The organism is Maricaulis sp., from assembly GCF_017642925.1.
Classification (GTDB): domain Bacteria; phylum Pseudomonadota; class Alphaproteobacteria; order Caulobacterales; family Maricaulaceae; genus Maricaulis.
Map to the genome: position 1 here is coordinate 165,982 of NZ_JAEPOL010000004.1, position 57,671 is coordinate 223,652.

General features: G+C 65.2%; 43 protein-coding genes (2 of these 43 only partly in view). 18 read left to right on the forward strand and 25 right to left on the reverse strand.

Annotated elements, in window-relative coordinates:
* Together JJ918_RS04940 and JJ918_RS04945 are read left to right on the forward strand one after the other, a co-directional pair.
* Positions 1–511: the 3' portion of an SDR family NAD(P)-dependent oxidoreductase gene (locus tag JJ918_RS04940; protein WP_291884071.1), read on the forward strand. Its footprint begins 251 nt before the window's first position; 511 of the gene's 762 nt are visible here — the last part of the coding sequence; the start codon falls outside the window, past its left edge; its stop codon occupies positions 509–511.
* Between the two features lie 89 nt (positions 512–600).
* Positions 601–804: a hypothetical protein gene (locus tag JJ918_RS04945; protein ID WP_291884073.1), complete on the forward strand. Its 204-nt coding sequence runs from the start codon at positions 601–603 to the stop codon at positions 802–804.
* A 13-nt stretch (positions 805–817) separates the two neighbouring features.
* Here JJ918_RS04945 and JJ918_RS04950 read toward each other — a convergent pair whose 3' ends face one another.
* Positions 818–1,585: a LytTR family DNA-binding domain-containing protein gene (locus JJ918_RS04950; protein ID WP_271186902.1), complete on the reverse strand. Its 768-nt coding sequence runs from the start codon at positions 1,583–1,585 to the stop codon at positions 818–820.
* A complete protein-coding gene (locus JJ918_RS04955) occupies positions 1,563–3,320 on the reverse strand; it encodes a sensor histidine kinase (RefSeq protein WP_291884078.1) in 1,758 nt (585 codons plus the stop codon). Before JJ918_RS04955 ends, JJ918_RS04950 begins: the two co-directional genes overlap by 23 nt.
* Before the next feature lie 176 nt (positions 3,321–3,496).
* On the opposite strand from JJ918_RS04955, the gene JJ918_RS04960 reads away from it, so the two are divergent.
* Complete coding sequence (locus JJ918_RS04960) at positions 3,497–6,475, forward strand: TonB-dependent siderophore receptor (RefSeq protein ID WP_291884080.1); 2,979 nt, start codon at positions 3,497–3,499, stop codon at positions 6,473–6,475.
* Between the two features lie 59 nt (positions 6,476–6,534).
* Here the strand turns inward: JJ918_RS04960 and JJ918_RS04965 are convergent, their stop codons facing one another.
* From JJ918_RS04965 to JJ918_RS04975, 3 genes are read right to left on the reverse strand one after another with little or no spacing between them, the layout of a single operon-like run.
* Positions 6,535–7,740 carry an HlyD family efflux transporter periplasmic adaptor subunit gene (locus JJ918_RS04965; RefSeq protein WP_291884083.1) on the reverse strand — a complete coding sequence of 402 codons (1,206 nt, stop codon included), beginning with the start codon at positions 7,738–7,740 and terminating at the stop codon, positions 6,535–6,537.
* Positions 7,741–7,752: 12 nt separating this feature from the next.
* Entirely contained in the window at positions 7,753–10,155 is a 2,403-nt protein-coding gene (locus tag JJ918_RS04970) for an FtsX-like permease family protein (protein WP_291884085.1), read from the reverse strand.
* Positions 10,149–10,898, reverse strand: a complete 750-nt coding sequence (locus JJ918_RS04975; RefSeq protein ID WP_367277639.1) for an ABC transporter ATP-binding protein — start codon at positions 10,896–10,898, stop codon at positions 10,149–10,151. Before JJ918_RS04975 ends, JJ918_RS04970 begins: the two co-directional genes overlap by 7 nt.
* 203 nt (positions 10,899–11,101) lie before the next feature.
* On the opposite strand from JJ918_RS04975, the gene JJ918_RS04980 reads away from it, so the two are divergent.
* Entirely contained in the window at positions 11,102–14,149 is a 3,048-nt protein-coding gene (locus JJ918_RS04980) for a S8 family serine peptidase (protein ID WP_291884091.1), read from the forward strand.
* Positions 14,150–14,294: 145 nt separating this feature from the next.
* Entirely contained in the window at positions 14,295–16,895 is a 2,601-nt protein-coding gene (locus tag JJ918_RS04985) for an EAL domain-containing protein (protein ID WP_291884093.1), read from the forward strand.
* On the opposite strand, the gene JJ918_RS04990 is transcribed toward JJ918_RS04985, so the two are convergent.
* The 7 genes from JJ918_RS04990 to JJ918_RS05020 all read right to left on the reverse strand — a co-directional run bounded on the left by JJ918_RS04990 (position 16,896) and on the right by JJ918_RS05020 (position 29,900).
* Positions 16,896–18,980 (reverse strand): S9 family peptidase, encoded by a 2,085-nt coding sequence (locus JJ918_RS04990; protein ID WP_291884097.1) that lies wholly within the window; start codon positions 18,978–18,980, stop codon positions 16,896–16,898.
* 119 nt (positions 18,981–19,099) lie between these two features.
* On the reverse strand, positions 19,100–22,003 hold the full coding sequence (locus JJ918_RS04995) for a TonB-dependent siderophore receptor (protein WP_291884101.1): 2,904 nt from the start codon (positions 22,001–22,003) through the stop codon (positions 19,100–19,102).
* Positions 22,004–22,128: 125 nt separating this feature from the next.
* Positions 22,129–25,290: a TonB-dependent receptor gene (locus tag JJ918_RS05000; RefSeq protein ID WP_291884104.1), complete on the reverse strand. Its 3,162-nt coding sequence runs from the start codon at positions 25,288–25,290 to the stop codon at positions 22,129–22,131.
* Positions 25,291–25,438: 148 nt separating this feature from the next.
* On the reverse strand, positions 25,439–26,467 hold the full coding sequence (locus JJ918_RS05005) for a FecR family protein (RefSeq protein ID WP_291884107.1): 1,029 nt from the start codon (positions 26,465–26,467) through the stop codon (positions 25,439–25,441).
* Positions 26,468–26,474: 7 nt separating this feature from the next.
* Complete coding sequence (locus tag JJ918_RS05010) at positions 26,475–27,053, reverse strand: sigma-70 family RNA polymerase sigma factor (protein ID WP_291884109.1); 579 nt, start codon at positions 27,051–27,053, stop codon at positions 26,475–26,477.
* A gap of 139 nt (positions 27,054–27,192) precedes the next feature.
* Positions 27,193–28,599, reverse strand: coding sequence for a lyase family protein (locus JJ918_RS05015; RefSeq protein ID WP_291884111.1), 1,407 nt, complete (start codon positions 28,597–28,599; stop codon positions 27,193–27,195).
* On the reverse strand, positions 28,596–29,900 hold the full coding sequence (locus tag JJ918_RS05020) for a TetR/AcrR family transcriptional regulator (protein WP_291884114.1): 1,305 nt from the start codon (positions 29,898–29,900) through the stop codon (positions 28,596–28,598). Before JJ918_RS05020 ends, JJ918_RS05015 begins: the two co-directional genes overlap by 4 nt.
* Before the next feature lie 344 nt (positions 29,901–30,244).
* Between JJ918_RS05020 and JJ918_RS05025 the strand changes: the two genes are divergently transcribed.
* Both JJ918_RS05025 and JJ918_RS05030 read left to right on the forward strand, forming a co-directional pair.
* Positions 30,245–31,159, forward strand: coding sequence for a hypothetical protein (locus tag JJ918_RS05025; RefSeq protein WP_291884117.1), 915 nt, complete (start codon positions 30,245–30,247; stop codon positions 31,157–31,159).
* 1 nt (position 31,160) lies between these two features.
* Positions 31,161–32,630, forward strand: coding sequence for a DASS family sodium-coupled anion symporter (locus JJ918_RS05030; RefSeq protein WP_291884119.1), 1,470 nt, complete (start codon positions 31,161–31,163; stop codon positions 32,628–32,630).
* Between the two features lie 42 nt (positions 32,631–32,672).
* Here the strand turns inward: JJ918_RS05030 and JJ918_RS05035 are convergent, their stop codons facing one another.
* From JJ918_RS05035 to JJ918_RS05050, 4 genes are read right to left on the reverse strand one after another with little or no spacing between them, the layout of a single operon-like run.
* Positions 32,673–33,212 carry a nuclear transport factor 2 family protein gene (locus JJ918_RS05035; protein ID WP_291884121.1) on the reverse strand — a complete coding sequence of 180 codons (540 nt, stop codon included), beginning with the start codon at positions 33,210–33,212 and terminating at the stop codon, positions 32,673–32,675.
* A 13-nt stretch (positions 33,213–33,225) separates the two neighbouring features.
* The gene (locus JJ918_RS05040; protein ID WP_291884124.1) at positions 33,226–34,707 is read right to left on the reverse strand and encodes a carotenoid oxygenase family protein; all 1,482 of its coding nucleotides are present in this window, start codon (positions 34,705–34,707) and stop codon (positions 33,226–33,228) included.
* Between the two features lie 15 nt (positions 34,708–34,722).
* Positions 34,723–35,529, reverse strand: coding sequence for a DUF1295 domain-containing protein (locus JJ918_RS05045; RefSeq protein WP_291884126.1), 807 nt, complete (start codon positions 35,527–35,529; stop codon positions 34,723–34,725).
* Between the two features lie 27 nt (positions 35,530–35,556).
* Complete coding sequence (locus JJ918_RS05050; RefSeq protein ID WP_291884128.1) at positions 35,557–37,401, reverse strand: AMP-binding protein; 1,845 nt, start codon at positions 37,399–37,401, stop codon at positions 35,557–35,559.
* Positions 37,402–37,566: 165 nt separating this feature from the next.
* Here JJ918_RS05050 and JJ918_RS05055 point away from each other — a divergent pair, with 165 nt between their 5' ends.
* From JJ918_RS05055 to JJ918_RS05095, 9 genes are all read left to right on the forward strand, one after another.
* Positions 37,567–37,995, forward strand: coding sequence for a nuclear transport factor 2 family protein (locus tag JJ918_RS05055; protein WP_291884130.1), 429 nt, complete (start codon positions 37,567–37,569; stop codon positions 37,993–37,995).
* Between the two features lie 57 nt (positions 37,996–38,052).
* Positions 38,053–38,541, forward strand: a complete 489-nt coding sequence (locus tag JJ918_RS05060) for a nuclear transport factor 2 family protein (RefSeq protein WP_291884133.1) — start codon at positions 38,053–38,055, stop codon at positions 38,539–38,541.
* Complete coding sequence (locus JJ918_RS05065; protein ID WP_291884136.1) at positions 38,538–39,881, forward strand: MFS transporter; 1,344 nt, start codon at positions 38,538–38,540, stop codon at positions 39,879–39,881. Before JJ918_RS05060 ends, JJ918_RS05065 begins: the two co-directional genes overlap by 4 nt.
* A gap of 144 nt (positions 39,882–40,025) precedes the next feature.
* Positions 40,026–40,991, forward strand: coding sequence for a helix-turn-helix domain-containing protein (locus JJ918_RS05070; RefSeq protein ID WP_291884137.1), 966 nt, complete (start codon positions 40,026–40,028; stop codon positions 40,989–40,991).
* Between the two features lie 64 nt (positions 40,992–41,055).
* A complete protein-coding gene (locus tag JJ918_RS05075) occupies positions 41,056–41,979 on the forward strand; it encodes an SDR family NAD(P)-dependent oxidoreductase (RefSeq protein WP_291884139.1) in 924 nt (307 codons plus the stop codon).
* Positions 41,976–43,049 (forward strand): hypothetical protein, encoded by a 1,074-nt coding sequence (locus JJ918_RS05080; RefSeq protein WP_291884142.1) that lies wholly within the window; start codon positions 41,976–41,978, stop codon positions 43,047–43,049. The genes JJ918_RS05075 and JJ918_RS05080 overlap by 4 nt, the downstream gene beginning before the upstream one ends.
* Positions 43,046–43,504, forward strand: coding sequence for a limonene-1,2-epoxide hydrolase family protein (locus JJ918_RS05085; RefSeq protein WP_291884145.1), 459 nt, complete (start codon positions 43,046–43,048; stop codon positions 43,502–43,504). The genes JJ918_RS05080 and JJ918_RS05085 overlap by 4 nt, the downstream gene beginning before the upstream one ends.
* Positions 43,505–43,506: 2 nt before the next feature.
* A complete protein-coding gene (locus JJ918_RS05090) occupies positions 43,507–44,067 on the forward strand; it encodes a nuclear transport factor 2 family protein (protein WP_291884147.1) in 561 nt (186 codons plus the stop codon).
* Positions 44,068–44,072: 5 nt separating this feature from the next.
* On the forward strand, positions 44,073–44,816 hold the full coding sequence (locus tag JJ918_RS05095) for an SDR family oxidoreductase (protein ID WP_291884149.1): 744 nt from the start codon (positions 44,073–44,075) through the stop codon (positions 44,814–44,816).
* An 88-nt stretch (positions 44,817–44,904) separates the two neighbouring features.
* On the opposite strand, the gene JJ918_RS05100 is transcribed toward JJ918_RS05095, so the two are convergent.
* Entirely contained in the window at positions 44,905–47,220 is a 2,316-nt protein-coding gene (locus tag JJ918_RS05100; RefSeq protein ID WP_291884151.1) for a TonB-dependent receptor, read from the reverse strand.
* 505 nt (positions 47,221–47,725) lie between these two features.
* On the opposite strand from JJ918_RS05100, the gene JJ918_RS05105 reads away from it, so the two are divergent.
* Together JJ918_RS05105 and JJ918_RS05110 are read left to right on the forward strand one after the other, a co-directional pair.
* The gene (locus JJ918_RS05105) at positions 47,726–48,985 is read left to right on the forward strand and encodes an acetyl-CoA acetyltransferase (RefSeq protein ID WP_291884154.1); all 1,260 of its coding nucleotides are present in this window, start codon (positions 47,726–47,728) and stop codon (positions 48,983–48,985) included.
* A gap of 6 nt (positions 48,986–48,991) precedes the next feature.
* Complete coding sequence (locus JJ918_RS05110) at positions 48,992–50,200, forward strand: acetyl-CoA C-acyltransferase (protein ID WP_291884157.1); 1,209 nt, start codon at positions 48,992–48,994, stop codon at positions 50,198–50,200.
* Positions 50,201–50,219: 19 nt separating this feature from the next.
* Here JJ918_RS05110 and JJ918_RS05115 read toward each other — a convergent pair whose 3' ends face one another.
* The 8 genes from JJ918_RS05115 to JJ918_RS05150 all read right to left on the reverse strand — a co-directional run.
* Entirely contained in the window at positions 50,220–51,455 is a 1,236-nt protein-coding gene (locus JJ918_RS05115; RefSeq protein WP_291884160.1) for an HlyD family efflux transporter periplasmic adaptor subunit, read from the reverse strand.
* Entirely contained in the window at positions 51,431–52,834 is a 1,404-nt protein-coding gene (locus tag JJ918_RS05120) for a TolC family protein (RefSeq protein ID WP_291884163.1), read from the reverse strand. The genes JJ918_RS05115 and JJ918_RS05120 overlap by 25 nt, the downstream gene beginning before the upstream one ends.
* Positions 52,835–52,901: 67 nt before the next feature.
* Positions 52,902–54,098, reverse strand: a complete 1,197-nt coding sequence (locus JJ918_RS05125; protein WP_291884165.1) for an ABC transporter permease — start codon at positions 54,096–54,098, stop codon at positions 52,902–52,904.
* Positions 54,095–54,727 carry an ABC transporter ATP-binding protein gene (locus JJ918_RS05130; RefSeq protein ID WP_291884168.1) on the reverse strand — a complete coding sequence of 211 codons (633 nt, stop codon included), beginning with the start codon at positions 54,725–54,727 and terminating at the stop codon, positions 54,095–54,097. The genes JJ918_RS05125 and JJ918_RS05130 overlap by 4 nt, the downstream gene beginning before the upstream one ends.
* A 208-nt stretch (positions 54,728–54,935) precedes the next feature.
* The gene (locus JJ918_RS05135) at positions 54,936–55,409 is read right to left on the reverse strand and encodes a hypothetical protein (RefSeq protein WP_291884171.1); all 474 of its coding nucleotides are present in this window, start codon (positions 55,407–55,409) and stop codon (positions 54,936–54,938) included.
* Between the two features lie 171 nt (positions 55,410–55,580).
* Positions 55,581–56,018, reverse strand: a complete 438-nt coding sequence (locus JJ918_RS05140) for a hypothetical protein (protein WP_291884173.1) — start codon at positions 56,016–56,018, stop codon at positions 55,581–55,583.
* A gap of 182 nt (positions 56,019–56,200) precedes the next feature.
* The gene (locus JJ918_RS05145) at positions 56,201–56,671 is read right to left on the reverse strand and encodes a hypothetical protein (protein WP_291884176.1); all 471 of its coding nucleotides are present in this window, start codon (positions 56,669–56,671) and stop codon (positions 56,201–56,203) included.
* 439 nt (positions 56,672–57,110) lie between these two features.
* Positions 57,111–57,671 carry the end of a TonB-dependent receptor gene (locus JJ918_RS05150; protein WP_291884178.1) on the reverse strand. Its footprint extends 2,487 nt past the window's final position, so the window shows 561 of its 3,048 coding nt (coding positions 2,488–3,048); its start codon lies beyond the right edge, outside the window; it ends in the stop codon at positions 57,111–57,113.

The window sequence follows — 57,671 nt, forward strand, 5'->3', positions numbered from 1 at the left end:
CTCGATCATGGTGAACAATGCCGGCGTCGGCGGCGACGGTGCCGCGCTGACCATGCCGGTGGAGCGTTTCGACAACACGTTCGACGTCAATGTGCGCGGCGTTTTCTATGGCGCGCGCGAGGCTGCCAGCCGCATGATCAACAGCGGCGTTGCCGAACGCGAGGAAGCGCGGATCATCAATATCGCCTCCATGGCGGCCTTCGCGACCCTGCCCGGCCTGTCCGTCTATTGCGCTTCCAAGGCCGCCGTTGTCGCGATGACCAAGAACCTCGCGCGCGAGTGGGCGAAATACCGCATCGGCGTCAATGCGATCTGCCCGGGCTATATCGAGACCGAGATAAACTCGGACTGGTTTGCCTCGGAAGGCGGACAACGCCAGATCCAGAGTTTCCCGCGCCGCCGCCTGATGGACGCCTCCTCGCTCGATGCGACCTTCATGATGCTGGCCGGCGACGGCTCGCGTTTCATGACCGGAACCGCCATCACGATCGACGACGGGCAGACCCTCTGACACGCCGCCCGGCACCTGTCTGATGACGGATGGAACGCCTTCGCATTGCGCGCGTTGGTTTAGTGGACCAATCAGAAGGAGAGTTGGGTATGAAATCGAGTCATTGGCTTGTTCTGCTGTCCGCCGCCGGCATTCTGGCTGCCTGTTCCGACGGGCCGGCCGAAAACGCCGGTGAGGACGTCGATTCCGCGATCGAGGACGTGACGGGTGAAGATACCGACACGTTCGAGGAAGCCGGCGAAAACGTCGACGAAGCCACCGAAGACGTGGACGACGAACCGCAACGCTTCTAGAGCGACCGCCAAATCAGGAGATCGGCCGGGCCAGAAGGGTGTTCACACGCCCTTCGAACGCCCGGCCGACCCGTATTTCGGTACCGTCGTTCAGGCGCAGCGTCTTGCTGCCCGTCGGCGTCGCGGCGGTCCGGGCGACCCGGCGCAGATTGACGATCGCCGACCGGTGCACCCGCGCGAACTGGTGATCGTCGAGATTCTTCTCCATCGCCGTCATCGTCGCGCGCATCAGCCAGGAGCGGGCGCCTGCATGGATGCGCACATAATCGCCCTCGGCCTCGATCCAGTCGATGCGGTTCTTTTCCAGACGCATGCGGCCATTGCGATCGCGGATCCACAGATCCGGATGCCCTTCCCCGTCATGACCACGCAGCGTGTGGACCAGCGCTTCCAGCTCGTCCGCCCGCGCCGTCGCATCGCGGCTGGCCAGCTGCGTGCGGGCCCGCCCCAGCGCCTCGTCCAGACGCTCCATCTCGACCGGCTTGAGCAGGTAATCGATGGCCGCGGCCTCGAACGCCTTTACCGCGTGAGCCTCGTACGCGGTCACGAAGATGATCTCCGGCCGCACGGTCTGCGACAGGATGGACGCGATCTCGAACCCGTCGAGCTGCGGCATCTGAATGTCGAGGAAGACGACATCCGGGTTGAGTTCCCGCGCGGCCTTTGCTGCTGCATGACCGTCCCGGACGGCCGCCACAACATCGACCCAGGGCCGCCGCGACAGCAGGATTTCCAGCCGGCGCAGGGCCAGCGGTTCGTCATCGACCAGAAGTACGCGCATCGCTCTCCTCCTCTCGTTCCGTGATTTTCGGCGCTCTCGATCGCTCCAGCGGCATCGTGATCACCGCTGCAAACCCGCCCTCCGGCTGCGGCCCGGCTTCCAGCCGCCCGGTATCGCCGTACAACACGGCCAGACGGGCGCGGATATTGCTCAGGCCCACGCCTCCACCGCTGTAGGCGCGCGTGGAGACCCCGCCCGACCCTGTATCCGTCACCCGAAGCTCCAAGGTGTCGTCCGATAGTGCCTTTGCCTCGACAGTCACGCGGACCGCACGGGTTGTCTGGGACACCGCGTATTTGACGGCATTCTCCAGCAAGGGCTGCAGGATCATGGTCGGTACCAGCGCATCCTCCACAACAGGATCGATATCGACCGCGATTTTCAGACGGTCGGCAAAGCGCGTTTGCTCGATCTCCAGATACAGGCGTTGAGCATCAATCTCCCGGCGCAGGGGAACCCGGTCATCGGGCGCGGCATCCAGGGTAAAGCGCAGGAATTTGGACAATTGCGTGAGCATCTTGTCCGCTTCATTTGTCCGGGTATCGAGCAAGAGCGAGGAAATCGCATTGAGCGTGTTGAACAGGAAATGCGGGTTGAGCTGGAAACGCAGCATTTTCAGCTGCGATTCCTGGGCCAGCATGATCGAATTGTAGAGCTGGCGCTCCTGCGAGCGCAGCCGCTTTGCCGCGTCCAGTGCCAGATAGAAACCGATCCAGCCGACAAAGACCGGAAAGTTCAGGAACATCCAGCGCGGCGCCAGATAAAGCAGCAGCGGCAGACCGGTATCGACAGGTTCGCCATTCCGCATCGGCGGCTCACCCGGCAGAACCTGGAAGTAGGAGAACCAGATGGCGCAGACATAGATCATCGTCAGAATGATCGCGACCCCCAGCGCCAGGGCGGCGCGCCGGTAAAGCGGCCAGAGCCGGGTCGGTTTGAGAACAAGGAAGTGCGCCAGGGACGAGGCGGTCATGCCGATCCCCTCGCCAAGAACGACACGCCAGGCCGTGCTGATGCTGTCGCCCCCATTGATCAGATTGGCCGTCGAGAACACGACCATGGCGGTCCAGAACACACCCTGGAACGTCCAGAACCAGCGGGCATTCAGCCCGTCCCAAACCTCGGTTCGCCCGAACAGCCGCGCACGCAGCCATTCCTGTGCATCAGCATCCTCCGACACCCCGCCTGGTGCGGCGCGTCCCTGGTCGAGCAGCAGGTAGAAGCCGCCATAGGCCGCGAACACCCAGTAATGCACCAGCATGATGCGCAACATGCGTTCGGTGCCGCTGTCCGGCGTTTCTGGGGGCGGCATGAGCGGTCCGACAAGCACCAGCACCACAGCCGAATAGATCGCCACGCCCACCAGGGCGAGCGCCGCCGCGAGCGCGAGGCGCGCGGCCGGCCCCCAGCGGCGCACCTCGGACAAGGCCAGCGCCATGCCGATCGACAGGCCGGCGCCCACCGCATCGCTCAGCAATGGCCGCCACGCCGTTGCGACCGACCCGCCAAAAGCGTCCCAGCCATAGGCCAGCGTCACGAGGCTGAAACAGCCCCAGAAGATTCCCGTGAAGATGAGCAATCCGCGCAGTCCCAGCGCCGTACTCGGTGCCTCCCGATGCGCGGCTGGAACAAACGCGGTCTCGATATCCCTCTGCATCGCGCCAGTATATGCAGGACCGCGGCCGCACTGGAAACGCCCGTCAACGTCATTGGTCGCGCTTTTAAGACCGTTCACCGAAGAATTCCGGACTTTTCGCCGCGACCAAGCCCGCTAATCGCATTTTACACGATGATCGACGCTTTGCCGGCGAAGTGTCGCACGCCCCCATGACAGCGTGGATGGAGACGAGCGGGGGGACCGCGCGTCGGGGCGCGAATGCGCCTGTCTCAATCCATGCCTACGAGGGAAAAATGAGCAGACACTACAGACACTTGCCTGGATTGCGCAAAGCGCTGCTGGGCGGCGTTGCGCTGAGCCTTGCCGCCGCCAGCGCGCCTGCACTGGCGCAGGAAGAGCCGAACTCCGACAATGATATTGTCGTGGTCACCGGCACGCGCATCCAGTCGCCCAACGTGGTCTCCAGCAGCCCGGTGACATCGGTCAGCGAAGTCGAACTGGAATTCCAGCAAGAAGCGAATATCGAGCGGATATTCCGCAACCTTCCATCGACGATCCCCGGCGATGGCCAGAACGTCAACAATGGCACCTCCGGCGCCGCATCGATCAACCTGCGCGGCCTCGGGACCAATCGCAGTCTGGTTCTGGTCGACGGCAAACGCCTGACACCGTTCTCGCTGACCGGCACCGTCGATACCCAGACCATTCCCGTGAACATGCTCGAACGGGTCGACGTGGTCACCGGCGGGGCGTCCGCGGTCTACGGCTCCGATGCCATGTCCGGCGCGATCAACTTCATCCTGAAGAATGATTTCGAAGGCGTGGAGTTGAGCTATGAGGGCCGCGCATCGGAACAATCGGACGGCGAACAGCACAATCTGTCCGTCCTTCTGGGCACCAATCTCGACAATGGTCGCGGCAATGTCATGGCCAGCCTGGGCTATACCCAGCGCATGGGCGTGCAGTTCGGCGATCGCCCGTTCGGGCTTGTCGGCGTCTCGTCGACCAACGGCTCCGGTCTGGGCGGCGCTCCGTTGCTGCCCGAAGAGGCAGACTGCCAGTCACCGAATGGGGTGGACGACACGGCCTCCGGCTCCACCACCGCCATTCCGACCGCGCTGGACCTGCCGGGGCAGACCCTGCAATTCCGCAATGACGGAACGCTGGGACCGCGCTGTTCCCGCTTCAATTTCAACCCGTTCAACTACTATCAGACGCCGCAGGAGCGCTTTAATCTCGATTTCGTCGGCCGCTACGAGATCAACCGGCATTTCGAGCTCTACGGCCGCGGCAATTTCACCGCGACTAACGTGACCCAACAGATCGCGCCCTCCGGCGTGTTCGGCAATGTGTTCACTGTGCCGCTGATGAATCCCTTCCTGTCGGCCTCGGCCCGCCAATCGATCCTGGACCAGATCAACAGCTTTGCAACGAATGCAGGGGTCGGCGTGTTCGATCCGACGACCGGCGCGATCGACAATAATTCCAACGGTGTCTTCGATCTCAACGACTCCATTTCGGTGCCGATCCGCCGCCGCACGCTGGAACTGGGCACGCGGTCGGAAGCCTTCGATGCCAACCAGTTCCATCTCGTGGCCGGTCTGCGCGGTGATCTGTGGGGCGACTGGAGCTATGACCTGTCGTACCAGCACGGTGAATCCGACCGGACCCGTGTGCGCGCCGGCTACACGAATGTGACCAATATCGCGACGGCGCTGAACACGGTCGACGCGACGACCTGTATCACGCCGAACGGACAGGTCGGCCCGTCGACCTGCGTGCCGCTGGACCTGTTCTCCGGCGGTTTCGGGATCATCACCGACGCCATGGCGGGTTATGCCTCGGTCACCGCTTTGCTGCAGGAGAAGACGACGCAAGACATCCTGTCAGCTTCGGCAAGCGGGCCGGTGTCCGGCTGGCAGATGCCCTGGGCAGACAATCCGGTCGACGCGGCGTTCGGGATCGAATACCGCCAGGAAACGGCATCGACCCTGCCGGACAACTGCCTGCAGACCCCGCCGACCAGCTGTCAGGGCGGCGCCGGCGGCAATGTGCTGCCGGTCTCCGGTTCCTATGACGTCTACGAGGCCTTCGGCGAGATGTTCATCCCGCTGGCCGAGGGGCGGCCCCTGTTCGAAGACCTCAATGTCGAGCTGGGCTATCGCCTTTCGGACTATTCCATCTCGGGCCAGTCGGCGACCTGGAAGGCCGGTATCAACTGGTCTCCGGTCGAAAGCCTGCGTCTGCGGGCCATGCTGCAGCAGGCCAACCGTGCCCCGAACATCAGCGAACTGTTCAGCCCGATCACGACGGGCCTGTCCAACGCGACGTTCGACCCCTGCTCGGCCGGCAATCCCAACCCGATCGACGCCAATCTGCGCGCACTGTGCGAAGCGACCGGCGTGCCGCCGGCGCTGGTCGGCGTCGTCGGCGACATCGTGTCGGGACAGGTCAACCAGTTCGGCGGCACCCAGCCGAACGCACTGCCCGGTCCGGAAACGGCCGAAACCCTGACGCTGGGCCTGGTTTGGTCGCCCAGCCTCAACCTGCCCCGCGTCACCGATCCGCTGATCTCGATAGACTACTACGATATCCAGATCGACGACTTCATCGGAACGTTCTCCGGACAGGAGGCGATGGATGCCTGCTACGTCCTGGCCGATCCGGTCGGCTGTGCCGGGATCGTGCGGATCAATGGATCGCTGGCGACGTCGGGGGCCGGCCTTCCCGGCTACAACACCAATCTGACCTTCCGCCGGGCCGAGGGGATCGAGATCAGTGCCAATACAGGCTACGACCTGGGCAGCTGGGGTAATCTCGATGTCAATCTCAACGCCAACTACTACCTGACCAACGAGCTGCAATCGGCGCCCTTCTCGGCGGTGGTCGACTGCAACGGGTATTACGGCACGACCTGCGATCCGGTGCCGCAACTGCGTATCGTTCAGCGCACAACGTGGCGCTTCGACGATGTCGAACTGTCCTACCTGTGGCGTCACCTGTCCGGCATGGACGCGCAGACAGGAGAGGCCGCAAACCTGTTCCCGGCCTTCCGTTCGATCGAAGCCTACGACTACTTCGATCTCGCCGGGTCCTACCGGCTGAACGACAATGTCCGTTTCAACGCGACGGTCACCAACATCTTCGACGAGGATCCGCCGGTCATCGGCAACTCGACGGGGACGACCTCGTTCAACTCCGGCAACACCTTCCCCAGCCTCTATGACGTGCTGGGCCGGGTCTACACGGTGGGTGTGACGGTCAACTTCTAGGCCCCAACCAGCCGGCACATCCCTGTGCGGCGGCCCGGTCTTTCGGGCCGCCGTTCTTTTTATTCCGGATCGCGCAGCTCCACGCTGACGCCGTCGGACAGGCCCGCACCGGGATAGAGGATGATGCGGCGGCCCGGCTCGATCCCCGACAGCACCTCTGCGGTCTCGCCATTGTCGTGGCCGATCTCGACCGGTGTCAGACGGGCCCGGCCCTCCTCGACCCGGTAGACGGCCCAGCTGCCATCCTCGCGGAACAGGGCCGCGACGGGCACCTGAACCGCCTCGCCGGTCTCCCACACGGTGATCGCCGCCTCGACCCGGTAGCCATGACCCAGCCGCCGCCAGCTGTCGGCCGGCGCGTCGAAATCGAGGATCACATTGACCCGCTGCTCCTCGACCCCCAGCGCCGAGACCTTCAGGAAGCCATAGGGCTCGACCCGGCGCACGCGCGCCGGTAACGGATCGTCTCCCGCACCCCAGTCGGTGATCCGGGCCGCGGCACCGGCTTCCACCTGCACGGCTTCGGTGGAGAGGAATTCCGCCACGACCTCCAGATCCGCCGGATCGCCGATCTCCATGACGACAGCCCCCGGCGCGAGCGGTGTTTCGCTTTCCTGCAACACCCGCAGCACGACACCGCCGATGGGCGCCCGGATGTCCAGCACACTGCCATTGCCGCCCGGCGCATCGTCCGGCGCGAGCAGCCGGACACGCGCGGCTTCCACCTCCGCCTGCCGCATATTGACCGAGGCCCGCGCCCGATTGTCCGCTGCCCGGGCCGCGCGCAGCTCGCTGGCCACGCGATCGAGTTGCGCCTGGGAGGCGATGCCGCTGTCGAACAGCGAGCGGATACGCGCATGTTCCGACCGTGCGAGCTCCAGCGTGGCGGCGGTGCTCTCGGCATCGGCGCGGGATGCGGCGAGGCCGGCCTCGGCGAGATCGACCGCGGCGCGCGCCTCGGCTTCGGTACGGGCATCCAGGAAAGCCGGTTCGCTGGGCAGGAGACGGGCGACCACATCGCCCGCCGCAACGGCATCGCCGGCTTCGGCCGCCACCCGCAGCAAGCGGCCGCCGACCGGGGCTGCGACGGCATAGACATCGCGGATCCGCGTCCGCCCCTCATCGCTCACCGTGACCGACATGGGCCCGCTCATCACCTCGCCCATATCGACCGGGACAGGCCGCGGGCGGAAAGCCAGAACCAGAAGAACGATGACGATCAGGGCGGCCAGTCCCCAGAACACGGTTCGAAAGCTGAGTTTCATGCGAACGATCTCCTATTCGCCGGACTTGAGCACGGCGACCATGTCCAGCTTGTCCAGCCGGGAGCGGATCATGAGGGCGGACGATATCGCGATCACCAGCACCACACCGGCCGCATAGCCATAGGTGCGCGGGCTGATCACGAAGGGCAGGCGGAACAGGTCCGAACTCATCGCCTGGGAGAAGCCCCAGGCCAGCCCTGTTCCCGTGAGTGCGCCGACTGGCAGGGCCAGCAGCGTCAGGATGGCGATCTCGCCGAGCAGCACATAGGCGACCTCGCCACGCGTGAAACCGAGGACGCGCAGGACGGCGAGTTCATGCTCGCGTTCGGAAAACGAGATCCGCACACTGTTGTAGACCACACCGATCGCGATCAAGGCCGCGAACCCGGTATAGATGACGATCGAGGTGCCCAGGCTCTGGTCCAGCAGCTCGACGAACCGGTCCTCGGCCTCGCTCTGCAGCGAGACGCCGGCAATGCCCGGCGTGTCCTTGAGCCGGGCATAGAGCGTGCGGGTTTCATGGGCATCGACCCGCAGGGACGCCCCCGACAGCACCCGCCCCTCGCCCAGCAGGCGGTTCAGGTCGCCGATCTCCATCTGCAGTCCGGAACCGACCAGGGTCGTGGTGACGGCCGAGACCGGCAGTTCGAAGACCGGGCGCTGCCCTTCGGTGACCTCGATCTCGATCCGGTCGCCGGCGGCTATGGACAGCTTGTCGGCCAGGTCCTGCGACATGACCAGGGCGCCCGGCGGCGCCTCGACGCTGCGATTGTCCAGATCGACCATGCGCGACAGGCGTGCCCCGCGCGGCACACCGGACAGCGCCGTGCGTTCCTCGGCGGCGCCATGCCGCAGCCGCACCGCCACCTGGCGCACAGGCTCGGCCTCGATCACGCCCGGCATGCGGCGCAGCGAATGAAAGGCCTCCCAGGAGCGCGGCTCGACAAAGGACACGGAGACGTCCTGCCGGTTGGCGCTGTTGAAATACACGTCGATCATCACGTCGACACTGTCGAGGAAGAAGAGCGTTCCGATCAAAAGCCCGCCGGACACGGACACGCCGGCCAGGGTGAAGGCGGAGCGGCCCGGCCAGCGCAGGATCTGCCGGAACACCATCCGGGTCTGGCGATCGAGCATCCGCCAGCGCGTCAGGCCGGCGCCGATGGACTTGGAATAGTCCGGCGGCGGCGGGGCCCGCATCGCCACGGCCGGATCGAGCCGGGCCGCCCGCCAGGCGGCCAGGGCGCCACCGCCGCCCACGGCGAGAGCCGTCACGAGACAGGCCGACAGGTAGACCCCCGCCTCGAGACGGAAGATCAGGAAGGGGAAGTGGTAGTATTCGGTATAGAGCGCCGCCATCTGCCGGCCGAGCCAGGTGCCCAGGCCGAGCCCGATCGCCAGGCCCAACGCCCCGATGGCACCGGCGAACTTCACATAGTGCCAGACCACATCGCCATCGTGATATCCGAATGCCTTGAGCAGGCCGATCTCGGTCCGCTCCATCGCCACGAGCCGGGTGAGGACGACATTCACCAGAAAGGCGGCCACGGCGAGAAAGATCGGCGGCAGCACCCGCGCCATGGTCGACAATTGGGTGATCTCGCTGGAGATGAAGGCGTCGGAGATCTGCTGCTCCCGGCCGTAGGCACCCGGCGCACCATAGGGCGCCAGCAGCCGGTCCAGGGCGCCGGTCACTGCGGCCTCGGGATAACCCGGCTCGAGCGTCACGACGGCCTCGGTAAAGGCACCGTCACGGTCGACGGCCTGGGCGAGGGCCTCTCGCCCCATCCAGACGACACCGAACAGGCGTGCATCCGGCACAAGCTGCCCCGGCGCCACGGCATAGACATGCTCAGGCGAAAGCGCGATCCCGACAATCCGCAGCGACTCCCGTCCGCCATGCAGCGTCAGGGAGACCGTGTCCCCGACGGCAATGCCGTGCGCCCGGGCAAAGGCGTCCAGCAGAACGGCCTCGTCGCGCTGGCCGCGGCGCGGCAGACGGCCTTCCGTCAGATGGATGTGATTGACGGCGGGGCGGCCGCTGTCCGGCAGGGAAATCGCCTGGCCGCTGGCCGGTGCGTCCATGCCGGGAATGTCGAACAGGACATGCGATGTCACCCGCGTCTCGGCCGCGGCCACGCCGGGAATGTCGCGGATGTCAGCCAGGAGCCGGTCGGGCGCCCGCACCACCGGAGCCCAGACATCGGCAAACCGGTACCGGTCGTAATAGGCGCGCCGGGTTTCCTGCAGCGAGTCGAGCATACCGGCCGCCACGACATGAACCGCGATGCCGGCGGCGACGACAAAGGCGATCGCGAGGGCCTGCATCTTGGTTGCCCAGAGATCGCGCAGGAGTTTGCGGTCGAGCTTGCGCGGCACCAGGCGCGCCATGTCGAACCGCCCGCCGCCTACCATGCCAGATCCTCCGGATTGGCCCGTTCGGTGTTGACGCGGACTTTGCCGACCTGCCCGTCGGAAAAGGTGATGACGCGATGCGCCATGTCCGCGACGCCGGCATTGTGGGTGATGATGATCGTCGTCGCGCCCAGTGTCTCGTTGACCGTCTTGAGCGCCTGCAGCACGCGGATGCCGGTCGCACTGTCCAGTGCACCGGTCGGCTCGTCGCACAGCATGACTTCGGGCCGCTTGGCGATCGCCCGCGCGATCGCGACACGTTGCTGCTCACCGCCGGACAGTTCGGCCGGAAAGTGATCCGCGCGCTTTTCCAGCCCGACCAGTTCGAGCGCCTCGCCTGCGGACAGACCGTTCTGCGCGATCTCCGTCACCAGCTCGACATTTTCCCGGGCCGTCAGTGAGGGCATGAGATTGTAGAACTGGAAGACGAAACCGACATGCCGGCGCCGGTAGAGGGTCAGCGCCCGGGTCGAGGCCCGGGTGAGATCCTCGCCCCGGAACAGGAACTCGCCGCCGGTTGCCCGGTCCAGACCGCCCAGTATGTTGAGCAGTGTGGACTTTCCCGACCCGGACGGTCCCAGCAGGACCACCAGATCACCCTCGGGAATCTCCAGATCGACCCCGCGCAGGGCATGCACGGCAGACGCACCGCTGCCATAGACTTTCGTCAGGCCACGCGTGCGAAAACACGCCGTGTCCCGGTCTCGACCGCTCTGGCCCTGCGTGTCCTGCATGGGCTCCATCCACCCTTCACCGGCTCTATATACCACGATGCGGCAAGCGGGGTGTGCGCCCGGACGCCGCAGAGTTCCGCCTCGCGCCGAGGGCCGCACACGCTGTCGGGTCCGACGTATAAAATATCGAGCATAAATTGCGCCTCGCCCCTAGCCGAGCCCCTGAAAGCTCTGTTAATACTTCATTAACGGGCCAAGCGAACGGGATGTCCATGAAACGTCAGTTGTTGAGCGGTGCGGCTGCGACCGCGCTCGTCATGTCTTCCGCCATCTTCAGCCAAGGTGCCCTGGCCCAGGAAACGGCCAGCCAGGGCCCGGTCCAGGCGATGGGTGGGGACATCAATCCTTTTGGTGGCGACATCAACCCGTTCGGCGGGGACATCAATCCCTTTGGCGGCGACATCAACCCGTTCGGCGGGGACATCAATCCCTTTGGCGGCGACATCAATCCGTTCGGCGGGGACATCAATCCCTTTGGCGGCGACATCAACCCGTTCGGAGGGGACATCAATCCCTTTGGTGGCGACATCAACCCGTTCCAGGCTGCGCAGAGCCCGTACTACGGTTTCGTCAGCCCGTTCTGGGGGAATGTGAAGCCCTATTGGGGTGACATCAATCCCTTTGGCGGCGACATCAATCCGTTCGGCGGGGACATCAATCCCTTTGGTGGCGATATCAACCCCTTCGGCGGGGACATCAATCCGTTCTGGGGTGACCTCTCGACCGTGGGCGGCGACATCAATCCCTTTGGTGGCGACATCAATCCGTTCTGGGAAACCGCCGGCGGTGTCTGGGGTGTGATGAATCTCGGCTGGGACCAGATCGATCCGGAAACCGGCGACTACCAGCCGATCGCCGACGGTCTCAATCTGATCTTCGACGAGGCGGAAAACGTCTTCGGCGAGGCCATCCAGAGCGCGACCGGAAAGTCGATGAACGAGGCTTTCCTCAACGCGCTGCTCGACGATTTCGGCATCGATCCGGCCGATCCGGCCTCTCTGGCGAGCATGGATGCCGCCGACCGGTCCGAGTTCTTCCTGACCTTCTACGACAATCTGATGTCCTATACCGGTATCGACCATGTCGATCACTGGATGGCCGCAACCAACTGGTACCCGGCGCTGTCGCAGATGTATGGCGGCGGCGATCGCGTCCGCGTCGGCCTGATGGATTTCTCCACGCGGTCCGGCGACGGTTATTTCCAGCTCAGCCAGGGCGATTTCGGCTCGCGTGACTTCCATCACGGCGCCGCGGTCCGCAGCCTGATCAACGCACCGCTCGACGGCACCGGCGTGATGGGTGTTGCCCAGAATGCCGACCTGATCTCCTTCGACCCGTATGACGACACCCAGACCACCGACTGGGGCACGGTCGAGCTGGGCATGAGCTATCTCGCCCTGATGCAGACGGACATCGTCAACCTATCGATGGGCGTATCCGGCTGGACGCTGGCGCCGGAGTGGGAGCGTATCTTCACGAGCCCCTTCGTGCGCCTGTTCGGCGACGACACGCTCTTCGTGCTGGCCGCCGGCAATGACGGCGCTGCCCAGACGGTCGATGTGGACTGGACCGGCGTCAACGCCGTCGACAATCTTCTGATTGTCGGTTCCGTCGATCCGGGCGGCCATATCTCCAGCTTCTCCAACCGTCCGGGCGATGCCTGCCTGACGGTGCGGGGCAGTTGCCAGCCCGGCCATCGCCTGATGGATCGTTTCCTGGTCGCTCCGGGCGAGCTGATCCTGGTCGATGATGGCGATGGCGGTGTGGTCCGCGTGTCCGGCACGTCCTTCGCCGCACCGCTCGTTTCCGGCGCCGCCGCGCTGGTCAAGGGGCATTGGGGCTGGCTGGAAGGCGCCGACCTTGCCGATGTCCTGCTGCAATCCGCCACCGATCTGGGCGATGAGGGTGTCGACGCCGTCTACGGCCACGGCCTTCTGAATGTGGCCGGTGCCATGGCGCCCATCGATGCCGGCGATCTCTATGTCATCGACCGCCGCGGCCGCCAGGTTTCCGCCAGCGACGTGATGATCGATGGCGGCCGCCTGCGTTTCCGCTACGGTTCCAGCGACACCGTCGTGCTGTTCGAGAACGTCAACGACACCTTCCGCGACTTCGAGATTTCGGTGGACGCGCTGACGGCGGGCTCCAGCCTGTCCGACAATGTCTCGAGCATCTATGCCGAGACCTATATCTACGAGCGCACCACCGGCAGCTCGGGTGCCAGCTTCACCGATGCCGGCATGATGGACCGTCCGGTCCTGCGCCGCGGCAATCTGGAAGTCACCGCCTTTGCCGGTGCCACCGATCTGCAGGGCCGCGGCCTGTCGCGCGAGCTGGGCTTCCAGACCGGTCTGCGCTTTGCCGACCGCAGCACCGGCCGCGACGTCATGCTGGGCGTTGGCGAAGGGGCGCTCGCCCTGACAGGGAATGACGGGTTCGGCCTGTTCTCGGATCATCGTCCGGAAACCGGCGGCGTAAACCCTGTCCTCGGCTTCGCATCGGGCGGTATCTTCGCCGCCAGCGGTTTCCAGCTCTCCGAACGGACGCGCCTGACGGTCGGTTCAACCATGAACCAGGAAGAGCGGACCTACCTCATCCCCGGCACGGGCGAGGAGCGGCCGCTGCATGACGGTCTGGATGCCTATCAGGCGATGGCGCTTAACGTGGCGATCGAACACCGTCTGACGGATACGACCACCCTGCATGGTGCCGTGACGCAGCTGCACGAGAGCACCGGCCTTCTGGGGGCCCAGGGCACCGGACCGCTCGACTTCTCCGGCGGTGCCGACACCAGCGCCTTCTCGATGGGTGTGGACACCGCGCTTACGCCGCGCCTGCGGCTGAGCGCTTCGACCACGGCCGCCGTGACCCGTCAGACCGCGTTCGACAGCGGCCTGCTGGACCTTGACGACAATATCGTCTCGACCGCGGCGCAGATGAGCATCCAGTATTCCGGCATCGCCGGTGAGGCCGACGCCGTCCGCGTCAGCCTGATGCAGCCGCTGCATGTGGAGACGGGTTCCCTGCGTTACACGGCGGCCCGTGTGACCGACCGGGAGACCGGAGCGCTGGGCTTTGACAGCCAGGTCTGGGAACTGGGCGGCGAGCGTCCGCTCTATACCGAATTCCTGTATTCCACGCCGCTGCCCGGCATCCTGGGCGAAGCCAGCCTGTTCGCCCGCCAGCAGGTCGCCGGCAATGCCTTCGACCGGGCCCGGAACGATCTGGCCGCCGGCGCCAGCTTCCGCATGCGTTTCTAGAGACGGCCTCCGCCCACCGGCGGACGTGATTTGCAATACAAATCAAGGCCCTTTCGCAATCGCGAAGGGGTTTTGGTTTATATTAACTTGCATGCCCTAACTTCCGGCGTGGTGGACCTGCCGAGTTGGGGAGGCAAGTGAGTCAATGCAGCGGCTAATCCTGGCGATGGCGGGCGTGTGTCTGCTGCTCGGGGCAGTGTGCGGACCTGCGTTCGGTCATATCCGCACGGACGATGTGCCGCCGGCAAACAGCTATCGTCAGGCCGTTGAATCGGCCCAGGCGGTCATGATGGCCTCGCCGCAGGAAGCGCTCGAACGCGCCCGCACGGCCGAAGCCTTGATCCCCACCATCACCGATTTCACCGATCCGGCGACGGCCCAGGCAACGGTCTGGTGGCTCCAGGCCGAAGCCCTTCTGCGCCTGGCCCGGTTCGAGGACGCCCTGCCCGTCGCCGAACGCGCGCTCGAGGCGCTGGGCCAGAACCCGCCCAGCAGCAAACTTCACGCGGATATCCTCACCGCGCTCGGCCGCATCAACAAGATGCTGGGCGGCCATGGCGAGGCGCTGGAAAACTACCAGAATGCCTATGACATCTACCGCGATATCGGCGAGCCGCGCAGCGAATCCATCACCCTGCAGGGCATTGCCTCGCTCTATACCGATGCGCGCCAGTACGAGCGCGCGGTCGAGTATTTCCGTCACGCCCTGGAACGCTATCAGGACCCGGCGCTCGGCCTGTCGGCCAACAATAATATCGCCAATGCGCTGACCCAGCTGGAACGTTACGACGAGGCGGAACTGGCCTTCGAAGCGGCGCTGACCCTCGCGCGCGACATGGAGAGCGCGTCGCTGGAGGCCCGCATCCTCGAAAACCTGGCGATCATGCAGACCGAGGCCGGGCATTATGACGATGCCACCGCCAGTATCGACCTGGCCTTCGAACGTGTCAGCGACATGCCGGATCTGGAGTGGACACGCTTCTTCTGGGGCGTGCGTTCCGAGATCGCCTATGCGCGCGGCGACATCTCGACCGCGATCGACCACATGGAACGCGTGTTCGAAGGACGCGACCTGACCACGACCACGCAGGCCTACATCACCTATCACGAGATGGCGGCCCAGCTGTATGAGTCCGAAGGCGACTGGCGTCAGGCGATGGCGCATCTGCGCGCTTTCAAGCGCCTCGATGACGACCGCGCGGAATTCGCCGCCTCCGCCAATACGGCCCTGATCAATGCGCAGTTCGACTTCGCCATCCAGGAAATGGAAATCGACCGGCTGCGGATCGAAGGCCTGCAGCGCGAGCTCGCCCTGCAGAGCTCGCGGGCCAGCCAGCGCGTGATCGTCGCGACCGCGGCACTGGCCCTGGTGCTGATGCTGCTGATCGTCGCCGTTGTACGCCAGCGCTCGGCCAAGGAGCGCGCCCGCATCCTGGCCCGCACGCTGTACGAGGATTCCCAGACCGGCCTGCCGTCGCGCGCCGCGCTCGAGCGCAGCCTGGAAGAGCGGGCCGTGCGTTCGGACGTGCCGCCGAATGTCATCGCCCTGCAGCTCAATCGCCGCAAGCATCTGGAGAGCGTGCTGGGCTTTGGCAAATTCGCCGAGATCCAGGCCCGCATGGCCGCCCGCCTGCGCGAGATCGAACCGGTCGACACGGTCTACAGCATCTCGCCCGGCATGCTGGGCATTCTGGCGACCTGCCGTACGGCCGACGACGCACTGGCGCTGGCCCGTGCCTGTGTGGAACGGCTGGCCGAGCCCGTCCGGATTGCAGACCTGGATATCGATGTCTCCGTCCGCGGCGGTGTCGGGATCGGCGACGATCCGGAATTGTGCATCCGCCACGCCACGATCGCCGTGCACCAGGCGCAGCAGCATCGCGAGGCCGCAGCCCTGTTCGACGCCGGCCAGTACGGCGATCCGTCGCGCAATCTCACCCTGATGACCCGCATGCTCCAGGCGACCCGGTCGGGCGATATGAGCATGCACTACCAGCCCAAGCTCAACCTGCGCACCGGCCGCTACCAGTCCGCCGAAGCGCTGTGCCGCTGGTTCGATCCGCAGCAGGGCTTCATTCCGCCGGCGGCCTTTATCCACCAGGCCGAGGAGATGGGGCATATCCGCGCGCTCACCGAATGGGCCATCCAGCGGGTGATCGACGACCAGCGCCGCTTTGCCGAAGCCGGTCACGATATCTGCATTGCGACCAATATTTCCGGCGCGCTCGTCTGCGATACCGACTTCGTCAATATCGCCCTCGACCTGATCAGGACCGCCGCCGGCCGGATCACGTTCGAGATCACGGAAACCGCCGTGATGGACGATCCGGAACTGGCCATCGCCAACCTCAATCGCATCAACGAGGCGGGCGTGCGGCTGTCGATCGACGATTATGGTTCGGGCCTGTCCTCGCTGGCCTATCTGCGCACACTGCCGGCGCGCGAGCTGAAGCTCGACCGGGCCTTCGTGCAGCATGTGGCGACCTCTGAACGCGACCGCATGGTGGTGAAGTCCACCGTCGACCTCGCGCACAATCTGGGTCTCGACCTCGTCGCCGAAGGTGTCGAAGACGAAGCCGGCCTGGCGATCGTGAAACTGCTGGGCTGCGACTGGGCGCAGGGCTTCGGCCTGTCCAAGCCGCTGCCGGTGCCGGAACTGGTGGCCTTCCTCGACGCGGCCAAGGCGGCGGGAGCCGTCAACCTGCCGGCCCCCACCTTCACCCCGCGCCAGATCGGCACGCGTTAGTTACGCACCGTCGTCCTCGTCATCGGGATCGACCGGTAGGGGCTGCCACTCATAGGCCTCGCGTCCCAGATGCCGGGCATACCAGTCCAGTTCGGCATTGATGCGGAACAGGCGGTGCGACAGGTCCGAGAAGGAATGCCCCTCGCCCGGCGCCAGGTAGAGCCGCGTCTCGACACCCAGATTGCGCAGCGCCTGGTAGAGCATGATCGATTGTGACGGGTGCACCCGTTCGTCATCCTCACCGGCAAAGATCAGGGTCGGTGTGGTGACGCGGTAGAGATCCCGCAACAGGGATTGCGGCTGGAACACGGTTTCCAGCGCCCCCTCGGCCCAGGCATCGGCTCCGAACAGCAGACGGCGCGCCTGGCGGGTATCGCTGGTGAGGTGGTGCACCGCCCAGTCGACAGCCCCGGCCCCGGACGAGGCTGCACGGAAACGGTCGGTCGTGGTGATCAGCCGGTTGGTCATGTGACCGCCGGCGCTCCAGCCCGACATGATCAGCTGATCCGGATCGGCACGCCCCGTCTCGACGAGATAATCGACCCCGCTCATCACATCGCGGTCGGCATGGGCGAAATAGGTGCCGTGCATGGCCTGCATGAAGGCATCGCCATAGCCGGTGCCGCCGCGATAATTCACCCACAGCACGCCATAGCCCTGCCCCGTCATGACCGGCACATAGCGGCCCCATTTCCACATGCCGAACTCGTCGGCCGAACGCGGCCCGCCATGGGCCTGCACCACCAGCGGCGGCGGACCGTCGCCGGTATGGACCAGCGGCGGGAAGTAGAAACCCTCGATCACCTGGCCGTCATGACTGTTCCAGCGGATCAGCTGCTGCTCGGGCAGGTGATAGGGCGCGACGATGGCCGCGCCGATCGTCGTCAGGCGGGTTTCCGCACCGTCGGCCGTGATCCGCCAGAGATCGCCATTCGTCGCCGGCGTTTCGAACAGGGCGACGGCATTGCCCGCCGCATCCAGCGACCAGTCGGCCAGGTGCCGGTCGTGCAGCGACAGCGCCGTCACCTCGCCGCTTTCCGCATCGATCCGCACCAGGCCGGAGCGCACACCGGCCTGCACCGCCATGACCAGGGTCTCGCCATCGGGCAGCCAGGCCATGCCGTCGACTTCGAAATCGAACCCCTCGGTCAGGATCCGGCTCTCATTGGTCTCCAGATCGATGACGACGAGATTGTTCTGCACATAGTCGAGCCCGGCGCCGCTGACGCGGGCCTTGTAGGCAATCCGCCGGCCATCGGGCGACAGGCGGGCATTGCTTTCCATCCAGTTGTTGGCGGTGATGCGGCGGAACTGGCCGCCCGGTTCGGGCGTCTCGCTGATCCAGAGTTCGCTGTCATAGGCGGAGTCCAGATCGGCGGCCGGCGCGATGCGGATCAGCACGGCACCGCTGGCGGCGACATCATAGCTGCGCACCGACCAGTCGCCCTGCGTCATGCGCTGGCGCGCACCGCTGTCCACATCGACCCGCCAGAGATGACGGTGACGCGTGGTCTCGAAATAGGGCTCGATCAGCTCGACCCGGTCACGCCGGTCGCGCTGCTCGTCGCTGAGATCGTCGGTCGCCAGGTAGTAGATGAACTGCCCGTCCGGCGACCAGGACATGCTCTGCACAGCGGTGGGGTGGCGGGTCAGCCGGCGCAGATCGCTGCCATCGGCATTGGCCAGGAAGACCTCGTCTTCCTTGCGCCCCTCCGGCGGCTGGTCCGCCGCCAGCATCCGGCCATCGGGCGAGAAGGCCACCGTATCCGCTTCGTCGAAGCCGGACAGATAGCTCAGCTGGCCGGAGGCGATATCGAGAACCCAGTAACGGTCGGCGCGTTCGTCCTCGGCCCAGTCGGCATGGGTCATTGTGACAATGGCGCGCTGACCGTCATCGGCCAGCGAGACTTCGCTGATATGGCGAAGCGCCACCATCTCGACCGGTGTCATATACCGGTCGGCCGCCGGGATTTCCGGCCGGGCTGCGAGCGTTGCAGGCAGCGGGTCTTCGGCGAAGGCCGGGTGCAGGGATGCGCTCGCAGCCAGCATCGCGGCCACGGCGGAAAAAGCAAAATGACGGAACATGGTATCCTCGCGACGCCTTGCCGGCGCCGTCCAGTCAAAGCGTTGGAAGAGTGCCCGGCACCCGGCCCTGCCATAAAGACAGGACAGGGTGCCGGACCCAATCGTCTCGGAGGATGAGACTAGAAGCGGGAGCGGACACCGACGTAGAACTGGCGTCCGATCGGATCGTTCTGCGGACCCTTCAGGTTGGACGTGCTGCCCGAGTTGAAATTGCTCGGCAGGAAGGTGCCGTAATCGTCGAACAGATTGTTGATGCCGGCATAGACCGTGGTGCGGTAATCGTCACCGAAGCGGTAGCGGGCATAAATGTTCGACACGAAGCGGTCGTCGGCCTCGAAGTAGTAGGCATCGCTGGGATCCACATCGAGATCGTCGATGCCGCCGGACTCGTACTTCAGCGTATAGCTGGCGTAGAAGTCGCCGCGGCGCCAGGACAGGCGTGCCCGGGCTTCGTGGGTCGGATCGTACATGGAACCGTTGGAGTCCTCGCGGACCGGCGTACCGGCTTCACCGATGAACTCGTACTCGTCGGCCAGAGAACGCGAATAGCGCAGGTCGAGACCGAACTCGCCCGGCACCGACTGGACCTCGAAATCCCACATCACGGAGACATCGATACCTTCGGACAGCAGCTCGTTGAGGTTTTCCTGGCGGTTGATCACCTCGATCACCCGGCCATTCGACGTGTCGCGCGTGACGACATCGCAGAAACGGTTGTCCGGGAAGTTCGGCGAGCCATAGCACAGGTCGACCGTGGTCTGCGTCGAGACCGAGCCGATCGCGTCTTCCACCTTGATATTGTAGTAATCGACGATGAAGACGAGATCTTCAGCGAAGGACGGCGCCCACACGGCACCGATGGTGAAGGTGTCGGCGGTTTCCTCGGTCAGCGTGTTGTTGCCGGCATTCGGCGCATTCACCGAACCGTCGAACTCGAAGGCTTCGCCCGCATTGTCCGGATCGTTGAAGAAGGCCTGGATACCCGGCTGGGACAGGCAGTTGGCGGCGATCACGGACGGATCGAAATCGGTGCCCGGCGGGGAGGTGACACCCGAACCGTCCGGCATCAGGCCATCACACGGATCGCGCAGATCGTCGGCGTCCTGACGCGGTGCCGAGTAGAATTCGGTGATCGTGGGTGCGCGTTGCGAACGCGAATACTGCGTACGGAAACGCAGCGTATCGGTCGGTTCCCAGTAGCCGCCCACATTGTAGGACGAGATCGTGCCGATCGTGGAATAGTCGGCCACCCGCGCGGCAAGCTGTGCCGTAACGTTTTCCAGCACCGGGATCTCGACCTCGGCAAACGCCTCGACCACATCGAAGCTGGCTTCGATTTCCGGGATCACCGACAGGCTGGTGGTCTCTTCCAGGATAATGGCGTCGACATTCGTGTCCTGGGTCTCTTCGCGCCATTCCAGACCGAAGGCGGCGGACACCGCACCGGCGGGGGCCTCGAACAGCTCGCCATTCATCGAGCCGCCGATCACGGTCTGCTCGCGGATCTGCTGCACATGGCCGTCGATACGGATGTAGTCGGCCATTTCCGGCGTGATCGAACCCTCACCGAAAATGTTCAGCGGGATACAACCATCGGCACGGGCACCGGCATCGGCACACTGATAGCCGCCGGCACCATCGGACTCGACATCCAGCGCATAGTGGATGTTGAGGTAGTTCAGGTTATTGCCCTGGATCTGGTTCTGCTCGAACCGGCCATAGGTGGCAAAGGCGTTCCACTGCCAGGTTTCACCCAGCTCGCCCGTCAGACCGGTGGCAAAGCGCATCGTCTCGCGCTCGTTGTCACGGGTTTCCTGACCCACTTCAACGAAGCGGCGGTACCAGCTCACCGAACCGGACCGCGTCTCTTCGACGGCTGCCGGGATAAAGGGGTTGCTGCTGGAGATCTGGCCGATATCGAACGTATTGCCGATCGGGCCGATATCCGTCGAATAGATCGCGGACTCGTAGGACCCTTCATACAGGCTGTCGACGCGCGACCAGAGCAGATCGGCAAACACCTCGATGCGCGGCGTCAGCTCGTAGCGGCCACGGGCCGCGGCGGTGTAAGCCGTGACTTCCGGGGACAGGGTGCGTCCGGGGCGGTAGTTCCAGCCGTCCAGCTCGGTCTCGAAGCCGATGGCCGGATCGCGGCCATCGTCCGGTGCCAGCGATTTGTCATTGTACCAGACGCCGTCGACATTCCAGGCATCGTCGCTCTCGAAACGGCCACCCGGAATGTAGGAGGTCAGCGAGTAGTCATTGTACTCGCCATTGCCGGACCAGTCGTCGGTGCGCAGGGAATCGGGACGGGTCGAGTCGGCATAGACCGCTGTCTCATGGTCATAGCTCAGTGCCACCATGATATTGCCGCGGTCATTGTCGAAATTACGGCCCATGGTCAGTTCGAGCGTGCTTTCCTCTTCACCGCTCGCATCGGCCCAGCCATAGCGGGCTTCGACCTCGACGCCTTCCATATTGCGCTCGAGGATGATGTTGGCCACGCCGGCAATGGCGTCAGAACCGTAGATCGCCGAGGCGCCGCCGGTGGTGACTTCGATGGAGTCCACGAAACCGGCCGGAATGGTCTGCAGGCTGACACGTTCGCCATTGCCCGAGTTCGACACGGCGCGGCGGCCATCGATCAGGACCAGCGTCCGCTCGGAGCCGAGGCCCCGCAGATTGATGGTCGAGAGACCGGAATTCTGGATGCTCAGATCGGTGCTTTCCGGCGACAGGCTGGAATCGACGCCCGGGATATCAACCAGGATTTCGCCGACATCCACCGTGCCGGACTCGTCGATATCGTCCGTCGTGAAGATCTGTGTCGGGATCGCCGTGTTCGCGTTGGAGCGGCGGATGCGCGAGCCGGTGACCACGATCGTGTCTTCGCTGGACGCTTGCGGATCGGCCGCAGTGTCCTGCGCGACAGCGGCGCCGCCGAGCAGCATGGCAGCAGCGGACACACCACCCATCAGCATGGCCCGGCCCGTGGTCCATGCGGTTCGATTACCCAAACTCATTCGAAATCCCCTTGTTTGCCGCACCGTCCCCTCGACTGCGCGTAGTGTTGGTAGAGGGGAGACACGCAAGGGGCCGCATCGGGTACCCGCGCTGTCACAAATTTTGAGAAAAAGATCGGGTCCGCCTACCAGCGGGCCCGGACACCGGCATAGACGCGCCGCCCGGCCGCGTCATAGCCCGGGCTGAAATTGCGCCGTCCGCCGCTTTCCGTACCGCTGGGCAGGAAGGGGCCGTAATCGTGGAAGACATTGTTGATGCCGCCGAAAATCTGCAGCCGGCCGTCGGCGCCGGCGAGGTAGCGCACATGCAGGTCGTGCTGCATCCACGGGTCGATTTCCAGGAAGAGCATGTCCCCGGCATTGGCCTTGGCCGCACGGTCATGCCCGTCGATCGCCGCGCCTTCATAGCGCACCCGCCACTGCATCAGCCACGGCCCGCGCGTCACGCCCAGGCGTGCTGTCCAGCGATGGTGCGGCGCGCCGACCTCGCCATCCCAGACGGACCGGCTGACCTCGCCGTCCGATCCTTCAAACACCTGCTCGAGACGGTCGGTATAGGCGTAGAGAATCCGCAGATCCCAGTCACCGGACCAGATCGAGGAAGGTGACACCTGCCAGGCATAGTCCAGCGTCACGTCGGCTCCGGCAGACCGGATCTCGTTGAGATTGGCGACGCGGTTCTGCATCTCGAGCAACTGGCCCGTCTCGCCGCGCTGGATGTCGGCGCAATACCGGTTGGCGGATATCGCGACCGGCGCGCCATAACATTCGGACAACAGGGCCCGGCTGGACAGCGATGAAATCGCGCCGGACACCCGGATGTCGTAGAGATCGACCGACAGGCTGAGCCCTTCGGCCTGCACAGGTGTGTAGACCAGCCCCAGCGTCACGGCATCCGAGCGCTCTTCCTCGAGATCCGGATTGCCCGAATTGGGCGCATAGACGCTGGTGATCGTCTGCTCGTAGACGCCGTCTTCCGCGATGGCCCGGGCAATCCCCGGTTCGGAGCGGCAGTTCTCGGCAAGCCGGCCGAAACTCGTGCCGGTGACGCCGTGACAGGGATCGCTGACGGTGTCGTAATCGCCGCGCGGACCGGAATAGAGCTCGGTCAGGCTGGGTGCGCGCTGGGCCCGGGAGATCTGCCCGCGGAAGGCCAGCGCGTCACTGGGCGACCACACACCGCCGAGACGATAGCTGCCGACCAGACCCACCCGGTCGATATCGTAATGGGCCAGACGCACGGCTGCGGTGACGTCGAAACGATCCGGGACAACCGGCACCAGAGCCTCAGCAAAGACTTCGCTCGCATGGCCGACCGCATCCAGATCGGGAACCCCGACATAGCCGGTCTCGCGGTTTAGCGCCGCCGCATCGCCGCGCGTGCGCTGGCTGTCGACACGGTGTTCCGCCCCCCAGGCCAGCGAGATCACACGCCCGTCCGACAGCGCGACATCGCCCAACGCCGACCCGCCCAGCGTCCATTGCTCGACCTCGACCTCCAGCCGGTCGGTGGCACGGATATAGTCGGCCGCCTCTGCCGAGATCGCATTCACGCCGAACATGTCCAGAGGCGCACACCCGGCGGCGCGCGCAGCGGCGCTGACACAGCGATAATTGCCGGGACTCGCCGGATCGGCCTCGATGTCCAGAGCGTTTCGGATGCGGGCGTAATTCACCTCGCCGCTGCGCAGCTGGTCCTGGTCGTAGCGGCCATGGCCCAGCGCGACATCCCAGCTCCAGATCCCGGCCTCGCCCTGCAGGCCGGCCCAGAAACGCTGTGTCGTCCGGTCATTCTGGCGGTATTCCTCGCCCAGCTCGCTGAAACGCCGGCGCCAGGTGATGCCGGTCAGGCCCTCGGCCAGCGCGGCCTGCCGGATCGGCTCCGGCACCAGCGGATTGTCCACCGGGATCATGCCGATCCGCTCGTTCTCCAGTCCGAAGCGCTCATTGTAATACGCGGTCTGGGCTTCCCGCGAGGACAGGCTCTCGCTGTGCGAAAGCAGGCCCGTGAAATAGGCCGACACGCCGCCGTCGAAGTCATAGTCGAGTTTCAGCGCGAACAGGTCGCGCTCGCGCGGGACCGAAATCGTGGCGAAGGAGCGGGTGTCATACCCGTCCGTGTCGATGTCGAAATCGGTTCGCAGGCCGGTCTCGTCATACCAGAAATCATAGCTGATGAAGCGCCCGCCCGGCGTATAGCTCGACAGGTCCGTTTCCAGCGTTTCGCCATCGCTCGACAGGCTGACCGGAACCTGCGCCCAGTCGCGATCCCCGGCACCGATACGGCGCATCTGGTCGCGCGTGGCGTTGATCAGGAGCCGGCCTCGGCCATCGCCGAACCGCCAGCCCTGCGTGGCGCTGAGCACGTGATACTGGCCGCCGCCATCCTGGGTCATGCCGGCCTGGGCAAGCAGGCGGCCGCCTTCCAGATCGTCGATCAGAACGAAATTGACCACGCCCGCAATCGCATCCGATCCATAGACCGCAGACGCGCCGCCAGTGGAGATTTCCACCCGTTCGACAAACTCCGCCGGAATGGTGTCCGAACCGAAGCGGCTGGCATTGCCGCTATTGGCCACCGTGCGCCGCCCGTCGATCAGCACAAGTGTCCGCGTCGTGCCCAGACCGCGCAGCCCGATCGAGGACAGGCCGGCATTCTGGGCGCTGAGATGCGTCGAGGCGTTGGAGAATTCCAGCGTCGCCGGCGACTGGCTGGCGATCATCTCGCCGATCTCGATGGCGCCGGAGGTTTCCAGCGCCGTGCGGCCGATCACCTGCACCGGCAGGACCGCCGCCCGCCCGGCCCGCTCGAAACGCGAACCGGTCACCAGGATGACTTCCTGCGGATCGATATAGGCCGATGCTGCAACAGTCGCGGCAGGTTCATCGCCCACGCGATGCCCGGACAGGCGGATGACGCCGCCGCCCCCAGCAGCCTGCGCCTCCTGGCCTGCAGGAGCAGTCGGCCGGCCGAGGACGTAGGTCCGGGCATCGACCGTGCTGAATTCCAGCCCGGTTCCGGCCAGCAGCTGCGCGAGCCCGTCCTCGGCGGAATACTGTCCCTCGACGCCCCGGGTCCGCACGCCGGCAACCAGATGCGATTCCGCCAGCAATTGATGTCCCGTCACCAGGGCAAAGCGCGACAGCGCCGGCCCCAACGGCCCGGCCGGAATATCGAAGCTGAAAGCGTCCGGCGCGGCGGTTTGCGTCTCCTGGGCCACAGCGCAGGCGTGCGGCGTCATCACCGGGAGCAGCGCACCGAGGATGGCTGCTCGGACGCCTTTCATCCTGACCGATGTCCTGCCGCTGAAACGCATCCCCGCACCTCGATACGGGGACGCCCGATCCCCCTCATGTGACAACTTGCCAGAAGCCATGTGACATCGCTGTTACCGAAATGTCGCATTGCTGCCGGAAGATGCACGTGCAGGCCAGTCAGGGTTGTACATTTCCCTCGGACGCGTGGATCCGGATGCCGTCGCCGGTCCGCTCGATCCGCACCGATTCGGTCGCCGACAGGGCCGCCAGGAAGGCCTCGCTGTCGGACGGGTCGAAGGAGCCGCTGATCTGCAATTCGCCCAGCTGCCCGTCCGCGAAGGCGATGTCGAGATCGTTATAGCGGCGAAATTCGCTGACCACTTCGCTCAGGCGGCGTCCGTCGAAGATGAGCTGGCCCTGCCGCCACGCCGTCGCAGCGACGACATCGACCCGCGCCGGTTCGGGCGCCGGCTCGCCCGGCACCAGCTCGACCTGGTCGCCGGCGCGCAGCAGCGCCGCCGAGGCCGGGCCGCTTTCGACCCGCGTCTGCACCAGGCCCTCGACCACCGTCACGACGGTGCGGCCGTCATCGCGCGAATAGACATTGAACGCAGTCCCCACGGCCCGGACTTCATGGCCGCCCGCCTCGACGATGAAGGGGCGCGAGGGATCGTGGGAAACCTCGAACAGGGCCTCGCCCGCCTCCAGCACGACCCGGCGCTCTTCTGCCACAAACGCGGTGGTCACCCGGGAGCCGGTGTTCAGCGTCATCACCGACCCGTCCGGCAGGGCGATCTCCTGGCGGTCACCCCGGGCCGTGGAATAGGTCTCCAGAGCCGCCAGTTGCACCGGCGCATCGCTGTCCGCCGCCCGGTCCCCGCCCAGCATGCCTGTCCACACAGGCAGAGCGATTGCCAGGGCGAGCATCGCCGCCATGCCGATCACGGCCGGCACGATCCAGGCCGGACGGCCGGGCGCCTCTTGCGCCATCAGTTCCGCCTCGGTGGCCGCGATCAGACCATCAGCCCAGTCGCTGCCATGCGCGGCATCGATCATGCCCTCGAGCTCCAGACAGGCATTGAGTGCCGCCTGGTGCTGCGGATCGGCCTGCAGCCAGGCCTCCAGCTCGGCTTCGGCGGCCGCATCCAGCGCGCGCTCGGCGAGCAGGCGTTCGGCCCAGGCAGAAGCGGTGTCGAAGATGTTCATATCGCGATCAGCCGGCATCGTTCGCCGCCCTTGCTGTATCCCCGTTCCCGTCCGGCATCCCGTGCAGATGCTCGGCCAGACGCGCCATGCCGCGCTGAACGTGTTTCTTGACCATGTGGATCGAAATACCCATCCGCTCTGCGGCCTGCTGATAGGTCATCCCCTTCAGCTTGCAAAGCACGAAGGCGTGCCGGCATTTCGGTGGCAGCTGCCCGATCGCCTCGGACAGGGCCGCGCGCCGGGCTGTGTCACGCTCTTCATCCGCTATGGTGTCCGCAGGTGATGCAAATGGGGCAACAACGTCACTGTAATGGTGCGCCACTGCAGCAGAATGGCGCCGCACCGTATTGCAGTGCCGGAGATGATTTCGCGCAAGATTGGTCGCGATCGTCGTGACGAACGCGCCCTCATTCCGCACCGGTCCGGTATCGCCATCAACCTCGAGCAGGCGCTCGAACGCGGCGTGGGTGATGTCGTCCGCGTCCTGGGCATTGCCGACAATGCGCCACACGATCCAGCGCACGCGCCGCCCGTGCACGCGATACAACTCTTCCACATTTACGGCATCACTGACGGCCGCCACCATTCTTACGCTTCCCCGCAGCCGGCCGCCCCCTTTGGCGCCCTGTCCCAGGACAGTCCGGCATGCTCTACCAGAGCCGATGCAGGCGCAAGGTACCCGATCCGGAGCGTCGCGTGTCTCATATCGAATGCGGGGGACTCTGTCAGTCGACGGACGGGTCCGTCTCGCGCGCCGCCCGCGCCGCAGCGATCACGGCATCGACCTGCTGGCCCGCCAGGCCGAGATAGGTTTCCGGATCCAGCAGGGCCTCGATCTCCGCTTCGCTCAGGGCTTCGCGAATGACCGCATTTTCCATCGCTGCCTCGCGAAGACCGGCACCGCTTTCATGCGCCTCGGCGGCCAGATCGCGGATCAGCTCCTCCGCCTCGGTCCGGCCGATATGCGGTGCCAGTGCGAACACGAAACGCTGTGACAATATCCAGCCGCCCGACCGGTCCAGATTGCGGCGCATCGCTTCGGCGTCGACATGAAGCCGCCCCACAAGCCGGTTTGCTGCAGACAGCATGTCCTCGGCCTCGATCGACAGTTCGCCGATGGCGTCATTGGGCCGCGAAGTGTTGTCGCGCTCGAAGAAATTGATCATGTCGTCGGCAACAATGTCCGACAGCGCGGGAATGGTCCGGGAATAGTGGATCAGCGCCTCGGACAGGGATGGATTATTCTTGTGCGGCATGGTGCTCGACCCGACAGCCGTGCTGCTGCGCTGTTCGATAACCTCCGCGATATCCGTCATCTGCAACAGGAAGATCTCCTGCCCGACCCGGCCATAAAAGCGCGCGAGCAGACCCAGGCTGACCGCATACTCGGCAAACACATCGCGCGAGGCGTGCCAATCATCGGCATAGGGTTGAGACAGGCCCAGTTCTTCCCCGAACCGGCGCTCGACCGCCTGGGCCCGGTCGCCCAGACCGACATAGCTGCCGACCGCGCCCTTCATGATGGCCGATCGTTCGACCCGGTCGAGCAGGTCTGTCAGGCGCTCGATATGGCGGCGATTCTCGCCGATCCAGCCGGACACTTTCTTGCCAAAAGTGATCGGCAGGGCGTGCTGCCCCAGCGTGCGGCCGATCATCGGCGTGTCACGGTGCGTCTCGGCAAGATCGATCAATTCCAGCTCAATCGCCCGCAGATCCTCGATCAGCAGCAGGATCGACCGGCGCACCTGCAGGATCGCCGCGGTATCGTAGATGTCGACCGTGGTCGCGCCATAGTGGAGATAGTTGGCCGCATCGGCGTCGAGGGAGCGCGAAAACACGTTGAGGAAGGCCACCATGCGGTGGCGGACGATCGCATATTCTTCCGCCAGCGCCTCAGCCGGAACCGCTTCCGGACGCGCCGCGGCCGTGATCGCATCGGCCGCCGATTGCGGGATCACGCCTTCGGCCGCCTGGGCGCGCGCCAGAGCGGCCTCGATCTCCAGCACATAGGCATTCAGCCGTGCATCCGAGAAGACGTCCTCGATACTCTCAGACTGTGCGTCCGCGACGCCGGGGACCAGTCCCGCGAATAGGATGACCGCAGCACGGACTGCCTGCCGCAGACGGCTCACTGCCCGGCTCCCAGACCACGCATCAGGATGTAGACATAGTCGATGGTCGCGGTGAGCGGGTCTTCGGATATCCGCCAGTCGGTGAAGCTGTTGGCCGCCGCAATCGTGTAGCCGCCATTCAGGAACACGGCATGCGTAAGAATGCGCTCGGCCGCCTGGATATCCACAGGCCGCGCCTCACCCGCATCGACGGCATGCTCGAGCGCATCACCAAAGCGGCGGGCGATGTTGCGCAGCCTGGCCGCATGCCGGCGCTGCCGCGCCTCCGGCAGGGCTGCAGCCAACGACGGCCGCAACAGCGGCGTGACGCCACTGGCCTGCTGGTAGATCAGGTCGCGAATGGCATGCTCGATCACGCCGAGCCCGGAACGGCCACCGCCCTCGGCCCGGTCCAGTGCCTGCTCGACCGTGGCGAAGGACCGCTCGAGACATTGCTCCAGCAACTGCTCCTTGTCGGGGATGTGGTAGTAGAACGCGCCCCGGGTCACGCCGAGCGAGGCAGCCACTTCCGACAGGGCGACACCGCCGAAGCCCTTCTTGTTGAAGAAGCGGGTGCCGGCCTTGAGGAAGGCTTCCCGCTTCATGCGATTACGCGCTTCACGGTCAAAGACCTGCGGCACGCCGACATCGGGCGACCCGGGCTGAAGGGCGGCCGGCTGCCAGTCGCCGCCCGCCTTGAGACCGCCGGCGAGGATCTCGAGCAGCGTGTCGGCCGCCGTGTCGATATTCCAGTCGCGCTTGCGCCGCGGCCAGGACCCCATCCAGTCGAGCAGTTCGAAAACGAGGAAGGTCGCCGGCTCGGGCCGTCCGAGCGGCGCGCCGCTTTCCCGGACCCAGCTGGCAATCATCTCATTCACGTCCGAGACGCAGCGCGACAGCTCCGCCGCGATGCTGGCGTGGAGCTCATCCCCCAGCGCATCAAGATCATTGATCGCCGCAAGATTATGCCGCCGGCCTTCCGATACGGCCCGCATGTGATCGGCGAAAACCTCGAAGAGTTTGCGCAACTGGGCAGCCGGGCTATCCGCCGTCCGGGCGATCTCGACCGCTTCGGCCAGGGCCCTCGCTGCTGCACGGTAGACTTCGCCGGCCAAGTCTTCCTTGGACGCAAAATAATAGCTGATCCCGGTCTTCGTCAGTCCCAGATCCCCGGCGATGTCCTCAAGCCGCGTCGCATGGACACCTTCGGCGTCGAAGCGCCGCGCGGCCGCCGACAGGATGGCCGCCTCCTTGCGCTGACGCTCCTGTTCGCGCGAAAACGGTGAAGAATGGTCGGGGAAGTCGGGACGGAGTACGCTCATAGATCGTGCCTCTTTCCTTTGAGTTCGGGACCGGAATTGACCGACCCCGCGGGCATTTGCGACATTCCGAAGAGTCGCGCACCCGCCTTGCTCCTCCCCATACAAGCCCAGCCCGGCATCGCTGACAAGCCCGTAAGAAGGCAATTTGAACGACGTGTACGTTTTTTATTGACACCGTCGGAACTTCGCCGTCACTGTCATCGAAACACAAAATGCGGGGAGGGCAGCATGAATTCAAGGGCACGCTCGAAGTGTGACCAGTTCGCCCGCATGCTCAGCAACCGGGCGATCTAGCACGCCGTACATCCAGCCTGCCCTCCCGGCCCGAATCCGGACCGTCTCTCATGCGCTTCTCCCACATTGCCACGCTCGTCGCCCTGTCCGCGATGACAGGAATCGCCGCCGCACAAGGCACGGACACGAGCTTTGCCATCCCCACTGGTCGCGCCTCGCTGGTCTATTCCGGATGGGGCGGGCCCGACCTCGCCGTCGAGACATACCGGCCCGAAAACCTACCCGCCGACGCCCCCATCATTTTCGTGATGCATGGCGTGAACCGAAACCCCGACGATTATCGCGACGCCTGGATCGAATTGGCCGACGCCTGCGGGTTGGCCATCATCGCCCCCGGTTTCGACCAGGACGGCTTTCCAAGGTCTTCCGGGTATAATCTGGGCGAACCGTTGCCGGGTACGGACGCGGTTTCAGCCTTCGACGCCATCGAGCCCCTGTTCACCACCATGCGTGCCGGACTCGGCTCGACGCGCAGCGGGTATTCGATATTCGGACATTCTGCGGGCGCGCAATTCGTCCACCGTTTCCTGATGCTGACGCCGGACACGCATGTCGAGGCCGCGGTCGTCGCCAATGCCGGCTGGTACACCTGGCCCGATACCTCGGTCGAATGGCCGTACGGGTTTGCCGGCGCGCCGCGAGCCCCGCTCGCTCCTGGCGATATTGCCGCCCTGCCGGTCACCCTCCTCCTGGGCGAAGCCGACAATGACCCGAATGCGTCCAATCTGCGCCAGACTGCCGAAGCCCGGGCGCAGGGCGCACACCGGTTCGAGCGCGGCCTGAATACTGCCGCCCTGGTGGACCGATTGGCTGCCGATGCCGGGCTGGAGCACGGATGGGCCGTCGCGACGGTGCCCGGTGTAGCCCACGACAATACCCGGATGGCGCCCGCCGCCGTCCGCCACCTGGTTCCCGAAGACATCTACAATACGACGGCCTGCCGGCTTGCCACGAACGGAGACTGACATGACTGACGCGACGCATGACGACGCGCCCGCCCTCTATCAGCGCATCGGACTGGCCGCCGGCCCTCTGGCTGCAATCCTGATCGGGCTCTTCCTGCGCCCTGAAGGCCTGTCGAACGAAGGCGTGTTCGTCGCCGCAATCGGCGCCTGGATGGCGATCTGGTGGGCAACGGAAGCGATTCCGGTTGCGATCACGGCCTTTCTCCCGCTGGTCCTCTTTCCCATCCTGGGTGTCTCGACGATCGGCGAGATCTCGTCACCCTATGCCCATCCGATCATCTATCTCTTCTTTGGCGGCTTCGTCGTCGCGCTGGCCATCGAGCGGTGCGGTTTACACCGCCGTATCGCACTCGGCGTCTTCCGCATGGTGGGCACGAATGCGCGCGCCCTCGTCGGCGGCTTCATGCTCGCCGCGGCAATCGTCAGCATGTGGATCTCAAATACCTCGACGACGCTGATGCTGCTGCCCATCGCGGTTTCCGTGGTGACCGTAATCGGCGAGACCATGCCCGATCTCGACGTTCGCCAGCGGAGCAATTTCTCGATCGCGCTGCTGCTGGGTCTCGCCTACGGGGCCACGCTGGGCGGTGTCGCCACGCTCGTCGGCACGCCGCCGAACGCGTTCATGGTCGGCTTCATGTCCGACAGCTATGGCGTCGAAGTCGACTTCGCCCGCTGGATGCTGGTCGGTGTCCCGGTGAGCGCCGTACTGCTCCCGATTGCCTGGCTGACGCTGACCCGCATCATCTTCCCCGTCAGCTTCACCGCCTCGGCAGACGCCATGAAACATATCGGCCAGATGCGCACGGCACTCGGCCCGATGAGCACGGCCGAGGCCCGCACGGCCATGCTGTTCGCCTTTCTGGTGATCGGCTGGGTCGGTCGCGGCTTCCTGTCCGGCGTGCCGGTGATCGGCTCGATCTCGGATACCGGCATCGCCATGATCGCCGCAGTTGCAGCCTTCCTCATTCCCTCCGGCAAGGACGGGAAGGCCCTCATGGTCTGGGAGGATATGAGCAAGCTGCCCTGGGGCGTGCTGATCCTGTTCGGCGGCGGCCTTGCGCTGGCCTCTGCGGTCGCCAGTTCGGGCCTTGCGCTCTGGCTGGGTGAACAACTGGCCCCGCTCGGCGCCCTCAACCTCGCCCTGCTGGTGATCGTCGCGACGGCCCTGGTCATCTTCCTGACCGAACTGACCAGCAATCTCGCGACCACTGCGACCTTCCTGCCGGTTATCGCCGCGATCGCCGTGGAGACCGGTCAGGATCCGCTGGTCTTCGTCATTCCGGTCACGCTGGCGGCCAGCTGCGCCTTCATGCTGCCGGTCGCGACACCGCCGAATGCCATCGTGTTCAGCTCGGGCCTGGTTTCGATCCCGCACATGGCCCGGGCCGGCTTCCTTCTGAACATCGTCGCCATCGCCGTCCTGGCCATGGCCGCCCTCTGGCTCTCGCCGGTCGTGTTCGGGGGGTAAGGACGAAAGTGGCGCGGGGCCTTCAGGCTCCGCGCTTGCCTCCTAGAACCGGCTGTAGGACAGGTCTTCCTTGCCGCGCTTGCCCATCACCATTTTGGGGTCGTCGGGATTGAACAGGCCCAGACACCAGGTCTCGTTGGCCGGGGCGTCGCGGTTCCAGTCGAAGGCCATCTTGCGGTGGGCGATCCGCCAGATCCCCTTGCGCCGCTCGAAGCGGTCGGCCAGCCGGCCACCCGTCAGCGTATCGTGCGCCTGGCCCGACTTGTCGTCGAAACGGGCGAAGGTCAGCACATAACTCTCCACCCAGGCCGTCTCGCCATCGTCCGCGAACTCGATGTGCACATTGCTGACATAGTGCGCCATCGGGTGGCTCAGCTTGGCAAGACGCTCGACCGCGCCCAGCACGTATTCGTGCGCGGGGCCCTTGTAGGTGCTGCCATGCTCCTCGATCGCGTCGGCGTGATAGCAGGACAGGAGCAGGTCGGCGTCGGCCCGGTCCACACCCCGGGCATAGCGCGCGAGGACGTCCTGGATGTCCTGTTTGGCGATCAGGGTCTCAAGCGTGTTCGGCGGATAGCTCATGTCCAATCTCCGTTCAGGCTGCTGACTGGGCCGCACGCACCGTCGGGCCGTCGGCCCAGGTTGCGTGCGTACCGCTGGAAATCCGGTGGGGCAGGATGATCCGGCACACCGGGCCGTCTGTGATATTCTGCGCGTCGATCAGGACGCATTCCGAGCGGTTTTCGACCATGTCCGTGATGAAGGAGACGATATAGCCGTCATCCTCCGACCTGGCGCCGACGCGCGGCGCAAACGGCGCCTCGCTGCCGAAGCGGCCTTCACCGAAATTCAGGGTCTCGCTCTTGCCGGTCTCGAAGTCGTGCTTCACGAGGCCTTCGAACAGGAACCAGCCCGGCTTGGTGAAGGTGGAATAGAGGTAGCGGGATTTCTCGCCACCATACGTCTGGTTGAAACTGCCGAATTCGAGCAGCCGGTCGTCGAGATGGCTTTCGCTGACGGCGCCGGTCTTCAGATTGAAACGCCAGCGGTGAAGCTTCGGCTTGAAGGAGTTCTCGTCCAGATAGGCCATCAGCTGGCCGAGACGCGGATCGCCGCCGGGCGCATCGAGCGGTTTGGGTGCCGGGTCTTCCTGGAAATAACCGTCGAGCACGATCTCGTCGCCCTCTTCCCAGGCATTCATCCAGTGCAGAACATAGGTCGGCGCGGCCTCGAACCAGCGGATGTCTTCCGGCTGGCCGTAGCGCGGCACGATCGCGAAGCGGGTCGGTATGTCTCGGTGGAAGCGGGCCGCATGGCGCCCCTTGGCCAGGATGTCGGCATCCCAGAACAGCGGCAGATCCGCGATGATCGAATAGTTCTTGGTGAAGGCCATGTCGTGCGGCAGGCGCGGGCCCGGCACGGGGATCGGGATATAGTGCTTCAGCTTGTTGTCCGGCCCGACGACGCCGTAGTGCATGTAGGGCGCGTGGGTGGAGTAGTTGAAGAAGAGCAGCTCGCCCGTGTTCTCGTCCAGCTTGGGATGCGCCGAAATGCCATCGAGCGGCACCCAGCCCTCAGTCCCGAACTGTTCCATCGTATAGGGGTCGAGCCGATAGCCTTCACCGCATTGGTAGAAGGTCGACAGGATCTGCCCGGCATGCACCACGACATCGGTCGAGGATGAATCCTTGATGCCGCCATGCGCGCCCCAGCCCGGCCGGGTCGACAGGCGCGGGTCTTCGGCAATGCCCGCCCAGAGCGGCTTGCCCGCCTCGATCTCGGCCATCAGGCCCTTGGTGCGCACAAAGCGGTTCTTGTAACTCGCCTTGCCGTCGCGGAAGGACATGGTGTGGATCATGCCGTCGCCGTCGAACGGGTGATAAAGACCGATCGAGCCGAAGGCCGGGTTCTCGCTGTTCCGCACGTAGATCCCGTCGATATCCTTCGGGATCTCACCGATCACTTCAAGATCGTCGGCATCATACTCGTCAAACACCGGCGTCCACGCACCGGACGTGTAGGGGTGGTTCGGATCGGGATCGCGGTGCGGGACCGTGCCGAGTTTCACAACAGACATCGGGGACTCCTGTGATCAGGCCGTTTCGCCGCTATCGCGGCGCGGCGGCATCGGAATGAAGGAACTGGTGCGGCGGATATAGGCCTCGTATTCGGGGCGCGACCGCTTGAGACGGCGCTCCAGGAGGGCGGCACCACTCCACTGGACGAGCAGGAAGGTGAGCAGGAGCGGACCGGCGATCGCGAACAGGCCCAGCGTGGTCTCTGCCGCAATCAGGAACAGTCCCCACCAGACACAGGCATCGCCGAAATAGTTGGGATGCCGCGTATAGCGCCACAGACCCTGGTCCATGACCTTGCCGGCATTGTCCGGATTGCCCTTGAACCGGGCCATCTGCCAGTCGCCGACACTTTCGAAGAAGATACCGATGATCGCCAGCGCGGCGCCGGCCCAGGCCAGCCAGCTGACGCCGGCCGGCTGCGCCGGCACCTGGCCCAGCTGCACCGGCAGGGAGACCACCCAGAGGAGCACACCCTGCAGCAGGAAGACCTTGGTCAGGCTGGTGATGTGGGGATTGCCCTTGGCCTTGCCGAGCAGGGCGACATAGCGCTTGTCCGGCCCTTCCTTGCGCCAGCGCCAGAGGAGATAACCCGCCAGCCGCAGCCCCCACACCGTGGTGATCGCCAGCAGCAGAAGCTTGCGCTGGGCGTCGCCGTCGGGCGTCAGGAAATGGGTGACAAAGGCGACCAGCACGAAGCCCGCGGCCCAGAAGGAGTCGATGAAGCTGACATCGCCAATGGCGACGCTGATCAGCCAGAGGGCCAGCATCGTTCCGATCAGGACGGCGAAATTGACGCCGATCACAAACACAAATTCAGGCATGTCTTGCTCCGTTGGGCAGGCTGGTCGTCAGCGTGCGACTTCGACAACGCCCGCATCGGGCGTGTCGGCATAAAGACGCTCCACGTCGGCGGCGCGATGCCGCCGGGCCGCCTCCTGGTTGATCGTGCCCTTGTCGGACACCTCATGCCGTTCGGCATTCGGCGGATCTGACAGCAGGGCAAAGCGGCGGATGCGTTCGCTCGAACCGGAGCACGCGGCATTGTGCGCGGCGATGCGCGCCTCAATGGCCGCCAGCGCGCGCGGATCGCGTACCAGTTCGGCGGGCGGCATCTCCGGCAGTCCCGCCTCGGCTGCCAGCGCGGCTGCGTTGGGCCATATAAGCGCGGACAGGTAGGAGCGGTTTTCACCGCACAGTACGAGATCGGCGATCAGTGGCGCGCCGATGCGGACCAGTTCGGCCCGCAGCTCACCACCGCTGACAAACGTGCCGGTGTCGAGCTTGAACTCCTCGGCCAGCCGGCCGGCAAAGGCGAGCCCCTGGGCCGGGTCGGACGGATCGTGGAAGCGCGCGGTATCGCCGATCCTGTAGAAGCCGTCCTCGTCGCGGATCTGGCTTTCCAGGTCCGGCCGCCCGAGATAGCCCGGCGTGACCATCGGCCCCTTCATCCGGAGCTCGAAACGCGTCTCGTCCAGCGGGACAAGCTTCACCTCAAGGCCCGGCATCGGCAGGCCGATCCCGACTTTTTCCGAGTGGAAATAGATCGACATACAGCCCGATGTGGTCTCGGTGGCGCCATATCCGGTCGTCATGAAAACGCGGTTTCCGGTCTCCGCCTCGGCGATCGCCTGCAGGCGATCATAGACGGGCTGCGGCAAGCCCGCCCCGCCATAGAGCATCAGACGCAGCTTCTCGAAGAAGGTCTTGCGCAGCGCCTCATCCTTCTCCAGCGCCTCGGTGAGCATCGCATAGCCAGCGGGCACATTGGTGAAGTAGGTCAGTGGAACTTCGCGAAGATTCTCGATCGTCTCGTCGAACAGGCCGGGCAAGGGCTTGCCATTGTCGATGTAGAAGGTGCCGCCGAAGATCGCCGCGGCCATGGAGGAAAACGCGCCGGAGACATGGCTCCAGGGGAGCCATTCCAGCAGCACATCGTCCCAGCCGGCAGCGCGGCCGAGCACCTGCCATCCCTGATAGAGATTGGAGGTGATCATGCGCTGGGTGTGGATCACGGCCTTGGGCTTGCCGGTCGATCCGGACGTCAGCATGTAGGCGGCCGGCGCATCGGGGTCGAGCGCGGCGATCCGGTCTTCGATGTCGTCGCCGGCGGGCGTGGACAGCACATCCGCAAGATCAACCGCCGGCGCGCTGAAAGCTTCGGGGGCACGGCTCAACACCACCGCATCGGCTGGCGCGGTCGCGTCGACTGCGGGGGCATAAGCCGCCGTTTCCGCGAAAACGAAGCCCGGATTGACCATGTCCATCACGTGGCGCAGGCGCTCGAACCCACCGGCCGCGCCCAGCAGGGCGTAATTCGCACTGACCGGACACACCGGCAGCCCCGCCCCCATCGCGCCATAGCGTACAACGGCGTGATCGATCGAATTGCCCGAAACAATCACCAGCGGCCGCGCCGGGTCCACGCCCTTGTCGAGCAGGAAACGGGTCAGCGCATCGGCGCGCGCCTTCACCTCGGCAAAACTCGCCGTCACCCAGGGCTCGCCCCGCGCGGGACGGGCCGCCAGATGCACCTTGTCCGACTGCAGACGTGCCTGTCGCGCCAGCCCCGCCGGGACGGAGGCGTCCCTGACATCAAGCGGCTCGCGCGGTGTCATCACCATCACCCCGTCGGGACGGCGGTCTATTTCAAGGTCAACCGGCGGGAATTCCACGGCGCGGTAGTCTGCGGGCATGACGTCATCCAGGTATTATTATGCAATTCATGTCACGTTAGAGCGCTCTTCGCGGGACTGTCAATCGATGAACGGACCAACCCGGAATCCCGCCTCTCGATATGACTTGCATTACGTTACCTGAAATGACTAGGCTGCGCCCGCAATCCAGTGAAAGGCGGCGGCATGGCGCATATCGACACCGTTCATCGCATCATCGCAGCGTGGAAGCGCGGCGATCTCGAAACCGTGCTGGACGCTGTCTGCGAGGATGTTGTCTACCACTATCATGTCGGCTCCCGCCCGCTGGAGGGCCGCGACGCCATCCGCCGCTTTCTCGAAAAATTTGGCGCCGGTCAGACGGAGATCGCCTGGTCGATCTCCCGGCACAGCGAAACCGGCGACCTGCTGATGGTCGAGGGCGTCGATGATTATGTGAACGCCGAGGGCGTGCGCATCCGCACCCCCTATGCCGGCGTTTTCGAATTCCGCGACGGCCGCATCTGGCGCTGGCGGGACTATGTCGACAGCGCCGCGATTGCTGCGGCGCGCGCAGGCGAGCCCGTGCCGACCTGGGTCGAACCCCTGCTGGCCGGCGAATCCGGTTCTGCTTGACGCGCCAGATTTCTCCCGCTCTTATGACTTGCACAATAAAACCTATGGGAGGAATTCATGCGTAATCTTGTCGTCGCTCTCGCGCTGAGCGTAGCCATGCCTGCCGGGGCCGCGCTTGCCGAAACCGGTACGCAGCAGACCTCTGACAATCCGAAAGTCCAGGTCGTTCTGGACATGGTCGATGCCTGGAACACGCAGGACTGGGATCGCGTCGTCTCGATGTTTGCCGAGGACGGTTCGCTGCATTCGATGATGGTCGACCCGATCGTGGGCCATGAAGCCCTGGCAGCCCGGATCGGCCATATCGGCGCCGGCATCGAGGAGATCACGCTGAATGTCCGGAATATCGGCCAGGTCGGCGATGTCGTCTTCATCGAGCGGGTCGACGAGTTCGTCTATAACGGTCATGCGGGTGCCGTGCCGGTGGTCGGCGTCATCGAGATCAATGATGACGGCTCGATCCAGGAATGGCGGGAATATTATGACCGCGCCGAGCTTCTCGAAGCCATGGGCATTCACACCGACTTCGACGCAGAAGCCCGGTGAGTGACGCAACGGCCGGCGGCCCGGGCGGGGCCGCCGCCAGCGAGGACGGTTACCCCGCGCCGGCCGTGGCCTGGGCGATGGTTGCCGTTCTCTTCATCGCCTACATCTTTTCCTTCATTGACCGGATGATCATCGGTCTTCTGGTCGAACCCCTCAAAGCCGACCTGGGTCTGACCGACACGCAAGTGAGCCTGCTGCAAGGTTTCGCGTTCGCGATCTTCTACACGGTGATGGGCCTGCCGCTGGGCCGGCTGATAGACCGCTCAACGCGCCTGCCGATCGTTGCTGCCGGCGTTGCCCTGTGGAGCATCATGACTGCCTCCTGCGGACTGGCCGTACACTACTGGCAGCTCTTCCTGGCACGCATGGGCGTGGGCGTCGGCGAAGCGACCCTGTCGCCCGCCGCCTATTCGATCATCTCGGATTCCTTTCCGCAGAAACGCCTCGGCCTCGCCATGGGCGTCTACGGTCTGGGGTCGGCCGTCGGCGCGGGCCTGGCCTTCCTGATCGGTGCCGTCGTGATCGAGATGGTCGCCAATGCAGGCTCGATTTCCCTGCCGCTGTTCGGCCAGCTCAGCGCCTGGCAGGCCACCTTCATCATCGTCGGGATGCCCGGCCTGCTGATCGCCGGCCTGTTCCTGATCCTGCCCGAACCGCCCCGTCACGGCGTCGCCGCCGGGACTGTGCGCGAAGCGGTGCCGATGGGTGAGGTCATGGCCTTCATCCGCAAACGCGCAGGCGCCGTGCTGGGGCTTTGTTTCGCGGTCGGCATGGTCAATTTCGCCGTGTTTGCCGCGGTTTCCTGGTTCCCGGTCTTCCTGATCCGGGTGCACGGCATGGACCTCGCTTCCGCCGGCCATCTCGCCGGCGGCGCCCTGATCATCGGCGGGCTGATCGGTCTGGTGGGCGGCGGCTGGGCAACAGACCGTTTCGGCGGCGGCACCGCTGCAGGCCGCCTGGCCTTCTGCGGCTTTGCGGGTCTTGCAGGGACCGTGTTCGCGGTGATCTTCCCGCTGGCCGGATCTCCTGCGCTGTCGGCCGTCGCCTTCGTGGTCTTCTTCTCGGCAGCAGCCGTTCCCATCGGCGCCGCCGCGAGCGCACTTCAGCAGCTTACACCCAACCGGATGCGGGCGACCCTGTCAGCCATCTACCTCTTCGTGGTGAACCTGATCGGCCTGGGTGCCGGACCGACTGCCACGGCACTGGTGGGCGACACTTTCTTCCCGTTCGATGACGGGGTGCGTTACGCCATCGCAATCGTGTCGCCAATCGGCTTTGCGATTGCCACCGGCCTCTTCTTCCTGTCGGCCGGCTATGCCCGGCGGGAGGTCGACGTCTGAGGTCTGTCCGGCCGGTCTGATTGTCGCAGACCGGCCGCCAGCCTTGCGATGACGGGCCATGGCGCTTAACAGGTATCACTGCGCAAGCGGAGCGCGGATTCGGGCTCCGCATCAGATCAACAGGAACCCATCGCGCCTCACGACATGTCCGACCGCAAATTCATTCGTACCTGCTCGATCTGGCGTGCCCTCGAAGTCGTCGGCGACACCTCGATCCTGCTGATTCTGGAAGCAAACTGGCTCGGTGCGCGCCGGTTCGAGGAGCTGCGCAACCGGACCGGCCTGCTCAAACCGCTCCTGTCCGACCGCCTGAAGCGTCTCATGGCGGCCGGCGTGCTTGAAAAGACCCCCTACAGCACCTCACCCAAACGGTTCGAATACCGGCTCACCGAGAAGGGCCGCGGTCTCTACTGGACGGCATTGATGATGCTGCGATGGGAGCGCCGTTGGGGGCCCAGCGAGGGCAAGATCTCGATCACCCTGCGCCATGATAGCTGCGGCCACGAGTTCGAGCCTGTGCCCGCATGCGGCGATTGCGGCGGCGAGATCCATGCGCGCGAGATGGCCTGGAGCGAAGGGCCCGGACTGGGCTGGATGACGCCGACCTATTCGCGCCGGCGCCGCCATCGCGACACGGCGACGAACCGCGAGGCCGACTCCATCCTGCTGGATCACGTCGCGCAGATCACCGGCGACCGCTGGGCGGGTCTCGTCCTGCGCTCGATCTTCACCGGCCTGCGCAAGTTCGACGAGATCTGCGAAGATACCGCGATCGCCACCAATATCCTGTCCGAACGCCTGAACTGGCTCTGCCAGATCGGGATGCTGGAGATGCATCCCTATTCCACGCGGCCCAATCGCTATGAATACCGGCTCACGGAAAAGGCGATCGACTATTACCCGATCCTGCTGATGCTGCTGCAATGGGGCGACACCTACTACGTCTCTCCGGAGGGCCCGCCGCTGCTGCTGACACACAAGCCCTGCGGCCATGAGCTGACCCCGGTCGTCGTCTGCTCGCATTGCCGCCAGCCCGTCGCCCCGGAAGAGGTGACCTTCGAGATCGCGGAAAGTCCGGGCCACGCCCCGGACGCCACCGGCAGCGCCTGACGATAAACCGGACGCCGGGCCGAAACTGGCTTGCACTATAAAACCATCGTTTTATAGTTTGCTTATGCAAGTTTCAAATCCCTCTCGACGGCCGCTCGAAGGCCGGGTCGCAATCGTCACCGGCGCCGGCAAGGGGCTGGGGGCGGCTTTCGCTCGCGAGCTTGCCCGCCAGGGCGCCCGCATCGTCGTCAACAACCGCCTCAAGCCCGGCCGCGCCGACGAAGCCGCAGCCGTCGCGGCGGACATCCGCGATGCCGGCGGCGAGGCCGTTGCCGAACACTCCGACATCACCGATCCCCAGGCCGGCGAACGCCTCGCCAAGGCCGCGCTCGATGCGTTCGGACAGCTGGACATCATCGTCTGCAATGCCGGCATCACCGGACCGGCTGCCAAGTTCTCACCCGAGGGACCGGCGACAATCCGCGCGGTCATGGAGACCAACCTCTTTGCCACGGCCGATATCCTGGCGGCATGCCAACCGGCCCTCAAGGCCTCGTCGGCGGCCCGCGTGCTGATGATCTCGTCCTCGGCCGGGCTCTATGGCGTGCGCGGCCGTGCTGCCTATGCAGCCTCCAAGGGCGCCATGAATGCCTTCGCGCTGACCCTGGCCGACGAATGGCGCAAGCCGGGCATTCACGTGAATGTACTCTGTCCCTATGCGGCCACGCAGATGACGGCGGATGTCAGCCGGCCGGACGATATCGACCCGCGGCTCCTGCCCGAGCACATCGCACCCGCAGCGGCCTGGCTGGTCTCGCCGCAGCTGACCCGCACGGGCGAAATCTGGCTCGGCGGGGCCGGCTGGCTGCGCAAGGTCCGGATCGTCGAAACCGAAGGCGGGCCGATGCCACAGACGCTCGACGCGTTCGACGCCTTTGCCGAGACCCAGTCCGGCCTGAAAACGGCGCGGGGTTTCCCCGGTGCGGAGCCGGCCTTTGCCGACCTCTACAAGACCATGGCGCGGCACAATTCGGAGCCGGGCAAATGACCCTGCGTGTGATCCAGTGGGCCACCGGCGCCATGGGGCGGACCTGCCTCCAGGCTGTCATCGACAGTCCGGAAACCGAACTCGTCGGACTTTATGTCTATGGCGACCGCAAGGCCGGCCGCGATGCCGGCGATATCGCGCGCCGGGACCCGGTGGGCGTGGTGGCCACCCGCGACATCGAGGACATCCTGAAACTGGACGCGGATGTCGTCATTCACGCGGCCCGGCTGGACCCGCCTTTCGAGCGGCATGACGAGGACATCCAGCGCCTGCTGCGTTCCGGCAAGAATGTCGTGAGCATCAATGGCGGTACCAATCCCGACTACTGGCCCAAGGCCCGCCGGGACGCGTTCGAGGCCGCCGGCCGTGAGGGCAATGCCACCTTCATGGGCGCCGGTCTCAATCCCGGTTTTGCCGCTGAAAAGCTCGCCGTTCTGGCGACCGGTGTGTGCAGCGATGTCAAACGCGTCTCCATCCACGAGATTGTCGACTGCCGTGCCGTCAAGAGCCCGGAATACGTCTTCGACGTGATCGGGTTCGGCGCCGAGGTCGACACTGTCGACCCCAATTCACCGGACTGGGCGCCGGCCGGCATGATGAATGCCCTGTTCGAGGAAGTGACGGCCTGCGTCGCGCAGCGACTGGGCTGGACCACCGAACGCGTCATCAAGGCGCACAGCCTGCGGCCGGCGCGGGAAGCCCTCGAGATCGCAGCGGGACGGATCGAACCGGGACGCGCGGCGCGCATCGACTGGCTGTGGCAAGCCGAAGCGGACGGCGCCGTGCGCGTCGAACTCGGCGTGTCCTGGACGATGGAACCGCCCGACCCGGCCGAGGCCGAGCCGGGCCTGTGGTCGATCCGGGTCGAGGGCACGCCCAGTGTTGCGCTGAGCTTCGGTCTGGAACCGCCGGACGGCTGGACCGAGCGGACCACGCCGGAAATGCTCGGCGTCGCCGGTGCCGTCCTCAACACGCTTCGCCACGCGGTTGCTGCAGAACCCGGCATTTCACAAACAACCCTCACCCTGGCCTGGCAGGCACCGGGCGCCGAAAGGAAGGCCCGCGCATGAGCCGGAAAACCGATATTCTCCAGTCCATCATTGATGTCTGGTGTCATGATCAGGATATCGACGCCGTTCTGGCTCACGTCAGCGATGACCTGGTCTGGCACTACTCCGCGATCTCCCAGCCACCCAAGCATGGCAAGGCCGGCGCCCGGGAATTCCTGGAGGCCTACAAGGCGAAGGTCCGCAATCCGCGTTGGCGCATCTTCAAGGTCGCCGAGACCGAAGACGCCCTGTTCGTTGAAGGCGTCGACGAGTTCGACACGGCAGACGGTCATCACGCGGTCGTTCCCTATATGGGCATTCTCGAATTTGACGGCGATCTGATCAGCGGCTGGCGCGACTATTTCGACCGCGGTTCGGCTGACCGCAGCGCGGCCGGGACGCCGCTGCCCGACTACACCACAGCCCTGACCGCACGGACGGCGGTGCTCGAACCGTCCCGCAAGACAAGGAATTGACCATGTCCGACACGATGCCCGATGCCGACAGCACCCTGATGACCGAGCTCCGCGCGCTCCTCGACAAGCAGGCCATCTACGAGGTCCTTGTCAGCTATTGCCGCGGGGCCGACCGGGGCGACGCGGATCTGATCGCTGCGGCCTATCACGACGACGCCATCGAGGATCATGGCGGCACATTCAAGGGCCCGGCCTCCGAGTATGTGGCGACCATGCGGAAAGTCCTGCCCAAGGCACCGCGCATGACCCACGCCGTCACGAACATCATGATCGAGCTGGACGGCGATCGCGCGCTGACCGAGTGCTACATCATGACCTTCTCCCGCCGCGATACCGGCGTCGAGGACCCGTTCGACAGCCTCACCATGGCGCGCCTCATCGACCGGTTCGAGCGCCGCGACGGCCGCTGGGCGATCGCCCATCGCCGCCTCGCCTGGGAGTGGAACCACGAAATGCCGCTGCACGAGAGCTGGGGCCGCGGTGCGATCGCGCCGGACCCGGAAGCCCTCGTTCGCGGCGCCAAGAAACCCGACGACATTCTCTACAGCCAGGACTGGAGCTGACTGACATGAAGATCGAAGGCTGCACAGCGATCGTTACCGGCGGCAACCGGGGCATCGGCCTCGGCTTTGTCGAGGAACTGCTCGACCATGGCGCGGCACGCGTCTATGTCGGCGCCCGCAAGCTCGCCGATGCTGAAGACGTCGCGAAGACGGATCCGTCGCGGATTGTCCCCGTCGAGCTGGACGTGACCCGGCCCGAGCAGGTCGCGGCCGCCGCGCAAAAGGCGCAAGACGTCACGCTCGTGGTCAACAATGCCGGTGCGTTTGAAATGCAGCGCCTCTACGGCACCGACGACCCCGACGCGGCCCGGCGTGAGATGGAAGTGAATTATTTCGGCGTTCTGTCGATGAGCCGGGCCTTCGCGCCGGTCATCGCCGCGAACGGCGGTGGCGGCATTATCAATGTGCTCTCCGCCGGCGGTATCGTCGCCGTTCCGGATATGGGTGGCTACAGCCCGTCCAAGTTCGCGGCCCGCGCAGCATCGGACTGTTTGCGCGCGGAACTGGCGCCGCTGGGCGTCGGTGTGACGGCCCTGATCGTCGGGTCGGTCGACACGCGCATGGCCGCACATGTGAAGGTGAAGAAGTCGCAGCCGCGCGATATCGGCAAGGCCGGCCTGTGGGCCATCGCAAACGGCGTCGGCGAGCACGATACCGATCCGCATTCCATCGCCGTACGAGCGCATCTGGCGCGCGATCCCCATGGCCTGGCCAAGTCGATGGCCGACCGGATGGCGCCGAATAGCTGAGCCTGACAAAAAATGAGCCGGCCCGTCATTGACGGCCGGCTCAGGCGGGAGTGCAGCCCCGGCGCCACGGCGCCGGGGCTTTGCATGTCTAGAAGGTCGTCGAGAGTTCGATCCCGTAAGTGCGCGGCGCGCCCAGGCGGGACACCTCATCGCCGAAGAAGGCGATGATATTGGTGCGGTAGATCTCGTCGGTCAGGTTCTTGCCCCACACCGAAACGGTCCAGTCGCGATCCGGCGGCGTCAGGGTGACACGGCCGTCGAGCAGGCCGTAAGCGTCTTCCGTCTGGGCATTGTCCGGCGCCCAGAACATTTCGCCCTGATAGCTGTAATTGCCGCGGATGGAGAGCGCATCCCGCCACGAGCCGAGATCGAGTGTCAGCTCGGCACCGACATTGAACTGGGTTTCCGGCGTGCGTTGAAGCGTATTGCCGGAGGTGTCCAGGCCGTTGCTGTCGACAAAGTCGACATATTCGGTTTCCAGCACCGTGGCGCCCGCCCACATCATCAAGCGGTCGGTAGCGGCAAACTGGAACTCGGCCTCGATACCCATGATCTCGGCGTCGGCCGCATTGTCGGTGATGTTGCACAGGCAACCATCATCGGTCTGCGTCACCTGCAGGTCCTGATAGTCCATCATGAAGGCGGCGATGTTGAGCCGGGCACGCCGGTCGAAGAAGTCCAGCTTGGCGCCGAACTCGATATTCTCGACCGTCTCCGGATCATAACCGGACTGGGCGGCCGCCGGGTTGGCCGGATCGTCCTCGAACCCGCCGCCCTTATAGCCGCGCGACCACGTCAGATAGAACAGGGCATTGTCATTGGGCTCGTATTCCGCCGTCACCTGAGGCGTCACTTCTTCCCATTCCATGCCGTAGTTCGCCGAGAAGGTGTCGCCTTCCACATAGGTGCCGGCGAGCGGCGTCAGCGCCACCTGATCGGTCGGGTTGAAAGCGTCGCCACCTTCCACAGCCCGGGCGAAGACGGTGCCGGACTTTTCGTCCCGCGTGTAACGGATACCCGCCACGACCCGGAAATTCTCGGTGAACTGATAGCCCAGCTGACCGAAGACGGCTGCGGATGTGGTCTCCGCGAAATTGTCCCAGTGCGATTCACCGGAGAGGGTCGCCAAGGCCGGGAAGGGAACTTCCGCCCAGAACCGGTCGAACTTCTCGACTTCGTCATGCTGGTAGTACGCACCGACGATCCAGTCGAAATTGCTGTCGCCAAGGTCGGAGACAAGCCGGAATTCCTGGGTGAACTGGCTGATCTCTTCGCGCTCATTGACCGGGAAGCGGAACAGAAGCGGCGAGACAATGCCATAGCCACTGTTCGGCCCCATGCCGGTCTGGTCATAGAGATTGTAGGCGTGACCCTGACGATAGCCGGTGATGCTGGTCAGGGTGGCGAAATCGCCGATATCCCGGTCGATGTCGAGGGAGATACCCCAGGCCTCGCGCCGCAGCGCCTGCGGAGACTCCACGGTATCACCCTTGTAGATCGGGTGCTCCGGGAAGCTCTCGCGGATGTCCAGCGGCCGGCCACGGGCGGTACCGATCAGCTCGCGCATGGCGCTCCACGGCCCTTGCGTCGCCGGATCGGGCCCGTCGATTGCCACGGAATGGAAGCCGTTCGACTCGTCGTCCATATAGTCGATGACCAGGCGGGCCGAGACATTTCCGTCGATCGGCTGGAACAGCAGCTGAGCCCGGGCCTGCAAGGAGCGCAGATCGTCCAGCTCGCGGTCATGCAGCAGGTCGTGGTTGAAGCCGCCCCGATCGCGGGACGAGAAGGAAATCCGGCCTGCAAGCACCTCGTTGATCGGACCGGTCACATGGCCCCGCACGAGGGTTTCATTGTAATTGCCCAGAGACACCGACAGCGCGCCGCCGGGTTCGAACTCGGGGCTGGCCGTCACGATGCTGATGGCACCGCCGACCACATTGCGACCCAGAAGCACGCCCTGGGGACCGCGCACGACCTCGACCCGTTCAATGTCGTACATGTCGGCATTGAACAACCCCGACCGGCCCACATAGACATCGTCCAGGAAGATGCCGATCGACTGGTCTGCCGACGGTGAGTCGAGGCGGGTATTGGTGATGCCGCGGACGTTGAATTCCTGGTCCAGCGGCGACAATGCGGTGAAGGACAGCGATGTCACGCTGCCTGCCAGATCCTCGAAGCTGAGAATCCGGTCCTTTTCGAGGTTTTCCCCGCTGATCGCCGAGACGGCGATGGCGGAATCCTGGACGCTCGCCGCACGGCGTTGCGCCGTGATCTCGATCACGTCGAGCTGCGGGCCCGATCCGGTCTCTTCCGGCTCGGCATTCTGGGCATAGGCTCCGGCTGTCCCGGTCATGCCGAGTATCAGAGCCAGTGCCGTCATTTGTTTGAACTTATTCACGGTATTCCTCCCCTTCGGTGCACCCGAAGCTGCCTTGCCAGCGCTATTGGTTGAGGGTCACACCGGAAGGAACGCTACACGCAGCGAGTTAGGTTCGTCAATGCAAGTTAGTATGGATTCTTCGAATGGTCCGATAAATCGCGATATATAAGGGACTTGCCGCCACTATTTGGCATTTATGCACTTGCGCACTGAAACCAGAAGATCGGCTGCCTGACGGTGCACGCTGGACGCCCGGCGTCTGGCGGAAACTTGCGAATCCAAACCCGGGGCACTCCTGCGCAAACGCCGTGACAGGCTGCACACGCTCGCCCTGATCGCACCTGCGAACCGACTTGCACAGACCACAAGCACCGTGCTCGCAGCTCTCCACTTGCTCCATGATCGTAGCATCGATAAAGTGGGTTTGACTACGCAAGTTAATTCATTGTCAGATTGCCGTCGGGATCATCATCGCCTGGCGGCCGGAATGCCCAAAGCCGCCGAACACCGAAAAGGGGACGCCATGACCTACCGATCGACCGCCCGGACCAGCCCCCCGCCTGTTTTCATTCTCGGCGGCGCCCAGAGCGATTTCGCGCGCAACTGGACGCGTGAGAACAAGGGCCTGTTCGACATGATCGCCGAGACGACCGAGGCCGCGCTCGAGGATGCGCGGATCGATGCCGGCGATGTCGAAGTGCTCCATGTCGGCAATTTCGCGGCGGAACTCTTCTGCGGCCAGGGTCTGCTGGGCGGCATGGCCGTCCACGCCAATCCCGCCTTTGCCGGCCTGCCCACCAGCCGGCACGAAGCGGCCTGCGCATCCGGCTCCATGGCGATCCTGGCGGCCATGGCGGATATCGAGGCCGGCCGTTATGGCCTAGCCGGCGTGATCGGTGTCGAGATGATGCGGAATGTGCCCGGCCAGACTGCGGCCGAGAATCTCGGCGCCGCCGCCTGGGCCGGCCGCGAGGCTGTCGGCGCCCGCTATCTCTGGCCGGCGATGTTTTCCAACCTCGCCGCCGAGTATGACCGCCGCTACGGGCTGAACCCGGAACATCTGGCGGAAATTTCGAAGATCAACTTTGCCAACGGACGCCGCAATCCGAATGCCCAGACCCGGAACTGGGAGTTCACCGAGCGCAGCTTTGCCCAGGACGATGAAGCCAATCCGGTTATCGAGGGCTGGATGCGCAAGAGCGATTGCGGGCAGGTCACCGACGGCGCGGCCGTGATCTTCCTGGCCTCAGAAGAAGTGGCCCGCGAGTATGCAGACGCCCGCGGCCTCGATCTGGAAGACATTCCGCGACTGAAAGGCTGGGGTCACACCACGGCCCCGCTTCTGCTTGAAACAAAACTCGCCGAGAGCGACGGTAGCGACGGCTATATCTTCCCCTGGGTGCGCAAGGCGATCATCGATGCCTACGCCCGGGCCGGCCTGTCGGGCCCCGACGATCTCGACCTCGTGGAAACCCACGACTGCTTCTCCGTCACCGAATACATGGCGATCGAGCATTTCGGCCTGTCCGCTCCGGGCGAAGCCTGGAAGCCGGTCGAGGACGGCGTCATTGCGCCAGGCGGCAAGCTGCCCTTCAACCCCTCCGGCGGGCTGATCGGACTGGGCCACCCCGTCGGCGCGACGGGTGTGCGCATGGCGCTGGATGCTGCCCGCCAGACCTCGGGTAAGGCCGGCGACTGCCAGGTCGAGGGCGCCCGTACAGCGGCGACCTATAATGTCGGCGGATCAACGACCGCTAGTGTCAGTCTGGTGATCGGGGTCTGATCGGGCATGGAAGTGTATGTTTACGACGCGGTGCGGACGCCGCGCGGCAAGTCGAAGGCCACCGGCGGGCTTGCCGAATTCACACCGCAGGAACTGGTCGGCCAGCTTGTCGATGCGCTCAGGACCCGGACCGGTGAAGACACGATCGAGCGGGCCGCGGGGCTAACGCTGGGCTGTGTCGGCCAGATCGGTGCCCAGGGCGGACATATTGCACTGGTCAGCCGGCTGCACGCCAATCTGCCGCCGGAGATGCGGGCGCTTTCACTCAACAATTTCTGCGTTTCCGGCCTGACGGCCGTCGGCCTCGCCGCCAGCGACGCCCTTGCGTTTGGCGACGACCGGCTGCGCATCGCCGGCGGTGTCGAGATGATGTCGCGCGTGCCCTTCATGGGCGACCACGCCTTCTATTACGACGACCCGGAGACCGCCGCCCGCCTGCGCTATGTGCCGGTCGTCCTGTCCGCCGACCTGATGGCCACGATGAACGGCTACGACAAGGCGGCCCTCGACGCCGTGACACTGCGTTCGCACCAGCGCGCGGCAGCCGCTTGGGCGCGCGGCGATATGGACGGCGTTGTGCCGATTGTCCGCGCGGACGGATCGATCGCCCTCGCCCACGATGAAGGCATACGCCCCGACACGACCGCGGAAAGCCTCGCCGCGATGGAGCCGGCCTTCGCCGGACTGGGCGCGAAAGGGTTCGACGCCATCATGCTCGCCGCGCGGCCAGAGCTCGACACCATCCAGCACGTCCATTCCGTGGCCAATTGCCCGCCCACCTGCGACGGCGCCGGACTGGTGCTGATCGGGTCGCGGGCGGCCGGTGAGGCGGCCGGCCTCGCCCCGCGCGCGAGGATCCGCGGCTTTGCCGAAGCCACCGCCGATCCCGTGCTGCAACTCACCGCCGGCTTCGCCGCAATGGACAGTGTTCTCGCGCAGACCGGGCTGGCGATCAGCGATTTCGACCGTATCGAATTCATGGAAGCCTTCGCCGCCACGCCGGTCCGCTTCGAGCGCGAATACGGCCCCGATCCCGACAAGGTCAATCCCGATGGCGGACATCTGGCGATGGGGCACCCGATGGGGGCATCAGGTGCCATCCTGCTGGGCACGCTTGTTGACGGTATGGAGCGCCAAGGGGGCAGTCTTGGATTGGTTGTGGTGCATGGCGGTTCGGGCGTCGGCAGCGCAATGGTGGTCGAACGGGTGTCGTAGCGCCCTCGCCGTCGCCGGGTCAGTTCTGCCAGACGATCGTGTCTCCCGGCGCAACACCCTCCCCCAATACGACGCCGGCCGGACCGGTTGCCCGGATCTCCACCTGAACGCGGCGCAGCGGCTCACCAGGTGCATCCCTCACATGAACCCAGGCATCTCCCGGAGCGCCCTCGACGGCCTGTGCCGGCACCAGGAGAGCCGCATCATCGGCAAACACCACCACATCAATGTCGGCCGTCATGCCGATCCTGACCGACTCAGCGGCAGAGTCCGGCAGGGGATCCAGGCGGGCCGTGGCCGTGAACTCGGCCAGCTGCCCCGCGGCCGACGCCTCCGCCTGACCGGCGACCGCCGTGAGCGTGCCGGTCAGCTCCACCCCCGGAAAGCCAGGCCCGGTAACCCGCACGGGAGCACCGGGAAGGAGCGCCGTCACATCGCCCTCGTCGAGCCTGAAACTCACATCAAGCGCATCCGGACGCGCAATAATCAGCAATGGCCGGCCGCGACTGACGCGGCTCCCGGCACGCAGCGGCTCGCCCAGCTCGCCGTCGGCATCGGGCGGCCGCACCACGAGACCGGCGACCGGCGCACGAAGGGTTGAACTGGCCAGCTCGACCTCGATCCGCTCAAGACGCTCTCGAGCCAGATCGCGCTCGAGCAACGCGATCCGGCGCTGGTTTCCCGTACCTCGCTCACGCGTCGCTTCCAACTGTTCAAGCGCCTGGTCCAGCTGCATGCCCAGATCGCGGCGCTGCTGCACCAGCCCGTCATACTCCCCGCGGGGAACCAGCCCCCGCTCCAGCAAGGCCGCCGTTTCCTCAAGACGCCGCTCAAGATCCGACAGGTCTGCCCGGGCGCCTGCCACATCACGGCGAGCCCGGGACATTTCCGGACCGTTCTCCCAATCCTCCAGCTCGGCGGCATCGGCCTCGGCGCGAAGAAGCGCCGCCTCGGCCTGGGCACGTTCGCGCTGCAGGTCCGCCGGATTGAGCGTGACGAGCGCATCACCCGCAGCGACGCGGTCGCCGACATGCACGTGCAGGGTCTCGATCACGCCTTCATAGGGGGCGAGCAGATCCGCACGGTCACCGGGACTGATGCGGCCGGTAAAACCAAGCACGATCTCGACGGGACGGGGTTCCAGGAGCAGGCTTTGCGTCGCACCGGTCGCAGGTGCACCCGCTCCCGGGCCGCACCCGGGGGACAGCGTGAGCAGCGCTGCAGCTGCAATCAGGGTTCGAGCGTGATGCGCCATGTTTCAAGCGTACTCCCGATTTGCTGGTCCAGCGCGGTCAGCGCGTTGAGGTAGGCGATCTCGGCTGCAAGCGCCTGGATGTCGGCCGTGCGCAGGCCGGCCTGCAGCGAGAGAATCTCGAAGTTCGAGGTCCGGCCGGCCTGCAGCTTTTCCTGCTCCAGTTCCAGGGCGCGTTCGGCGAGGTCTCGCGCCCGGCGTGCCGTCTCCACCTGACGCCATCGCGCCTCGACCTGCTGCACCGCGTCGCGCACCTGAACCTCGATGGCCTGGGCCAGATCCGCCGATCGCAGCTCCGCCAGATCGAGGCTGGTGCGGGCGCGCACCACGCCCTGTTCGGCCGACACATCGCCCAAGGGAATCTCCACGCGCAGGCCAGCCGTTACATCCGTCTCATCCTCATAGACTTCCGCCAGTCCCTGTTCGGCGCCCCGCTGCGTAACCGCACCGAACAGGGAGACATCCCAGCGCCGGCGATCCCGCGCCAGCACAAGGGATTGGCGGGCCTGCTGGACAGCAATCTCCTGCGCCAGCACATCCACGCGATTGTCCAGGGCCAGCCGTACCGCGCGAACGGTGTCGACGGCGACATATTCCGCATCGACAGGGCCGGCGGCCTCGATGTTGGTTCGCGGATCGAGTGCAAGAAGGCGGGTCAATGCAAGCTGGGCACTGTTGAGGGCCTGCTCGGCCTGCAGGCGGGCAACATCCTGTGCGGCGACGGCTGATTCGGTCTGCACGATATCGGCCGCCGCCATCCGGCCCGCCTCGACGAGGCGACGATTGGTCTCCAGCAGGGCCCGCGCCCGTTCCAGCGATATGTCGGCCAGCCGGACCTGTTCCTGCGCCTGCATCAAGGCGCGATAGGCAAAGACGATCGCGGTAATCGTATCCGACACGGTGCCCTCCAGCCGCAGACGGTTGATCCGCTCCTGCAGCCGCGCGATCCGGACCGGGGCAAGATTGACCTCGGGCCCGGCACCGCGGACCAGTGGCTGGCTGACACTCACGGTCGCCGATTGGGACAGGCCCCCGCCCGCCCCGCCGAGCCGTTCGGTAAGCTGCCAGGTAAAATCGATCTGCGTGCCCAGTGGCGTCACAAGGCCTATCCCCGGCGAGACCGATGCCTCGGACCGGGTTACACCCCCGGAAACCCGGCGAACGACTTCCGCGCGCACTTCGCCGCGCGGCGCAAAGGCCCGCTCGGCGACATAGAGATCGAACCGTTCGGCCGCGCGCTGCAGATGGGCAGCCTGGACCGTCCGGTTCCGGCGCAGCCCCAGCGCGACAGCCTCGTCGAGCGTGATCTCGATCACCTGTCCGCCCGGAACGGGATTGTCCGGCGGCGACGGCACACCGGCGAGCGGGTCCGGTTGAGGCAATCGTTGCCGGGCCTCCGCCGGAGCCCAGTGCACCGCCAGGGCGGCCACCGCAAGGAGAAGGGCAGGACTATTCCGCACGCAAGGCCTCGATCGGATCGACCCGGGCAGCAGCGAAGGCGGGATAAAGACCAAAGGCACCACCGACGAGAACCGCCACGGCAGGGCCGAGCATGGGTATCCACCACGCCGCCACATAGTCCCAGCCGGACAGCAAGGAAAACAATACGGTAACGCTCATGCCGAGCGCCGCCCCCAATGTTCCGCCGCCAAGCGACAGGATCGCGGCCTCGATCGCGAACAGGGTGCGTATATCGGCCGGGGTGGCACCAAGCGCCGCCCGCAGGCCGATTTCGCGGCGGCGTTCCATCACACTCATCAGCATGACATTCAGCACGCCAATCCCGCCGACCACCAAGGATATCCCTCCGATCCCCGCCAGCAAGCGTGCAATGAGACCCGTTTGGCGCTTCATGGCCGCGATCATCTCGCGCGCGCTGCGCACGCTCACCGTCGCGGTGGCATTGCCCAGCGCCGCCGCGAGACGCGGCCCTGTCCGGTCCGGATCGGCTTCGGGTTGCAGCCTTACCAATGCCACGGTGGGATCCCCGGCTGCCAGGGCGCGCCGGGCGCAGGAGAGGGGGATCAGGATCGACCGGTCATAATCGACGGGGCTGAGTGCCTCCAGCGGCGCCGGTTCAAGCACGCCGACCAGCGTGAAGACATAACCCGCCAGGCTGAGCCGCTCGCCCGGTTCGAGGACGGCCTGGCCGGCCGTCAGATCGCGAGCGACGACTGATCCGGCAACGGCGACAGGGACACAGGCATCGAACGGCCCCAGCGCACGGCCACGCGCGACGTCCAGCCCGGCAACCGGGAAGATGGCCGGGGTAACGGCGACGATCATGGCGTCTTCTTCCGCGACCTGCCGCCTGTTCAACGGCCGCACCCCGTCCCGCCCGATGGCCAGCGGTGTGGCTTCAACCACATCGGGATCGCTTGCAGGGAGCCGCTCGATCGTTTCGCGATCGAGACGGACGGGGCCTTCGCCGGCCGGAATGCCGCGCAGGACCAGCATGTCGACCCCCATCTGCTCGAACCGCTTCAGCGTCTCGGCCTGGGCGACATGCCCGAGATTGGTCAGCGCCACGATCGCAGCGGCACCGATTACAATACCGAGCAGCGCCAGCAGTGAACGCGCACCCTGACCCCGCAGATTGGTCAGCGCTTCAAGGGCAAGCGCTGCCGGTGGCGGCCCCGCCCTCATGCCGCCTCCCCCGCCACCCGGCCGTCCCGGATGTTGATCGTGCGGTCGCAGCGGGCTGCTGCTTCACGGTCATGCGTGACCATGACGATGGTGACGCCCAGGCGCTCATTCACATCGCGCAGGAGATCGAGCGCGGCACCGGCACTGACACTGTCCAGGCTGCCGGTCGGCTCGTCTGCCAGCACCAGCGCGGGCTCACCAACCAGGGCGCGCGCCAGCGCGACGCGCTGACGCTGACCGCCGGACAGGGCATCCGGCCGGTGTGCGGCACGATCCGAAAGGCCGACCTTGTCGAGCGCTGCAAGTGCCTTCGCCCGGCGCTCGGCCCGCCCGAGACCGCGATGGAACAGCGGCAGCGCGACATTCTCCCAGGCTGTCAGGCGGGGCAGAAGCTGGAAGGACTGGAAGACGAAGCCGATGAGCCGGTTGCGAAGGCGGGCGGCCTCTGCCCGGCCGGCAAGCACGACCCGCTCGCCACCGAGCGACACATCCCCGGCATCCGGCTTGTCCAGCAAGCCGATGATATTGAGCAAAGTACTCTTGCCGGACCCGGACGGTCCGCACACGGCCACGAATCCACCGGCTTCCACATGGAGCGACACATCGTCGAGCGCGGTCACACGGCCCACGCCGTCCCCATAAGTTTTCGTGACACCTGTCAACGCCAGCAAACCGTGTCCTCCTCCAGCGATGCTACCTAGACCACCCTGGACCGCAAGGGCGGAGGCGACAGGCGAAAAGGCCGGGCGTGTGGAGTGCACACCCGGCTCCGGTTTGCGTTCTCTACCGACGCCGCAAGCGCAGCAGGGCCTGCCGGCTTCTGCTTCGTCGTCAGCGTCACGAAATGATGGACATCTGCGGGCTGGAACCAAGTGTACCATTGAGGACGCAGGTCACGCCCCTGTCGCCAGGGACTGTCACATTGTCGAAGACGAGATTCCCGGTCGTGTTGTCGAAATCGGCCTGGACGGCCCCGACGCACCCCCAGCCGATCAACTGGAACGAGATGTTCATGCTGACGGTAGAGGTGCCGGGGCCCGGCAAGAGTGCCCAGGTGCCTCTCGGTCCCGTGGAGAAGCCGCAGAACGCGTGCCCGGGCGCTGAGCTGCTGCCGGTCATGACCGCATTGCCCGAATTGTCGATGCTGAGTGCGATTGTAACCATACAGGCTGCGATCATGTCGGCATCCATCGTTACATAGCCGGACAGGGTCAGGCTCTGGCTCAAAGGCCGGAACTCCTCGGCCAGGGCTTCGCTTCCCAGCAGTGCACAGCCCGACGCTGCGGCAACAAGCAAAATCTTTCGGGTCATCCGGACTTGTTCCTTCAATCTGGGAGCGTGCGACACCGGATCACGTACCGCTGTCTTCCCTGAGCCGACCTTCGGCCCACCGGATCCGGCGCGTGTCATGAGCCGGGACAGGCCGAGCGGCTGACGTCTCACGGGCCAGCCGCTCGGATACACGCAGGGTATTCACTGCGCTCAGCTCAGCGAGCCATTGACCGTGCAGGCGTTCGGAGTGCCCGGAACACTTACATTGTTGAAGGTGATCGTGTTGGTCGCCGTGTTGAAGTCGGCCTGTACCGTACCGGAGCAAGAGCCGAGGATGGACGTTGCACCGATCGACAGCGTCACCTTGTTCGTGCCCGGCCCCGGAGTAATCGTCCAGGTTCCCGTCGGATTAACGAGGACTCCACACGGCCAGTCGCCCGGCGAAAAGCTCCGGCTGGTAATGGTCGGCACACCGGAGCCGCTGATGCTCAGATCGACTGTGACATCACAGTCGATCGTCGTGCTCTGCGACAGGGTCAATGTGCCCGAGATCGTCGGGGTGGTGCCCGGCGGCCAGGTTGCCAAAGCGGGCGCCGTGGTAACCGCCACACCGAATAAGGCGGCCATGAGGGTTGGCTTCAGTTTCATTGGGCTCTCTCCATTTCTGTCGGGATCTGGGTGGACTTGAACGCAAGCCGTGCCCGCTGAGCGCGTTGACGGGATGCTGTGCCGTGCCTCCCAGTCCTTGAAAGGGGCCGGGCGCAGAGGAGTGCGCCCGGCCAGGTTCGGGAGTTGAGGCGGTGACCGCCTCAGCTTGTCTGACGTCCCACTCAGGGGACGATGGAAGCCTGCGGCGTCGACGACAGCGAGCCATTGATGGTGCAGGCGTTCGGCGTGCCCGGGATCGACACGTTGTTGAAGGTGACCACGCCGGTGGAGTTGTTGAAGTCGGCCTGAATGGTGCCACTGCACGAGCCCAGAATGGACGACGCGCCAACCGTCATGGTTACCTTGCTGGTGCCAGGCCCCGGATCCACGGTCCAAGTCCCCGACGGAGCAACAAAGATGCCGCACTGCCAGTCGCCGGCACTGAAGCTGCGGCTGTTTACGGTCGCATCGCCATTCCCGTCGATGGACAGCGATACATCGACATCGCAGTCGAGCGTCGTCGACTGGCTGAGCGTGAGGGTACCGTCCAGGTCCACATTCGTGTTGAGCGGCCGGAACTCCTCCGCCATGGCCGGCGCGCCGATCATGGCGACGCCGAAGACGGCGGCTACGAGACTGGTCTTGGTGATCATGGTTTTTCCTCCTTTTATCGACCTCGAAGTGAGGACATAAAAAGGCTACCCACCGGTTGAGTGAAAGTCAAATAATTCTTTTATTTCAATAGGTTAGATATTTTTCCCATACGCAACCGGCTCGCCCCCGGATTCGCGAGGTCGAGCATTTGTCCTGGCTCGTCGTCCGGTACGGACGACGAGGTGGACGAGGCGCCAGCCCGTACCGGCAGCGCCTCATGTGCCACGAGAGCGCCGAGCGCCCTCCCCCCTGTCAGATGTCACTACGCAAGCCCGACGGGTCCCCTTCGACCGCTCGGCTCGGAGATTGCCAGTGTTCCAGCCCGAATATCTCAAGAGCTGGAACCCGATGCCGGCAACCGGGTCACTCTGCCATCCCCCTTGGACCGGCAGAGGACGAAACAGCCAGGCGCCCTCCGGACGCCTGGCTACAATCGAACTAGAAGCTCGTCCGGACACTCAGCCCCCAGATCTGGGGATCGAGCGTGAAGACATTGGTCGAAAGACCCGTGTCGTCGCTGTTAGTGAAGGCGTCGACGATGGGCGCATCGTCGAACACGTTCTTCACATAGCCTTCGATGACAAGACCGTCGCGCGGCCGCATGAGCATCACGGATATGTTGAGATTGTCCCAGGACTGAAGCTGGTCGTACTCGGTGTTGTACACCCGGAAATAGCTCTCGCCCTGCCAGTAGTAGTCGGCCCTTGGCGTCAACTCCCAATCCCCGAGATGGAAGGTGTACTGGGCACCGATATTGAGTGTCCAGTTCGGCGCATTGGGCAGTTCATTGCCGCTCAGATCGGTCTCGAAGCCGCGACCGCCATTGGGCGCCTCGGTGAGCGGATCATAGGTAAAGCCGTAGAGCTGCCAGAAGGGGAGTATGGACTGGAAGTCCGGATCGAAACTGCCATACCGGGCCGCGCCGCCGCACAGTGCGGTGAGAGCAAAAGTGGTGATATTGGCCGGAAACACTGTCGATCGCTCAAGAATGGTCTCGAC

Excerpts from the sequence above, each read along its gene's own strand:
- JJ918_RS04975 (WP_367277639.1), bottom strand. The coding sequence starts at position 10,898 with ATGGAGCCCATGCAGGACACGCAGGGCCAGAGCGGTCGAGACCGGGAC.
- JJ918_RS05040 (WP_291884124.1), bottom strand. The coding sequence starts at position 34,707 with ATGTCTGTTGTGAAACTCGGCACGGTCCCGCACCGCGATCCCGATCCG.
- JJ918_RS05035 (WP_291884121.1), bottom strand. The coding sequence starts at position 33,212 with ATGAGCTATCCGCCGAACACGCTTGAGACCCTGATCGCCAAACAGGAC.
- JJ918_RS04980 (WP_291884091.1), top strand. The coding sequence starts at position 11,102 with ATGAAACGTCAGTTGTTGAGCGGTGCGGCTGCGACCGCGCTCGTCATG.
- JJ918_RS05110 (WP_291884157.1), top strand. The coding sequence starts at position 48,992 with ATGGAAGTGTATGTTTACGACGCGGTGCGGACGCCGCGCGGCAAGTCG.
- JJ918_RS04990 (WP_291884097.1), bottom strand. The coding sequence starts at position 18,980 with ATGTTCCGTCATTTTGCTTTTTCCGCCGTGGCCGCGATGCTGGCTGCG.
- JJ918_RS05085 (WP_291884145.1), top strand. The coding sequence starts at position 43,046 with ATGAGCCGGAAAACCGATATTCTCCAGTCCATCATTGATGTCTGGTGT.
- JJ918_RS04995 (WP_291884101.1), bottom strand. The coding sequence starts at position 22,003 with ATGAGTTTGGGTAATCGAACCGCATGGACCACGGGCCGGGCCATGCTG.
- JJ918_RS04970 (WP_291884085.1), bottom strand. The coding sequence starts at position 10,155 with ATGGTAGGCGGCGGGCGGTTCGACATGGCGCGCCTGGTGCCGCGCAAG.
- JJ918_RS05030 (WP_291884119.1), top strand. The coding sequence starts at position 31,161 with ATGACTGACGCGACGCATGACGACGCGCCCGCCCTCTATCAGCGCATC.
- JJ918_RS05080 (WP_291884142.1), top strand. The coding sequence starts at position 41,976 with ATGACCCTGCGTGTGATCCAGTGGGCCACCGGCGCCATGGGGCGGACC.
- JJ918_RS05005 (WP_291884107.1), bottom strand. The coding sequence starts at position 26,467 with ATGAACATCTTCGACACCGCTTCTGCCTGGGCCGAACGCCTGCTCGCC.
- JJ918_RS04985 (WP_291884093.1), top strand. The coding sequence starts at position 14,295 with ATGCAGCGGCTAATCCTGGCGATGGCGGGCGTGTGTCTGCTGCTCGGG.
- JJ918_RS05135 (WP_291884171.1), bottom strand. The coding sequence starts at position 55,409 with ATGACCCGAAAGATTTTGCTTGTTGCCGCAGCGTCGGGCTGTGCACTG.
- JJ918_RS05050 (WP_291884128.1), bottom strand. The coding sequence starts at position 37,401 with ATGCCCGCAGACTACCGCGCCGTGGAATTCCCGCCGGTTGACCTTGAA.
- JJ918_RS04960 (WP_291884080.1), top strand. The coding sequence starts at position 3,497 with ATGAGCAGACACTACAGACACTTGCCTGGATTGCGCAAAGCGCTGCTG.
- JJ918_RS05095 (WP_291884149.1), top strand. The coding sequence starts at position 44,073 with ATGAAGATCGAAGGCTGCACAGCGATCGTTACCGGCGGCAACCGGGGC.
- JJ918_RS04950 (WP_271186902.1), bottom strand. The coding sequence starts at position 1,585 with ATGCGCGTACTTCTGGTCGATGACGAACCGCTGGCCCTGCGCCGGCTG.
- JJ918_RS05075 (WP_291884139.1), top strand. The coding sequence starts at position 41,056 with ATGCAAGTTTCAAATCCCTCTCGACGGCCGCTCGAAGGCCGGGTCGCA.
- JJ918_RS05145 (WP_291884176.1), bottom strand. The coding sequence starts at position 56,671 with ATGATCACCAAGACCAGTCTCGTAGCCGCCGTCTTCGGCGTCGCCATG.
- JJ918_RS05140 (WP_291884173.1), bottom strand. The coding sequence starts at position 56,018 with ATGAAACTGAAGCCAACCCTCATGGCCGCCTTATTCGGTGTGGCGGTT.
- JJ918_RS05125 (WP_291884165.1), bottom strand. The coding sequence starts at position 54,098 with ATGAGGGCGGGGCCGCCACCGGCAGCGCTTGCCCTTGAAGCGCTGACC.
- JJ918_RS05060 (WP_291884133.1), top strand. The coding sequence starts at position 38,053 with ATGCGTAATCTTGTCGTCGCTCTCGCGCTGAGCGTAGCCATGCCTGCC.
- JJ918_RS05045 (WP_291884126.1), bottom strand. The coding sequence starts at position 35,529 with ATGCCTGAATTTGTGTTTGTGATCGGCGTCAATTTCGCCGTCCTGATC.
- JJ918_RS05055 (WP_291884130.1), top strand. The coding sequence starts at position 37,567 with ATGGCGCATATCGACACCGTTCATCGCATCATCGCAGCGTGGAAGCGC.
- JJ918_RS05105 (WP_291884154.1), top strand. The coding sequence starts at position 47,726 with ATGACCTACCGATCGACCGCCCGGACCAGCCCCCCGCCTGTTTTCATT.
- JJ918_RS05020 (WP_291884114.1), bottom strand. The coding sequence starts at position 29,900 with ATGAGCGTACTCCGTCCCGACTTCCCCGACCATTCTTCACCGTTTTCG.
- JJ918_RS05010 (WP_291884109.1), bottom strand. The coding sequence starts at position 27,053 with ATGGTGGCGGCCGTCAGTGATGCCGTAAATGTGGAAGAGTTGTATCGC.
- JJ918_RS05090 (WP_291884147.1), top strand. The coding sequence starts at position 43,507 with ATGTCCGACACGATGCCCGATGCCGACAGCACCCTGATGACCGAGCTC.
- JJ918_RS05000 (WP_291884104.1), bottom strand. The coding sequence starts at position 25,290 with ATGAAAGGCGTCCGAGCAGCCATCCTCGGTGCGCTGCTCCCGGTGATG.
- JJ918_RS05025 (WP_291884117.1), top strand. The coding sequence starts at position 30,245 with ATGCGCTTCTCCCACATTGCCACGCTCGTCGCCCTGTCCGCGATGACA.
- JJ918_RS04945 (WP_291884073.1), top strand. The coding sequence starts at position 601 with ATGAAATCGAGTCATTGGCTTGTTCTGCTGTCCGCCGCCGGCATTCTG.
- JJ918_RS05070 (WP_291884137.1), top strand. The coding sequence starts at position 40,026 with ATGTCCGACCGCAAATTCATTCGTACCTGCTCGATCTGGCGTGCCCTC.
- JJ918_RS04965 (WP_291884083.1), bottom strand. The coding sequence starts at position 7,740 with ATGAAACTCAGCTTTCGAACCGTGTTCTGGGGACTGGCCGCCCTGATC.
- JJ918_RS05115 (WP_291884160.1), bottom strand. The coding sequence starts at position 51,455 with ATGGCGCATCACGCTCGAACCCTGATTGCAGCTGCAGCGCTGCTCACG.